The following is a 57,671-nucleotide window of genomic DNA, read 5'->3' on the forward strand; positions in this document are numbered from 1 at the left end:
CTAGAATACGCTTTCGCGAAAGCGGTAACTTCTTATACACAAACATTTGCCTATACCAGATGAAGTCTTTTTTGCGCTGTAATTTTATCAATATTAATTGTGCAAAAAACAGTACAATCAACAATCCTAAGGCTCCTAGAACATACGGCGCAAGCCACTCTGAGCTTTTCTCAATTAATATGAATACCTTTAAGTTAATCGCGAGAAAGGAAAATATTAATGATATACCAGAATAACAACATAAGGCTAGCAAACAATCCAAGTGCTGCGCCAATGTACTGATCCGTATGATATTTGTGAACTAAATTTGATGTTTGATACAATATCGATCCTGCTGCTAGAATAACCATAGCACCAGAAAATATCAAGCCTAAATCAAATCCAAAAATCATAGAGGCTATAATGATTCCTATAGCTACAAAAAAACCTACTACAAGAATACTACGTAAGAAGGAAAAATCTTTTTTTGTAAATAAAACAACCGCACTTAATCCAGTAAATAAACCTAAAGTTACTACTGCAGCTTGATTGAGTAAATTTGATTGTTGTAATTCACCCACGTAAATTGCAACTGTGATTAGAGGAACAAAAATAACAGCCTCGGCAACGACAAATAGTAGTAAAGCCAAATATTGCTGTGTTTTATCATGACTAGTATGCGCAATTTTTTCGGCATAGTTTGTCGCCAGCATAAATACTCCTAGAACCAGTAACCATCGCCAGCCATTAAGCATGCTCATCATAAATTCAACAAGCGGAGTTATTCTGATAAAAACAGCTTCAACTATAATAAAAAGCAATACTGCAAGGGCAACATGCATGTAAGTTTTTCTGTAAAAAGTGGCTTTAGTTGAGTCGTTGACCTGAATTAATGATTCAAATTGAGAATCGTACTGCTCATTGTGTTGTGATTCCATATAACTGTGGTTGGTATTTTTAAGATGACTAAAATAATGATTAATAATTATGGATATCATATTATACTGAAATATTTAAGCATATTCTGAAAGGACAACGTTTTTGAAATTCAATTTTAAAAATTGTACTAATTTAAATGCAGTAATAAATAATTTTTAATCGTTAAACCTTTGAAACTTTCTATAGTCAAAGAGTAAGTATGAGGGCAATTTCTGATCAGGAAATTTTAGAGAACATCAACAATCCGCAGCGCATGCAGTTAGGATACAAGCAACTTGTGCAGTGCTACAGTAAAAGAATATACTGGCAGGTACGTAAACTTGTAATAACTCATGAAGATGCTGATGATGTTGTACAAAATGTTTTTATCAAAATATTTAAAGGTATTAAGAATTTTAAAGGAGACAGTAAATTGAGCACTTGGATGTATCGTATTGCTTATAATGAAAGTATGACCTTGCTTAATAAGAAAGCTCGTTCCATGCAAATTACTAGTGAAGAATTGGTTCAAAAGCTCACTCAAAACCTAACAGCCGATGTATATTTTACTGAAGACGAAGTATTGATAGCTTTACAAAAAGCCCTAGCAAGTCTACCAGATAGACAACGTGAAATTTTTAATATGAGGTACTACGACTCAATAAAATTTAGTGAGATCGCTCACATACTAGAACTGTCAGAAGGTGCTGTGAAAAGCAGCTACCATCTCGCAGCAAAAAAAGTAGAACAGTTTATAAAGACTCATCAAACTATTGAGCTGGATTAAAGTCTAAGAAATAGAATGATAAAGAAAAATCAACATAACGGTTTTAATATCCCTGATGGATACTTTGACAATCTTGAGTTTAAGCTCCATAAGATTGCCGAAGATACAGATAGGAAACAATCCATGCACGGTGGCTTTCAGGCTCCTGAAGATTATTGGGAGCAACTGGATAAAAAATTAATGAATCAACCGCTTTCTATTAATGATGAATCTAAAAGAAGTAAGGTAATTTCATTACTTACTCCTTTACTGGCTGTAGCTGCTACTATTGCAGTATTATTATACCTATTCCCAACTATCAATGAACCTAGTGATGAATTAGTGACTACCGATGGTTTAACCGGGACTGAGCTTGCTGATTATCTTGCTCCAGATGACATATTATCATCCGACTATCAATGGGCAGAGATACTTACCGATGATTTTATAGAACAAGTTGAAGTAAATGTGCAAGATGATGACCTGCATGAATACTTAAATGATGTAGAACTACAAGAACTATTTATAGAATGAAAAATATTATAATTCTGGCTGTGCTTTTAATAAGTACAACCGCTATTGCACAACGAGGTGATAGATCAAACAGAGAAGAAAGGGAAAATCGCATTGAAACTTTATTCATTGCCTATGTTACCGATAAATTAGAACTCACTACTGATGAGGCTGCAAAGTTTTGGCCCATCTACAATGAAATTAAACAGGAGCGTCGAGCTCTTGAAAAGAAAAAACGAGCTCTAATCAATGAAATTGATGACAACATGCAAGCAATGAGTGATCAACAAGCACAATCCTACGTAAATAAGGTAATTGCTCTTGAAAAAGAAATAAATTTAAAAAGCTTTGAGAATCGCAGTAAGGAAATAATTGCTGTTGTCGGAGCAAAAAGATTTTTACTACTCAAAAAAAGTGAAGTAGAATTTAGACGTAAAATGATATCTGAATTTAAAAAGAAACGACGTCGGGACTAGGTTTGAGGATATATATTTTGGTTTTCATTTGGATTGAAATAAAACCCGATGCCTTTAAAAACTCTCAGAGCTACCTGAGAGTTTTTTTCATTAGATAAAATTCTGATACTACTATCTTACCCCTTAAAAGAAATTGAAATTAATCAAGTTGATTCCTATTTTTACGACCAATTAAAAAACAAATCAAATGAGAAAATTAATTTTTATTCTAGGATCATTTTTAATTCTTTCATGTAACCAGGATAGCAGTAAGCAAAGTGATCAAACTGTTCTTGATGAGGTTACCCAGAGTGCAGATTATCAAAGATACGTTCAAGCCTATAATGAATATGCAGCTTGTAAGCGAGAACGTCCTAAAATCACGGAAGATTACATATCCAATAAAATAGACGACAAGGAATTTAAAAGGAGGATTGAAGTTAATAGTCAGACATGTGCCATTAAGAAGGATATTTTCAATAAATACTATCAATTACTCGAGGCACAATTTGATAAAGAGCTTGTAGTCGCTCACAAAATAATGCCTAATTAAGGTATAACTAACTCTAGAGCATCTAGTGAATCAACTGGATTCTCATTATATATTAAAGTCCAACCTAGCGAATTGCTCAAAACATAGATTTGTGTGAGTTCACTCAACAATCTGTTTTGAGCATTTTTCATAGCATCAGAATTTTGAACCTGGCGTTTAATATCTGCTTTGACACTACGTTGAATTTTATTCAAATCCCTAGCAGTAAATTTATTTAAGATTCCTTCCTCAATATCATAATAGGTTAAATTTGGATCTACCTTAATTTCAGGTTCAGGAATTGATGTAATTCTTATTTCTTTTAGGCTTTCGTTAATTTCAACCTTTAGGCCACTTAAATCATAAGCAATTTGAACTTCTGCATTTGAAATAAGCAAGGCCTTTTTCTTACTGTAAAAAAGGTCCAATCCATACTCTTTAGTATCCTCATAATTAAAAACCTTGGCATAATTAATTTCGGTAACCACCAGTTTACTCACATGATTAATTTGCTCTTGAATTAAAGAGGTTTGCGCGATCAATTGTTCCCTTTCAGAGTTTCTTTGGTTCCAATAATAAAAACACCCAACTAGGATCGATCCCAATAAAACACCTAATACATATTTTCTCATTTCAATTGTACCTTGGGATATAAGGATATCACTTTATCCTTCATTTCTTTTACCATTTCCTCGTGTTTCAATTTATTTTGAGGTTTGTGAGCTTCCAACCTTCTAAATTTCTCAACAATAGACATTTGTTGATCGAGTTTTGTATCTATTACGCTTTCGCGAAAGCGAGACCACACATACTCTATTCCAACTTCATTTAAGTGAATCATATCCGACTTGAAAAATCGATAGTCTCTTAACTCATCAAGGACAATCTCATAAGCTGGGAAATAGGAAACCTCGTTTGATACGTGTTCCAAAACACCTTCATGTAATCGGGATTTACTTCTGGTATTTTCCACCATTCCATCTCGTGTATGACGTACTGGTGAAACAGTATATATAATTTTCACATTTGGATTGTGAGTTTTAGCTACTTGCTCTATCGTGTCAAGTGCCTGATTAATCTCTTGCATGGATAAAAGCAGTTTCTCAAATATATACTGTGGTTGTTTATGACAATTTGCAACTATTTTTTTTGATTCTTTATGCTTGTAAACCCATGCGGTTCCCAGTGTCACAAATAAATGTGAGGTGTTACTAAGCTGTTTTTTAAGTTGTTTTAATTGATGATTTAAATTTTCAAGTAATTGTGTTTCATCCTCGTGATTCATTTGAGAATGAACCTCGTAACAAAAAGGTGTTTCAACATCGGTTGATTGATACCATCTTTTATCTCGTACTCGTTCAAAAATTCTAGCTATACTTACTGGATTAAACAATATACCCATGGGATTTATCAAGGTAGGGAAACCAAAGTAAATACATTTTTCACCAATATTTTGAGCAAAACAACTTCCTATAAATATCAATTGTGAGTCATTATTTATAGGTGTTGATGATGGTTTTATTGTAACTGGTGTAGTAAGCTGCATAATAATCTGTATCTATCAAAAATAGCAATTTTAGTAGCAACAACTTCATTAGGATAAGTAGGTTTCCATTATTTTTGAAACTTGTGAAAATAGCAATCATCATACCAGCCCATAACGAGGCAGACTATATCAAATCAACCCTAATAAGCTTAAAGAATCAATCTCACAAGGCTTCTAAAATCATACTAGTTGATGATAATAGCACTGATGATACCAGCAATATTGCTCATGAATTTTCTGCCGACTTACCCTTAGAAATCTTAACTAACAAATCAAGCAATCAAAATATACCTGGAAGTAAGGTTATACGTGCCTTTGAAAAAGGTTTATCCCGATTAAAATTAGATGAATTTGATGTTGTTTGTAAGTTTGATGCAGATCTTATTTTCCCTGCAAACTACTTGAAAACTCTGGTTTCAACATTTAAATCAAATGAACAAATTGGTATGGTAGGTGGTCATTGCGTTATCCATCAAAAAGGACATTGGATACTTGAAAATCAAAATAATCCAGACCATATACGTGGAGCATTAAAAGCTTATCGAGTTTCTTGTTTCAAGCAAATAAATGGTTTACGACCATCGATTGGATGGGATACTATTGACGAAATGCTAGCGCGATATTATGGCTTTAAGGTTATCACGGTGCCAAACTTACATGTGAAACATCTTAAACCTACTGGTGCAGCTTATAGAAAAGGATCTTGGCAACTTCAAGGTGAAGCATTTTACAAAATGCGTTACGGTTGGTGGTTAACGATGATTACGGCTTTAAAAATGAGTTTAAACAAAAAGAAGTTCTCTTTGTTTTTCTCTTACCTCTCAGGATACCTATCAAGTAAAAAAAACAACCTTGATCCATTAGTAACAGAAGATCAAGGTCGTTTTATACGCCGGTATAGATGGCGTGGAATCAGAAAGAAATTGAGATTTAAAAATTAAAACTCATTCCTATATTAAATACAAACTGATTGTATAATTCTTCGGCTGGAGTAAGATCTTCTGTTTTATACTTAGCAAGAGGAAATCCAGCTTCAGTGTAAAGACCAAATCCATTTGTAAAGAAATAACGTGCACCTACGTGACCGCCAAAATTCTTTGTAGAGAAATGAAGACCTGGATAAAAATCAAAGTTCTCATCAAGGTTTATTACATTTCCAATATTGGCATTAAATCGTAATGCAAGAGTAGATCTCTCATCAAAATCTGCATCTACCGCATCGTCTAGACCAAGTGCATAATTTGCAGCTAGACCTAAAGAAAAGTTCTCTCCTACTCCATAATCATAGGTTACACCTATTCCAGTAGCATTTTCCTGAAAACTAGCACCTACTTGAATTTTTTGATCTCCTTTACCGCGATATGCTTGTGCATAGACAGTAGTTCCTGCGATCAACGCTAAAATTAAAAGTATGTTTTTCATTTTGTTTGTTTTGAATGACAAATATATTAGAGTTCTCGTATTAACTCGTTATTTTTCAAATAAAGCTTCGTTAATTGGAGTTCCTGTACAGCCATTAGGAAAAGCTATACCTAACAGTGTTGAAACTGTAGGTGCTATATCTGTTATAAAAATAGGCCTTGCTGTACGACCGGCATTTATTCCTGCTCCATAAAAAATGCAAGGCACATGTGTATCGTAAGCATGAGCACTTCCATGAGTAGAACCTGTTTTTGAATAAGATATTACCGCATTATCTAGTACGTACATGACATCACCACTACGTTTTTGATGAAATCCTTTTTGTATGAGAGCTGCTGTACCTTCTGTAAAACTACCTTGTGTCATTTCATACCTAGTAAACACTTTTTGTACGTTATCTAATCCCAAAAGATAATCGGCAATGTAACGTTGGATGTACTTATGATCAATATTTATATCATTTAAAACTTTATAATTTAAAAAGACTTGTTCGTTGGATACATTTTCAATGATGGCATCATTACCAAACTCTTTTTTTACATGATCCTTAAGTTTTTCCCTTAATGTTCTAGAATCAAAATAACCTGCTTGTAAGCCTTCATCATGTAAGTATGCTGGTACGTGTACTGCACCGTGATCGGCAGTAAGAAATAAGGTATAATTTCCTACACCTACTTTATCATCTAGTTCTTTCAAAAATCTTGCTATTTCCAGGTCTAGTCGCAAATAAGTATCCATTACCTCGACAGAGTTAACACCATATTGATGTCCTATATAATCTGTACTAGAAAAACTTACTGCAAGAAAATCTGTTACATCATCCTTTCCTAGTTGTTCACCTTCAAGAGCTGCAATAGCAAGATCTGCAACCACAGTATTTCCAAAAGGTGTTGCTTTGAGTAAATCGTAATTTCCGTTTTCTGCTGCTAGTTCTTTTAAATCATAAGGAAACACAGCTTTTTCTTTACCTCTAGGTGGTTTTTCATAATTATTAAGATCGGTACCGCTAGCTTTATAAGTTTCTATTGGATAAAGCGTGTTCCATTCAGTTAAGTATGATTTTGCCTTACCACTATCATTATAGTCTGCTACCCATTGTGGTAACTCTTCTTTGTAAAAGTTACTGGTAATAAATCTAGCCTCATCTTTTCCTTTAAACCAGAATGCAGCATCGGCTAGATGACCTGCAGGTAAAATAGCTCCACGGTCCTTAATGCTTATTCCAATAACCTTGGCACGATCTTGTGTATGTAGTTTCAATTCGTCGGTAACGGTTGATGTCAACAAACGTTCAGGTGACATTTTACCGTCTTCTCCATTAGTTCCAATAGAAACACGATTATTATCATAAACGTTGTAGATGGACTGTTTTGCTACCTTATCGTACCAATTGTTTCCAATTATTCCATGATTTGCAGGTGTTGTACCCGTATAAATACTTGCATGACCTGGAGCCGTATAGGTAGGTACATAATTAAAATGATGATTAACGGCATTAAATCCATTATTCATAAGACGCTTAAAACCATCATCTCCATAGTAATCATAAAATTTAGTGAGATAATCGTACCTCATTTGATCTACAACGATTCCAACTACTAATTTAGGTTGTTGAATTCCTGTAGATGATGTTGACGATACTTGGTTTGCATCACGCTTTCGCGAAAGCGTACTACAACCTATAACCAGTGTTAATAATACTAAAAGAACTGATTGTCGTTTCATTTTTATCATTTTGCGCAAAGGTACAAAGTGAATTTTCCATTAAGTTTAAGAAGGCATTAAATCACAAGGTTATTTTTTTAGCTACTTTTACCAACGCATGAGATTTTTAAGGCATATAGGTACATACATGATGATGCTTTTAGGTGTTTTTAAAAGACCTACCAAAGCTATCGTTCTTAAAGAATTGATTTTAAAGGAAATAGATGATCTAGTAATAGGATCCATAGGTATAACCGCCTTTATTTCTTTATTTATGGGTGCGGTTGTAGCATTACAAACAGCGCTCAATCTAGACAATCCTTTAATTCCTAAATCATTGATTGGATTTGCCACGAGGCAATCAATAATCCTAGAATTTGCGCCTACATTTATTAGTGTAATTATGGCTGGTAAAGTAGGTTCTTATATTACATCGAGTATAGGAACCATGCGAGTTACTGAGCAAATTGATGCCCTTGAGGTGATGGGAATTAACCCTTTGAATTATTTGATATTTCCTAAAATTGTAGCGCTTGCATTCTATCCATTTTTAATTGCTATTATCATGTTTATAGGAATTTTTGGTGGGTTTTTAGCCAGCGTTTATGGTAATCTAGTTAGTCTAGAAGAATTTGTAGTTGGTTTACAGGATACATTTATACCGTGGCATGTTGCCTATGCTTTTATAAAAACAATCGTTTTTGGGTTTTTGCTCGCAACCATTCCTAGCTATCATGGTTATTATATGAAAGGAGGCGCACTAGAAGTTGGGAAAGCAAGTACGACAAGTTTTGTATGGACCTGCGTCTCGATTATAATTGCAAATTATTTACTCACTCAATTATTATTGACATGATAGAAGTTAAAGGTTTAAAAAAAGGCTTCAATGGTGAGGAAATTCTTAAAGGAATAGATGCTACTTTCCTTAAGGGAAAGACCAATATGATAATAGGTGCCAGTGGTTCGGGAAAGTCGGTTTTCCTTAAAAATATGCTGGGTTTATTTGAGCCTGATGCTGGTGAGATTATTTACGATGGCGAGCGTTTAGGAGAGATGGAAATTGAGCGTAAAAGCGATTTACGTAAAGAAATGGGTATGCTATTTCAACATAGTGCACTATTTGATAGCATGACGGTAGAAGAGAATGTTATGTTCCCGCTGCGCATGTTTACTAAAATGAAAAAGAACGAACGACAAGAGCGAGCAAATGAAATTTTGGAACGTGTAAATCTTCCTGGACTTAATAAAAAAATGCCTAGTGAAATTTCTGGTGGTCAGCAAAAACGTGTTGCACTTGCCAGAGCTGTTGTTAATTATCCTAGATACTTGTTTTGCGATGAACCCAATAGTGGTTTGGATCCAAAAACAGCAACAATAATCGATAATTTAATACAGGAAATCACTCATGAACGTGATATCACTACAGTGATTATTTCCCACGACATGAATTCCGTAATGGAAATAGGTGAAACTATTGTGTTTTTAAAAGATGGGCTTATTGCTTGGGAAGGAACGAATAAAGAAATATTTAAGACCGATAACAAAGCTGTAACCGACTTTGTATATAGTTCTGAGCTATTTAAAAAGGTACGTATCGCTCAAAACGAAGGACTTTAAAGAAGTTTTTCAATCTCATAATCAAATTTATCTAGTGTGTATTGCCTAGACCAGTTTGCCGCATTGTTAGACATTTCATCAAGTTTATTAGTACGATTTAAATACTCTTTAATAATTTCACTTGCGTTGGATAACTCTTTGATTAAAATTCCTCTTGTTTGATTATCATCACCTGTTAACATCCAAGGCACGCAACTTACAGCTGTCGCAATTGGAATACAACCCCAAAACATAGGTTCGGCAACGGCTTTGGGCCATCCTTCACTACGCGATAATAAAAATGCAAAATGTGCTTTTTTATACGCCTGAGTAACGGATGACAATGGTTGGTTTCCATGTAAGTGAATAAATGGATTCAGTTTATTTTTTTTGACATAATCATTCAAAGATTCAAAAAGCGGTCCATTACCATAAATATCCAAGGTGACTGGCACACCTTCATTTCTTAAGTCTTCTACGATTTGGACAACTTTTAAAGGCCTTTTGTTTTCACTAAGCGTGCCAACAAATAAAGCATTCAATTCACCGGTATAACCCCTTTTAACAATAGGTTCTTTATCTTTTTCATAATAAGATGCTGTGAAAAAAGGCTTTATATTTTTGGTTTGATTGACATAGTTCCCATACGCTAAAACCGTAATATTTTTACTTAAAAAGGTGTTGGATAATATTAGTTTCTGCCATCTATAAGCCATAGGTTGTCGTGCTTGAGGATCCCAATTTCCGGCATATTTCACTGTTTTCTTTTTTCTAGGAAAGAGTATTTGAACAAGACATGAAAGTAGTGCCAGATTACCAGGACAACGCAAGTGAATATGGTCTGCTTTCGCGAAAGCGAAACACAAAACCACCAACTGGTATGGCATAGTAAGAAGACTTACAACAGCCATACTTATCCTGTGGAATTCCAACCGACGCAAGCTAGTTACTTGAATATCCTGAAGATCAAATGGCTGTGTAAGAAGAGGTTTATTATATCGAGTAGGTGCGATGATTTGCACCTCATCTACTTTACTGAACCATAAATTCATCTCCTTGACGTAGGGTGCATAAGCTACTAGCTTACCATCATTCCTTAAATGGTGAGCATCTGATATAACTAGAAATCTCATAGTTTTCTAGCAACTATATACAAAGTTGAACCGTGATAGTTACCAACTAACGACTTAAGAGATGAAATAATATAATTTAGGCTTTTGTTGAAATAAGGAAATTTCTTTTCTTTCAATCTAAGAATTTCAAAACCGTTTCTAGTTAAAGTATTTGATAGGCTTTCCTTCGTGAAAAAATTCAAATGAATAGGTGGTCCACTTTGGAATAATTCGTCTTCAGGTGTTTTAAAATTCTTGCGCTTATTGTAGTTAGGAACTGAAGCAATAAACAAACCACCTTTATTCAATTTATCATTAACTAAAGTAAATAGTTCTTCTATTTCTTGTATGTGCTCTAGAACTTCCCACATCATTACTATGTCAAAAGCACCATCTATTGCGCTCATCATTCTAAAATCTCCGTTTTGAGAGTTAACACCTAATTGTACCGCTTTCAAATGAGATTGCTCATCAATTTCAATACCTGTATAACGAGATATTTTTGCAATGTTAGTTAAATAATAACCAACTAAACCAATTCCTGATCCAATTTCTAATACTTTACTTGATTTTTTTACATATCGGTTTATTATTGTTTTTCTATTATAACCCAACCTAACGACTCCCGAATTAATCTGATTAAACTCTGTGATTGAGTGTTTTTTGTATTGAGGGTTTTCATAGTTATAAAGTTTATCATAACATGCTTTGAAATCTTCTAAACCGTATTGAAAATCACAAAAAACCAATTCGCAAGAAGTACACTTTACCAGATTATACTTCTCGTTTACCCTGTACACTGAACTACTGCACACCTTACATTTTTTATATCTGTTTTTCATGGGAAGAAAGAATGATTAGTAATTGCTATACGATTTTGATCATTTATTTTTTGAAAGAAATTATTTACTATACTTCTACTGTTTAATGAATTAACACTGTGACCTACTTTATGTGATTTTGAATTGAAATAGGCTCTTGATCCATTCCCCATATCTAAACCATAAATTTCAAGTTCTTTTTTGCTGCAATATGCAATGACAAAAGCTAAAACAGTAAGTACAAAACCAGAATTAACACCATAAAAGGAGAAGTTAAATTCATTTTTAAGGAGAAGAGAAATTTCTTTAAACAACTGATGATTCGTACTCTTGTTTTCTTCGTTACTAAGTAATAGTTCAGGGTAGTCGCGTTGATATTTAGATAAAAACTTTTTAAACCTAATTAAAGACGGGTTTAACAAGTTCTTGGGAGTTGCATAGTACCAAGACAGCATTGCTACGATCCCTTTATGCTTATGACAAGTTTTCATATACTTTTCTAGGTAATAACTATCGTTTACCGAATATATACATGGATGATTTTTAATTAATTCAATTGATGCATTAGTAGAAAAATACAAGGTGCGATTTTCAAGTATTAAATTACTAGATGAAGGACCACTAGAAACCGCTACAATTTTATCGTAGTCATTAATGTTTATTAAATCTAATAATTCTTGGATTGTTAAAACCTCAAGAAATTCAGTTCTAGTCTTAATTGACTTAGGAAACCTTTTGAACCTATAAAAAGCATATTCGTAATTCCGTTTGTTTAAAATTGAGCTCAATTTCATTTTTATCTTCTAGTAAACAAGATTAACCAACCAACTAATCTTCCTAAGACCTCAGTTAGTGATTCTTTGCGTTTATTGGTGGTAAATATATTGAGAATCCTAATTAAAATAAGAATAAGCGTAATGCTATGCCACTTCAATTTATTTTTAAAACTTGGATTAGGATATTTTGTACGCCATACAAACCATCCATTACGAACCACCATTTTACCATATTTGTAATGATTAGGTCTACCATCAGGTGCATGAAAGTGCTGACAGGTTGCTAGTGTATTCACATACAAGCTACCTTCATTGCTCAATCGCAAGGTATACTCGGCATCTTCGTACAATCCATAGCCTTCAAAAAAAGTTGAAAATTTATGAGCATCTACAATTTGTTTAGGGTAACTAGCTACACCACCCATAAATAAATCTACTTTATAGGTTTTTCCGGATGGTGGTAAAAACCCTATTGATCTACCGTGACCAAATGGTGGATAAGTGCCTGGCTGTGTATGATGATCCAGACCTAACTTTTTACGTAGCTTATACCTACTACTTTCTTTTCTTACGTAACCATCAAAATTATAGAAATCTGGTCCATTACTGTTTTCATTTTGAAGTTGCCATGCTACCTCATTAGTTATGTAGCCACCTACTCCAAGAGCATTAGGATACTCTTGATACGTTGATGCTAACTGTTTGAAGTATTGATTATCCAATACAACATCATCATCTAAAAATGCAACAACATCTATATCTTGAGAAACTCGATCAATACCAAAATTACGTTGTTTGGTCAAACCACGATCTTCATTTCCTACCTTAAAATATTCTAATCCATTAAGAGAAAATGTTTTTAGTTCATTTAAGGAATCATCGTTCAAACTTCCATCTACAATTATTACTTGAGACGGAAGTAATGTTTGAGATCGTACACTGTGTAACAACCTCATCAAAGGCTGTGGTCGCATGTAGGTACAAACAATTAGAGCAAATTTCATACGTCAATTTGATTTTTTACGTGGTAAAAGAAATTATGCCTCACTAAATAATTTTCAAACAGTTTACGATTATTCTGCTGTAGTTCTATAAAACGTTCCTCTGAGCATGAATCATGAAATTGAACTAATTTATTAATTATACTCTCATCCTTTTTTATAACACATACATGATTGGACCAATTAATCTCGTTTTCTAGTGGTAGCACATTATTAGTTTCAATCAAAACAGGGATTCTTCCTAAAGCTAATGCTTCGTAAAATCTTACGGAAAAATTTCCTGCTCCTCTCATGCAAAAGGCATAAGGTGAGTTGTTCAAGTTATCAAAAAACTCTTGAGTGGTTTGTTGCCTTTCCTGTTCTGAGGTCGCTCCTGCCCTATATCGATCTCTATAAATGAATCGAGTCGCAATTTGTTGATCTCTCTCTAACGCCTTGAGTTTGAGAAATCTTTGTTTTGCAGCATTAAAGAATATAGGCCTATCAGAATTGAGTGATCTAAATGATGTCATCAAGTTTTTTAAATAGCTTAAGTTGTATCTAAAACGTTCCTTCCTACTATGCGTGGCAAATCCAGTAAATGAAATTTCAGGTTTTTCCTTCTTTGCAATCCATTTTAATTGTCTAACATGGATTCCAATGGGATCTGCTATAAAACTAGGTATGATTATGGTGTCTTTTTGATTAGTATTTCGATATCCTGAATTACGCCAAGTTACTATATAATCCTTGCTAAATGTTTTACCATAATCACCACCTGTATAAACGTGAAGCTTCTTACCGTTTGAAATAGCTAAATGGTTCAAAAACTTCCAAGACTGCTGTTCTTCCTTCGTATTTATTCTTAAATAATCGATAGGAAAGACAATTATATCTGCCTTTTCTATGGTGTTCACCAGTTGATAGTATTTGTGTACTATTGGATGCGTATGCTCAAAATAATGCAAGTCAAAAAGTAAGGGATGAACCTTGCCTCTATTTTTAGTTGACAGGATCTCAACATCGGTAAAAACGCTAATCATAAACTATTTGCATACTTTTTACTTGATTCCCATGCTTTATTAAAGAGTCTATTATGTCTCCAAGGCAAAAACGACCCTAGTTTCCCATAATTTTTAAACCATTGCACCAATTTATAACCTTTCAATTGATTTTCAGAATAGTTTTTCTTTCTAAAATACATGATATGAGGAGATGGTTTGGGCTGAATGTTATCAGTTGACCAGGGAAAAATACGTTTCTCTCTAAATCCACCTACAGGCGCTTTTAAGTGTAGAATTTGAATTTGTGGTGCATAAATCACGTCATATCCTGCTCTCCTAATTTGCATTCCAAAATCTACATCTTCGCCGTACCCATGTTCAAGAGCTTTGTCAAATTTACATCGGTCAACTATTTCTCGATGAACTAAGGAACAACCAGAACCAAAATAGGGCCATTGTTTAACGGTTTGCTGTGTTTCTTTTTCTCCTTTTTGCAGGCACGCGACGGTGATCGCTTTTACTTTAGTACTTATTAACGTGTGTTGCAATTGTGCCATAAAATCTACTGGTACGCGCACATCGTCATCAAATAGTAAAATCCAGTCTGCAGTGGTTTTACCCAATGAAATGTTCCTAGCATTACAGGCACCCGTTTGATGTGTAAATAAGTGTTTGATGGTAAAAGACCAGTCATCAAAGATATAATCTAATTCAGAATTACTTTCAGGATCAGCATTTTGCTCTACAATGATTACTTGATTAGGTTTGATTTCTTGGTTTGATAAGTCCGTTAGCACATCAAATAAGTATTGCTTACGACCCATAGTCGGGATGACCACATCGTAGTTGATTGCCTCCTTTTTTTGTGAAGGTTCTATTTGCTGTATGGCTAATAGATCGACTTTTTTATCTTGTTGTTTTTTGAATAAAGCTTTCGCGAAAGCGTACACAGGAAAACGTTTTTCATACCTAACATGACAAAGAAATAAGAAGGGAACCCAGCGCTTTTTTTGTGTTTGCGCAACGAAACGATAAGCAAGTTGGGTAGACGCTATCACGTCTTTTTTATTCAATTTTGCATAGCAAAACACACCTTGTTTCTGTATCACACGAGCTAGTAAGTTGATATCGTACTCAAAATTTTGGGTAGATGGTAATGCTTGTATCTCGTTTAAAATACTAGCGTGGGTCATCCCTTGATCTGCACTCATGATCCATGTAGGATACCATTCATTGGGGCTATAATTGATAAACGGACTATCCTCTATGTAATCGATAACACTACAGATGAAAGCTGGAGCAGCACCAGCACTGAGCATGGTGTAGTTGTTTTGCGCTTGCGAGGTAAATTCTTCCCAAATGGGATTCTCTGCTGTAGACCAGCCTATCCATTGATCAGGAAAAGCCTGTGCTAGCTTAAAAAGAGATGACAGTTGGTTTTTGCCCAAAGTAATACTATCAGCCTTTTTTACATCGATGAAATGAACCGTATTTGTGAGGAGATGCAAGTAGACCATCAGCTATGTGTACGATCTATTATATGTTGATAATAACTCAGATTCTCTTTAGCTATTTTATCTATATCAAACCTTTGCTCGACTGTTGCTCTTGCGTGTAAAGCTATATTTTTGACTAATTCCTCGTCATCAAACAGTGAGCTAACAGATGAAACATACTTATCTATCTCATCTGGATGATGCATATAGCCGTCTTTTTCATGGGTGATTAAATCTTGCGCCCATCCTATGTTTGTATTCACAACTGCTTTATGCAATGCCATACTTTCAATAGTTACCATGCCTAATGTTTCGGCTAGGGATGGGAATACACAAACATGAGCTTTTTTGATGAGCTCTTGCACTTGGTTGTATGGGACTTTGCCTAGATAGGTTACTTGTTTTCTTGCCCGTTCTGTAAAGGTTTGTTCTACCAGTTTCCAGGTAGATAGTGATCCTGTTTGCACATCTGGACTATCAGACCCAACCAACGTAAGCGTGGCTGCAGGATAGTTTTCTACCACTTTATTAAACGCTTGAGCGAGTTGGAATAATCCTTTTTTACGTATTACGGTTCCTATGTTTAACAGATTGTACTGTTGATAAGCCGTAGGATCCTCATTATAAAATAAGTCTAGTTCTAAACCGTAAGGTATAATTTTTAGTTTATCCTTTTTAAGACCGAATAGCTTTAGTGATGTCTCTCCTGCGTAATGTGTAGGAGCGATATAAGCGTTTGCCTTTACAACAGCATTTTTTTCAAAAAACCGATTTTTCCACTTTTGCGATCTACCTTCTATGTGACAGAAGTAAGTGTCGCTACCGTGAAATCGTATGACGAGTGGTTTATCTAGCTTCATAAATGCGGTGATGCCTGTCCAGTCAGGTGCTTCTATAATATCAACATCTATTAGGTTTTTATTCACATACTGCTCGATATGCTTACGGTAACTATAAAAACCACCTAATTTATAGTTGCGGTATTTAATTTTATGAAAAGTAACACCTTCATCTTCAAAAACTAGGTCCTCGTCTTGCCCATAAACAAAAACTCTCACTTTATGACCTAAACGAACGAGTGCAACAACAAGGTTTTTAATACTTGTCCCCATACCACCAGCATGCGCAGTACGCTCATGAGGATATTCTGGTGTTAAGTAGGCGATGTGCATTATAAATTTAACTTTTTGATAAGCAATTTTGTAAAAGCTGCTGCTCCTTCTGCATTTAAGTGTCCGCAATCCGCAAAAAAATGAGTTTTCTCATCAAAAGCATCCATCAAATTTAATGATTCAGGATAATGTTTATTTAAAGACTTCATGAAATCTTTACGGTTTGTATCCTTGGAACAGTAAGGGGCTGTAAACAATACTAATTTATTTTCAGTATTTTTTTTCATCTCTATTAATTCTTCATTAGGTTGACTTATAAAGTCAGGTAGTTCTCCAAAAGTTCTCTGTGAATTACCATATCTAGGAACAAATCCGTTTGCCAATTTTACGTTACTTTTTCTATTTATTAATGTAGCAGTAAGCTCTCTAATACCAATGACTTTATCTTGCTTAGCATATCCGTAAAAAGGTATGTTATATAATCTTGAAAGATTTAAAATCCCTTTTAGTTCTTTATTCCCTGATTTCTTTACCAATGGATATGCTTGAGCTCTTGTAGACTTCTCAAGGCCATAATAGTTTGAAGTGTAATCTAGTTGATAGAATATTTTACTGTATTTAACATCATAATTATTTAGTAGTAATATCATCAACAGACCATCACCTAGTTTTGCACCTTGTTTGCCTAAGTTTAAACAACTCTTCCCTGTTATTTGTTGAATTAAATCACAATCTATGTGATTTTCTACTCTTGAACTCCCTATAAAAATATAGTCTATTTTTTTGTCACCTAATTTAGTGACATACTGTAGTTTGTTTCTAGCATCTCCGTTATAATATACATAAGTATAAAAATTATCTAATACGTACATAGCAAACACAGTAAAGGCAATAATTATAACGATGTATTTAAAAAATTAAACATTAAAATTGAAAGTAAATAAAGTCTTGATGATCAGAATAAACCCCTAAAGTTAAAAGCATTAGTATTACAATAAAAATTTTGAACCACTTCCACGTACCCATGAAAGGGTGCTCATGAGTTCTGTTTATCCATTCTATCAAAACGACTATCAGAACTAATAAAAGTAATTCGAAATTATATCTATCAATGTTTAAGAATTCAATACCCCAAGAAAAGTCTAATACAAGCCTTTTTAAATACTTAAATGCAATAGTCACATTGTCAGCCCTGAAGAACACCCATGCAATTGATACTACTATAAACGTAAAGGTCATTTGAAATAATTCTTTAAAACTGGGTATTAACTTTGAAATACTCACTTGATCTAAATTTTTTCTATTAAATCCTAATAATAAAACAGGCAGAAAAAGTATAGCATGAATCCCACCCCATACCAGGAATGTCCAGTTAGCTCCATGCCAAAACCCACTTACTAGAAAAACAATAAATACATTTCGCACTGTCGTTATCATGCTAGACCTACTTCCTCCTAATGGAATATATAAGTAATCTCTGAACCATGTAGATAGAGAAATATGCCATCTACGCCAAAACTCAGCTATATCTCTTGAAAAATATGGGTAATTAAAATTACGCATAAGATTAAAACCGAATAATCTAGCGGTTCCTATTGCTATATTTGAGTATCCCGCAAAATCCCCATAGATTTGAAATGCAAAATATATTGCTCCTAGTAATAAACTAAAACTATTTACCTTTTCGTAATTCTCAAAAATGGAATCTACATATATAGCACAACTATCAGCTATTACAATCTTTTGAAATAAACCCCAAATAATAAGGTTTAGACCAGCTATAGCTTCATCATTATTAAATTTTTTAATTTGTGAAAACTGTGGTAATAAATTTGTAGCGCGTTCTATAGGTCCTGCAACTAGTTGAGGGAAAAATGACACATAAGTTGCAAAATTAACAAACGATCTTGATGCCCGTAAATCACCTCTGTATACATCTATAGTGTAACTCAGGGTCTGAAAAGTGTAAAAAGATATACCAACAGGAAGAATGATATTTAGTGAACCAACATTAGATCGAAATCCGACTTGTGCCATAATGTCAACCCAGCTCTCAATAAAAAAATTGTAATATTTGAAAAAACCAAGCAATCCCAAGTTTATACAAATGCTAATAATTAACAAACACTTTTTTATATGCTGTGGTTTTTGACGTTCAATAACGTGAGAGATCACATAATCCGCGATCGTACTGAAAGCTATTAATGCTAGAAATCTATAATCCCACCAGCCATAAAACACATAGCTCGCTATTAATAATATTAGGTTTTGAATATTTAATTGCGATTTAAACATCCAAAAAAGTGCAAAAACTAATGGTAAAAATACTAGGTATTCTAAGGAGTTAAATAACAAAGGGAATCTTTTATTGTGTTCGCTATTTTATTCGAAATTAAGGTTGCTCCTTTTTCGTTCAAATGGAATGTATCATAAAAATATAGTGAATCATCAGAAATTGCATCGTCACTTAAATCAATAAAATGCACTTTATCGTTTTGCTCAACATATTTATTTATTAATTGAATAACCTCATTTCGTAAATCTACAGTAGTATTCAATCTAATTCTGTGTTCTGGTAACCACACAAGAAATACAATCGTATTTTTTGAGTTTAATTCCTTTACAAAATCCAGCGTATTTGTAATACCTTCATCCATATCCTTATTAAAACTTTGGTAATAATGAGTTTTAAAACGTTCAATATTATACCTATCTATTGCAAATTTTTTTGAGATAGCCGTATAACCATTTATGTTTTTAACATAATCAAATGAATCAAAACAATAATATCTCAATATTTTTAATGGTATTCTTGTTCGACTAGCATATTTGAGTAGTCCTAACTCTTTCAATGAAAATTTATTATAAAGATTCTCCTGTATGTTGTAATTTTCAAGTACAGGCAAGATGCTTTCTTTATTTGGTAAATTACTTGTCGGATAAAAGTGTGCCAGATCAATATTTTGAATTACAATATCTGGTTTTTTATTGTTTTCCCTATATATATTATATTTTGCTCGTTGCAAATTATAACCTCCTGCATTATATGAGCAATTAAAAGTTTTAAATTGAAGATTATTTTCAATTATTTTAGTATTATAACCAACTTGCCCACGAGAACTACCTAGAATCAGTATATCTGCATTAATTTTTTCATTTACAATGTCATTCCAGTGGCTGTAAGAACTATAGTCTATATTTACTAACAATCCATCTACCAATTTACCTAGTAAAATATTCAAGATTAATGTCGATAACGCGATAAAAAAGCAATGTTTTAAAAATTTAATCAAAGCCTATTATTTTATTTATCCCATCCCAAATTCGCTCACTTGCTAATTCTGGTTGATTAGGATGATTAATAACGCCGTACCATTTTTTACAATCCTGCACGGGATTTACCACATTTTCAAGTAAATGCTTGATTCCAGTCTCAATATCTGCTTTTTTATGAGCCCAAACTACAGCCGTATCAGGCATCGTTCTAAAATGAACATATTTGTAATTTTGTCCGATATCGCGTATACTTTTTTTAAGTTCTGGTTGCTCATAGTTGGGGTAAATGGTCGGTTTATCATGTATGACAAAATCAAAGACCATACTGCTGCAAATATTAACTACCAATTCACAGTGTCTGCAAGTATTTACCAATAGTGCAAAATCATCCTTGGTAGGCATCATTTGATTCCAAGAATTACCCATTGGTTTCCATAAAGGTTTTATAGTGGTAATAACATCAACATGTTCTTTCAAAACCTCATCGTATCTATTAGAATCATCTACTGGTACTGGTCTAAATATTATTCCCAAGTTATAACCACGAGCGTTGAGATTTTTAACAGCGATAGCAGTATCCCTTAAATAAAGATGATCCAGTGGCGAAGTGGTAGTATCATCACCAGAAAAACAAATGTATTCCTTGTTTTTATCTAAATTATGCTCGCTCAAAAACTGTTCGCGAGAAATATAGAGTTCTTCACTATAATGTGGCTCAAATTGAGGTGTTCCAGTCACATAAACTTGATTACTTTTTATTTTTGGATAGTAGTGTAGCAACTGCTCCTTCATCAATTCTGACCATACAAAATAATAATCAGTCTCAATAGTAGACATCCCTTTAGGTAAGTTATCCCAACTGTAAACCCAGCACGCTGTAGGTATTCCTAGATCTTGAGCTGCTAGTACCGGTGCTATTCCTTGAGTAGCACGTTGAGTCGTACAAAAAACTAAGTCTGGTTTGTGTTTCTTGAGCTGTTCTTTTAATACCTTATAGCGATCTGTACTCCTTTCAGCCTCATACATTTTATTTATCAGGTTTTCCCAACCCGAATCAGTAGATGAAAAAATTTCATGGAACTTTACAAAGCTACTTTTGATACAATTCTTAAGGTTATTCCATTTTAAAGGAAATCTATAAGTTGGATACACATCATCGTTATCACGCTTTCGCGAAAGCGCTAACTCTACCCTTTTCCTTGCGTGATTAATTACTGGAGTTTTAGGGTGAATTTTGGTACTAGGAATGTTGATTTGTGCAAATCCAAATTCCTTTTCAAGATCAAAAACTGAATTGTTCCAATAGGTAATGTCATAACCTAATTTATCACCAATATTTTTGAAATTTGTGAAGGCAAAATTGCGTAATCCAACGCCGTCAGGAAATAAGATCCAAACCTTTTTTGACATTTTACTTTCTATATTTCAGTTTATCACGTTGAACTTGTTCAATAGGCAATATATCTTGTGATTTATGAGTCAATGCCTTGTGTACAGCTCTTAAATCTCTCGCTAATTTACGCAAACCATTAGGCTCTAATGAGGCACTGTGATCTGTACCTTTCCAGGTGCGATCCAGTGTATAGTGACGTTCTACTATGGGAGCACCTAATGTATAGGCAGCAACATCGGCAGCTATGCCTAAATGATGGCCAGAGAATCCAATTTGTTTGATCCTGCTTTGATATTTTTCTCTAAGTGTAGTAATATCCAACAAACAAATGTCTTCAAAAGGTACTGGATATCCACTAGTACAATTGTATAGTACGAGATCTTGGGCACGACCTTTACGCTCAAAGAATTGCACTAGTTGTTCTATTTCATCGGGTGTTGTCATTCCTGTAGAACAGTGTATTTCACCCTTATAATGATCACACAACCATTCTAGCATTTCAAAATGATTATTACAAGCACTTGGAATCTTTATAAACTCAGGATTCAACGAGGCTATTTCTTGTGCGCTACTTGTATCCCAAACACTAGTACTGTAAGTAATTCCCATTTCCTCACAGTAATCCATCAATTCCTGGTGCTGCTGCACGTTGAATTCTAGATATTCTCTATGTGCTCCATAGGTATCACCATAACTATTGATAGGATTGGGATGTGGTGCGTTATATTGCTCTTCAGTTAATAATTCTTTATTATTTCTTTTTTGAAACTTAACTGCATCGGCTTTACAAAAAATTGCAGCAACTTTTATAAGTTCCTTGGCGATTTCCATATCACCTTTATGATTACATCCAATCTCTGCAATTACATAGGGTTTGTGATAGTTCATTAGGAGAAAATTAACTATCGCAAGGTAAGGAAATGTGATTATTTAGAAAGTATATTTCTCAAATTGAGTTAAGTTTTTGGTTATTTGAGTTGGTCTGTAGTTGTATGATATTCATAAACCTCTAAATCAAAGAATTTTACCGACGCAAGAACGTGATCAAAAATATCTCCCATTATATATTCATAATTGACCCATCGTTGATCTTTACTGAAACAATATATTTCTAATGGTATTCCATGTGGTGTTTGTTCTAATTGTCTGACCATATAAGTCATGTCTTTATGAATCGCCGAGTGGTTTTCAATATAAGTTTGTAGGTACTTTCTAAATACACCAAAATTGGTCATGTTACGGCCGTTAATTAATGCCTCTTTATTGATTTGATTTTGTTCATTGTGTGTATTAATGATTTCGTCCCTTTGTTCCAGATAATCCGTAATTAACTGAATATCCTTTAATTTTTGAATTTCTATAGGAGTTAAAAACTTAATTGTTGACGCTTTAATAATTACAGATCGCTTAATCCTTCTTCCTCCAGATGCTGTCATTCCTCTCCAGTTTTTAAATGAATCTGAAATCAAGGCATAGGTAGGAATAGTGGTAATAGTTTTATCCCAATTTTGAACTTTTACTGTAGCTAGGGTAATTTCTATTACATCACCATCTGCACCGTATTTTTCAAAGGTTATCCAATCGCCTATACGCACCATGTCGTTCACAGTAACTTGAATACTGGCAACAAATCCTAAAATACTATCTCTAAATACCAAAATTATAATTGCCGATGCCGCACCTAGTCCGGTTATGAACTTCCAAAAAGAAACTCCCGTTATTGTTGCAAAAATGGAGAAAATCGCAAGCAACCAGGCCACGATCATAAAAACCTGTATGTAGCTATAGATAGGCTTATTTTTATAACGATCAATAGTTTTAAGGTAATTCCTTATGGATAACAAAAAGCTTTTAATGATGTATAGACTAAGTAAGATACCTAGTATTCTAATTGATTTTTCAGCTAGATTGGACACATAGTCAAAATCTGTAAAAATATAAGGGACAGCTTCATAAACTAGAAGTAACGGCACTATATGAGCTGCATAGGTAGGTAACTTGTTATCGATTAAAATATCATCAAAGTTTGTTTTAGTCCTAGTAGCAACTACATTGGATATTCTCCTAAAAATTAAGGTAAATATGAAGTCAAGTATTAAGGCTACAACAAGTAACAGAAGCAGAAGTGCCAGCATATTTAAATAACTCGCAACTTGAGGTGTAAATCCACTTTCAATAAGAAAATCATAGATAATGTGCTTCATAACTTACGTTTAATAATCACACAAAAATAGGAGTACTACGCTAGACAGCCTTTGTATTTAGAATAACATTAAAGGTAATCTTGAGTCTGGATAAAACTGAACCTTTTTAAGTTCATTAAAACCGGTTATTGTATCTCATGATGAATTCGCATACCTCACGTATAGCACCCGATGCACTATCGTTGGATAAAGTAACATCAGCGTGTGATTTGACTTCTCTAGTTGCATTGTGAGGTGTAAAAGACCATCCTGCTGCACAAATGTTTGCCAGATCATTTACATCATCACCTACATAGGCAATATTTGAAAAAGCAATTCCTTTATCGCTGGCGATTCTAGATAAAAGACTGTATTTATCCTTGACGCCTAAATACGTATTTTCAATTTTAAGTTTTTTCATCCTACTTGCGACTATGTCTGAATCTTCTGAAGTCATCACCATGACCTCAACTTCGTTTTGTCTTAAAATTTCTAATCCCATACCATCTCTCATGTCAAATTTTTTCATGAGTTCTCCCTGACTATCGTAATAAACGCAGCCATCAGTAAACACGCCATCAACATCTAGTACTAGGTGTGTTATAGGTTGGGTTTGTTTGTTTTGTTTTAGCTTTCGCGAAAGCAGTAATTCTACAACATCCCAATCGGACTTACTATCAATTTCGGTTAAAGAATCCTCGTGCATATGAACTAAACCTATTTCACCAGAAACACGATTTTTAGTCTCAAACCACTTCTCTTTTACAGTCACATATACAGCCCCATTTTCAATCAACAGCCCTTCAAAATCCTGACGTCTAGGTCTATTAAACACATCATAATTTTGAGGCTCACCATTTGAACTCCAGATAAAACGATGTGTATTCACCACTGTCATAGCGCTGTGCTTGCCGTTTTTAATTTCTTGTAAACAAGCGTTGATATCTACGGCAGTGGTAAAAGGAGATGTAGCTTGTAGCAGACATATAATATCAAAATCAGGATCTTCATCCCTAATAAAATCGATCATCGCACTTTCTGTACTGGCAGTATCCGTGGCGTTTGAGCTTAGGCGTTTGACTGCTTTTATTTTATCTGTCCAGTGGTATTCTCGTTTAACAAAGTCTAAGATATCCGAATCATCAGTATACACATAAACCTCATCTAATTGAGAAGCTATTGCAGCTCCTAAGGACCAACAGAATAATGGCCTACCTAACATTTTCTTTTTGTTTTTTCCAGGTATTCCTTTTGATCCTGCTCTTAGTGGGATAAAGCCTATGGTTTTCATTTTCATTTAAGTATTAATTGGTCTTTAATAAAGATTCTGCAACTTCTTGAGTAAAAATACGAGTTCCTCTATGGTTTAAATGGGATATATCATAAAAGTTCGAAGCATTCTTGTATTCAGTATTTTGAATCGAGTATTTTATAAAATTTGCATTAGAATTAAACTCTGTTTTAAACTCATTGTAAAATCTTTCGTTAAACTGATAGTAGTCTGGTGAAAAAACGAAATATAATTGAATATCATTTTTCAAACATAATTTTTGAATTTCTTTAAAGGAGTTAACCTTTGCCGAATCAATATTTTTATTTGAGTAGTTTACTGTAGTTTCAAAAGTTAGATTGTTAGAAGAGGTACTTCTATCTGGCAAAAGCTGTGAACCTCTTGAATTAAAAGGAAATTTTGATTTCTGTTTTTCTTTATTAAACACTAGTTGATTGGGATGAACTCTAAGGAAATACAAAAATGAAGATACCCATGAATGTTGATTTTTCTCAATTAATATGGAATTCACTTCATTGTAATGAGCTAATGGGTAAAGTCTATCATAGCGCATGCCCAAAGTAGATTCTTTTAAAATTGCATAAGGATTATCAACAACCAATAAAACTTTCTCTGGCGCACTGTGATGCTCTAGGTATTTTCTGAAAATTAATTCTTGAAATCGCACATCACTACCACGATACGATAAATTATAGGTAGTTTTTTGTAAGTGTTTTTCTAATTGAAATGCATCAATATTGCTAGCTCCACGGGAAGAACCCAAGACGATAATATCATGTTGAAGCTCGCCATTCAAAAGCAACTCCAACCTATTGTCTTCTTGAATTTTAGCATGACTAGATAAAATAAAATAAGCTGCTTTATCAAAAACAAAAAAAGCGATTAAAAATATAATACTATGTAGTAAAAACCTCCTCATTAGAATTGAAAATATATAAATTCTTCTGGAGTACTATTACTATGAATAAGTATAAGTGCCATCAGTATAAAGTATAATGGATATTTAAACCATTTATAAGAATTGAAAAATCTATGATTTAATACATGTTCCCGTTCACGACCTATCCATTCAAACAAAATAAAGAATAGCAAGTATAAAAACATATTAAATGGCCTTATTTCAGGTAAAGCAATTATAGAGCTAGAGAAAATCTTAGAAATATAGGAAACAGCGTGAGATAAATTATCTGCTCTAAAAAATATCCAAGCTACCATTGTAAGAAGGAATGTTATGAATATCTGAAAAACTTCCTTTATATGAGGAATAAATCTCCCGGATGCTACAGTATCCAGGTTACTTCTATTACGGTTGCTTAAAAGTAGTGGCAAGAACAAGATTGCATTGAAAGTTCCCCATATGACAAATGTCCAGTTTGCTCCATGCCAAAAGCCACTAACAATAAAAACAATAAAGACATTTCTCACATTGAGCCACTTACCTACTCGACTTCCTCCTAAAGGAATGTATAAATAGTCTCTGAACCATGTTGATAGAGAAATATGCCACCTACGCCAAAATTCGGCTATATCTCTTGAAAAATAAGGGGTTGCAAAATTTTTCTTCAAATTAAATCCGAATAATTTTGCTGTGCCTATTGCGATATCTGAATATCCTGAAAAATCCCCATAAATTTGGAATGTAAAGAAAAAGGCTCCTACTACAAGTGTACTACCCGAATATTGATCGTGATTGTTAAAAATATCATTTGCATATCGAGCGCATTGATCTGCTATTATCACCTTTTTTGCTAGGCCCCAAAGAATTTGTTTACAACCATCTGTAGCAGTAGCGTAATTGAATCTTCGCTTTTTAAAAAACTGAGGTAGTAAATTAGTTGCTCGTTCAATAGGTCCTGCAACCAGCTGTGGAAAAAAACTTACAAACGCAAAAAAAGCTACAATGTCTTTCGTTGGGCTTAGCTTTTTCCTATATACATCTATAGTGTAACTTAATGTTTGAAAGGTATAAAAACTAATTCCTACTGGAAGGATGATATCCAATCGTGATGGGTTGATTTGAGCGCCAAATAAACTATAAGCCTGAGCAAAACTTTCAATGAAAAATTGAAATACTTGAAAAAACCAAGCAAACCTATATTCATAAGTAAACTAAGTGATAAAAGTAGTTTTCTATATTGGGGCTTAGTAACACGAGTTAAGGAAATTCCTATCCAATAATCAACTAATGAACTCCAAACAATTAACCCTAGAAAACGTATATCCCACCAGCCATAAAACAAATAACTAGCAATTAATAAAAATAGATTTTGAATCTGTAAATTTCTATTAAGTAATATCCAGTAAATCAAAAAGACTACAGGTAGAAAAACCGCAAAATCAAGTGAATTAAACAACATTAGTACTGTATTCCTTGTAAATTGTTACGCCTGATAACAGTAGATCCTTTTACAGGTTTTCGGTTCTTTATGAACATTGGCACTCTACCTATCGCTTTAAAAACAGCTCGAAAATAACATTTTAAATAAGTAGCATCTTGAAAGGCATACTTTCTACCATTGTGCCAGATAACCTTAAGTATTTTTTTAATTGGCTTTGGGTAGTAGATTATGTATAAAGCAATGGTATTAATTAATTGTTTTTCAAATCTAAAATAGTTGGCTCCTGTTTTTCTACGAGCTAGGGAATCCTTTCTGTGATTCACAGCTATATCATAAGAGTAAAGAACGTCAAATCCTCTATCTAACACCTGCAAAGCGACTGCAGTCTCTTCACCATAAATATCCATCCATTTGGGAAAACCAGCTATACTATCATATACTTCTTTCCTAATCGCAAAACCGCAACCTACAAACTCATTAGTGTAATAATCAGCTCCTTTACGCTTTTTTGAAAGAGCATCAAGATCGTCTTTAAAAACCCCAGTAATTTCCTGAAAAGCGATGATAGCTGTTTTCTCGCTTTCGCGAAAGCGAGATATCACTTTTGATTTAAAGTCGACCTCTAAAGGATGAGCATCGTCATCCAAGCCTATTAGAATGTCATTTTGAGCCAAAGAGTAAAGCTTATTTCTAGCAGGAGAAGCTCCTAAATGAACCTTAGAAATTGTCCATTTCACCCATGGAAATCGATTTTTGAGATATTCTGTCTTACTGCAACCATCAATAAATACAAGAACTTCGTCAAAATTAGAACGAACTAGTTCCTGAAGCTTCCCTAAGGTAATTTCCAAATCATTAGGTCTATTTCTCGTAACGATTAAATAGGAGAATGTCATTATTGGTTATAGATAGATGAATAAATCTCTTGAATTGATGCTCGCAATTTACCACGATTGTAGTAAGTATCAATATAATGCGTGTTGAAGTCCCTAGCTTTTTGAATCAAATTTGTTTTTTTTAAAGCTATTTCAATTGCTTTTTTAACCTCTTCAACATTTTTAGGATCATGAATTATAAATCCGTTTTTATTATGCTCTATAACTTCTTGAGTAGATCCACCAGGATTAGATTGAATAGGAAATGCACCCATTCCCATAGCTTCTAACAAGGAATTAGGCATTCCATCACTTGTGCTTAAACCTATATGTAACAGTGCTCTTCCCATCTTTTTAAGCAGTTGATCATTGGGTATAAAATCTCCTCTCTTGATAAGAGTATTAGAAACGGTTTGAAATAAGGGTGATTTATCAACGTATCTCAACACTACCTCATCTGCACTGTAAATAAATATCTTATAATCAGCAATAAGCTCTTTATTCACAAGCTCTAGAGCTTGTAGAGCTACTCGAGCTTGCCCAACTCCATCGTCATATCCTTTAATCATTATTAAAGAACGCTCTTCAATAGCCAAGCTATTTTCTAAGGGTAGATTAATACCACCATTACCAGGTAAAACACCAAGAAAATTTCCAGAAAACCCTAATTCTTGAGCTAATGAGTAATCCCTTTTACAATCGGTAATTAAAAAATCGACCCTTTTTAAAAAGGTTGTTACCTCACTTTGAGATAAACCTAAATTTTTAAAATCATAGACATCGCTACCCCAAGAACTATAAATAACCGGAGTGTTTACTGAGTCCCATACTTTTTGAAAAGGAACACCTGAAAGCCTCATTTCAAAACAATGAATTAGATCTGGTTGTAACTTTGAGATTATTGATTGAAGTTTTTCTTCTGCACTACGTTCATTGTATTTATTTAGGAAACTATATAATCGTTGAGCATGTCTCTTAAGAAACGTGCGTCCAGGATAATCTTTTTTTAGACGCCAGCCAGTAATTTGATTTACCCAAGGAATTCTAGGGCTGTATCCAGAATCGGTTACATCCATCCAGTATACCTCAATATCGCTATCTTCCAATTGATTGATCCATTGAAAGAAATGATGATTAGGGATAGAAAGGGTAAGTAGTTTCATTCTAATAACAACTTCTTATATGAATCATTAAACTTTTCAATATCAAAATTTTGACTTGCATAGCTTGCTGTTTCTTCCGAAATTTTAGATATTATTTTTTGATTTTGATACAAATAAGAGATTAAATTTACCATTGATAAGACTATATCCTTATTTTGTTCCTCGTTTATCAAAAAACCGTTGACTTCATGGTTAATATGCTCGTGGATTCCACCCACATCTGTACAAACAGGAATAACCCCAAAAGGCATAGATTCCATCATAACCATGGGAAAACCTTCGTACGTAGAGGTTATTATTAAAAAATCTAAGGATTTATAGATATTCTTTAGCTTTTGTTTGTCCTTAATACTTCCCAAATTTTTCACACCAGCTTTAGTAATTTCTTCATCATGCAAATTCATAGCACTACCAGCCATTACGAACTCCAAATGAGGAAAATCGATTTTAAGTTTTTTTGCAAGCTCTAGAAATAGTTCAGGTCTTTTTTCTAAGGACCATCTTCCTATAAATCCTATTCTATATTTAAGGTCATTATCACTTAAATAATTATTATTTATTTCAACGCCATTTGGAATAACGTGAATCTTATCTTGTTGAGTGATATTTCCAGTATGAGTTTTTACAATTTCATACAATTGATTTCTTGTATAATTATTAATTACTATACGTTTTGAAAGTAAAGAATCAGCTTCAGCAAACATCGCTTTTCTAGTGTCGTTGGGTGCAATAGAGTGAATTAAATCTATAGCAGGTTTATTTAACAGCGGTAATATTTCGTAAAAATAATCTGTGTTACACCCCAAAACCTTAGTTATACTTTCGCTTGAATTTATTGCTCTCGCAATAGTTTTAAATAGTTTTTTATTGAGAAAAAACTTTTTTATTAATGATGGAATTTAATTCTATTATATGAGCGTGACTAGAAAACTGTTCTTTAAAATGATTGGTTGCAGATAAATGGGTAAATATTACAGTTACCTTTTTATTGGATATAGCTTTAATAATATCAAGGTGAACCTGTTCAGCTCCACCTAAATGATAATAAGGTAAAAAAAAGATTATATCGGAATTTACAATTTTTGGAATCTTTTTCGTTTTAAAACACAGAAATAAGAAATAACCGAACAAAAATTTTATTCTTTTTTTTAATGAGCTCATCTTACCTCTTTCTGAACTGCTTTGCAACACACCATAGTATCTTTGTTTAATAGAAAAACTTCTTCAACTTGAAGGGTAGAATATTTCTCTATTACGTTTTTAAGAGTATAAGGACTGTACCAGCAATTATGATCTGGATGTACTACTTCCTTTATTGATGTTTCTAAATAGTGGTTACGTTGCATGTGAGTTTGTGCAAAGCAATTAGGTGCTGTAATATAAAAAGTACTTGCTTGAACTTTGGATATGTTTTTTAAAAATTCTGCTACATTATCTACATGTTCTATAGTTTCAGGAATCAGGCAAACATCATAGCTCTCTTTTACCTCTCCGATTTTGCTGAAATAAGGTTGGTTTACGTACTTTTTCAAGTTTTCAATACCATCGATATCTACATCAAAACCATGTAATTTATTTGCAACTTTTGATAATTTTATATGCAGATTGTAAGATGGTTCAAAAATGGGCCAATCTGTACAACCAAAATGAATTACATTTTTTTGATCACAAATATTTAGAAAGAAAGAAAAACGATCTTCAATTTTAGAAAAACCGACATCCTGAACCCAAAAATTATCATGAGATAAGTATTGAGGTTTTTTAGGTGTAAACCATAAAACAATTTTTTTAAAACTATCTTCATCAAATATTATTTTAATATTTCCTATCAAGATAATTAAATAACTGAGAGTTATTTAAACCCTTGCGCTTTAGCACCCATTTTAAAATACTTTTTTTCTTAAATATTTTTTTAAAAATAACGTTATCCAAATAATAAGAAAATGTTGAAGTTGATATATTACTTAAGTATGAATAGTCTATAAATTTATTACCTTTTTCAATGAGTTTTTCGAATTCTTTTTCCATCCATGATTCATGTACATTACCCAAATGAAACGCATTATTCGAATATGTTGATAATCTATATCCGCCTTTTTTGACAACTGGTAAATCCAAATATAAAAGCTCGCTATCTCCATCAATTAGATAAGGTGAATTATTGATTGGTAATTCTTTAAAAACCTCACGCTTGTAAGTAGCTACGAAATGGGAACAACCTACTACTGCCTTATGACCTGAAGTTGATTCTAGAGTCGCAATAGTATCTCCAAATTCCTCTGGTAAATGCGTCCAACCTATGCTTGTAGCAAATTTTTCAAGAGCTGGCAGATCTTTAACTTTAGAAAACTTAAGTTTATTTGAAAAAAATATTTTCTCCAAATATTATAGGTGAGATCAAATTGCTTTCTGAATACAGGAACTGGACAAACTGCTCCAGCTTTAGGAAATTCTTCAAATACTTTTACAACCTTCTTTTCCCAATTTTGAAGAAAGAGTACATCCGCATCTGTAATAGTAATTAATCTTTCTTCTACCGTGCGAAGAGCTTTTAGTAAACTATTAATTTTACCTATACCTTCACGTTCGATAATCAGTTCATCGATTTGCTTGTCTTTGTACAATTTTAATAAACGTTGGTTAACGGCGTCACAACATTTATTACTAATTATAGATACTTTTACTTTTGAGTTTGCGGTTTTTAAGATAGACTCTAAACAAAGTATAAAAATGCGATAAGCATCCTTAAAATAGTCTTCTTCGTGAGGAATGAACAAAGGAATAAGAACTCTATGATCACAAGGTTCCTTAACCACTGGCTTTCCACCTTTTACAGGATTTACACCTTTCCTCATTCGCTTTTACTACTGTAGAAATTAATCAATTTTTGTATCCCTTCTTCCAGAGGAACTAACTCACGATTTAGAATTGCTTTCATTTTTGAGATATCTGGTTGCCTTCTGGTCATATCACCTTCTTCAAGTGCCGGTAAATGAATGAGCTTAGAATCACTACCCGTTACCTTAACTAATAATTCTGCTAATTCCTTCACCGAATAGACTTTATCACTACCTATATTATAAACATCATTTGAAAACTCATCGTTAAAAAAATAGCACAACTAGCTTCTATATTATCATCTATATAACAGAATGTCCTACTTTGGCAACCATCACCATATATTGTAATATCTTTACCGTGTAGTGCTTGTCTCAATAATTTAGGAATTACAAAATCCTCACTTTGATTTGGACCATAAGTGTTGAAGAATCTAAAAATCACATAATCCAAACCGTATTCTTGATGATAAGACTTAAAATAAGCCTCACCAACATTTTTGACCACTGCGTAAGGTAATTTAGAGTTTAAAGGCGTTATATTTTCAATTTGCGGTAAACTTACAGGTTCTCCATATACCTCACTGCTTGAGGAAAAGGCCACTTTTTTTACTCCTGTGTTTTTTGATAATTCCAGAATATTCTTAATTCCTTGAATATCATTTAAGACGTTTATCGGATTATCTAAAGTGCGCTGTACTCCTACTACTGCAGCATAATGAAAAACATATTCAAATTGTCTAGACAACATGACTTGAGATAATGCCTGAATATCATTTACATCAAGTTTTACAAAAGTAAAATTATCATGAACAGGTAATTTTGAGATAGCTCCAGTAGAAAAATTATCCACACCTACTACCTCATATTTATTAGCAAGTAAATAATTGGCTAAAGCACTACCTACATTTCCAGCTACTCCTGTAATTAAAATCTTATTATTTTCTGACATATTTTCGATATAATACGATACGATTGAGAAAGCCCAAATTAATTTTTTGTAAATGAGATGCCAATTTAATTCTTTTATTTAAGACTCTTGGATTACCCCATTTTTTATGATAGCTGATTAAACCCCTTACCATTCGTTTATTTTGTATTTTCCAAAACTCATTTCTTTTTAAAATATAATCAGGTATTTGATTATAAAGAGATCCTAGCTTGGATTGCAAAAGATCTATTTTTTTTAGCTCAAGTTCTTTGATTTTATCAAGATGTTTGACTCTAGAATTTAATGCAACACCATGTCTTAAATTGGCTCTTAAAACTTCAAGAATAAAATCATTATCAGCCCAATAAAAATCAAAATCTTCGTCAAAACTTTCGATATTCTTAAAAACACTTTTTTCTGCTACAAAGCACCAACCTTTAAAATGCTTTTGTATTTCATACCCTATTATACAATCTACTCCTTTCTTATCGTACATCCATAACTTATCATCAGTAGGATCTACAGGAGATGCCAACTGCAAATGATAATCAACCATCACTTTGCTTAATGTGGAATACCAATTACTATAGAATACAACATCATTATTTGTAAAGCATATTCTTTTCCCACTTGCCATTTGTAAACCTTGATTAAGAGCTCTATGAAAATTAAAAGAATCTCCTATATATTGTTTTAAGATAACTTCCTCTGGCACTATAACTTTAGCTTTTTCTAACTCTCCACTTTCAATTACGATGATTTCATAACTAACTTTAGTATGGTTTTGAAAGCTATTAATCACATTAGCTAAAATAGCGCTGGAATTTACATCCGTAGTAAAGGACAATATAACTAAAGAAAGTTCCATTTATTTTACTTTACTCATAAGCTTACTTAAGGCTAATTGCATCCTTTTATCATCTGATCTTAACTTGTTTCTTCCTTTTTCTCCTTCTATGTACAAATTTGGTAAATGATGTATTAGATTATCTTCGAACTCTGAAATACAGATTAATTTTTTCTTACCCGCAAATTCATATAAATCCGTATTAACTTTACACTTAACACTATAGTTTTGATCATTTAAAGGTTTTAAGCCTAACCACTTTTTAAACTTTTTCTCGACTTTAAAAAATAAAGACGGTTCTTTTATTACTAAATGATTAAAGTTAATTTTTTCACCAATTTCAATTAATTGTGTTTTTGTGATAATAAAACTCGCTTGATGTAGATTAGTAAAGTGTGCAAATACCTTATTTTGGTATACTTCAACAGAATTATAGTCCCATTCAAAATCAAGATGATAACCAGGGTAATAGTAATTATTAGACTTATCTTCTTCGTATTGAATAAGGCCCGATATTCTATTTTGGGGTAGAATTTGTAAATATTCAAGATGCTTATCTACATGATGCTCTTTAAATAAATGATCATTTTCACCGTATATAAAAATATCGAAATCATTTCGACGGTCCCAAATTTCTTTACGACAAGTCAATGGTAGCAATTGGTAATCATTTAACTCAACAACATTTACTTTATCTACATTTTTTATAGATAATTGAATATTGGATTGGACGATGATAGATACCTCATACTTTGTAAAAGAGGAAAGTTCCTTTACCACCTCTTCTAGATACTTTAACTGTTCTTGTCCATAATTAACAAGTACCGCAAGAATTTTTTTCATCAATTAAAAGATGTATTTCTAAATTTCCCATACAAACCTCTCCATTCGCTTGAAATGTTTGTTGTCCCAAATATTCTATCTAATTCTTTATGTAATTGTAATACATCGTGAGAAGGTTTCAAAACGTTTGAATTAATTATACCTGGTATTTCAGAAAATTTATTGAAAAACGATATTGGAAAATTTTTATTACGGTAAATTGAGTAAGGCAACCAATTACCTGCTAAAACCGGAATATTAGCATACAACGACTCTGTAACTGTTCCAGACATTGCATCACTTATTGGAGCATAAATCATTAAATCCATTTTAGAGCGATAGTCAATTAAATCTTTATCCTCTAAGAAATCCAATTGTAAGAATATTTTTAATTTAGATGTTTCCTTGAATTTTAATATTTGATTTAAATAATCATTATTCAACCCATAAGTCAACAATAGGTGAACATTAATTTTACTTGAAGCCAAGTTTTCTAATTGATGTAAGATTTTAATGTGATTGTTCTCTTTATGCCCGTTATGTCCCACCAGTATATTAAAACCTTCCTTTCGTTGCAAATTTTTAAAACTTAATGATTTAAATTTCTCTATGTGACAAGTCTTAAATGGAAATTTTATAACTATAATTTTTTCTGATAATTGATTGCCGAATCGTGATATGATGATCTTTTTTAAATCATCATTTTGAATCGTAATATATTTTGCTCTTTTGAGAAGTATAGCCACAACCTTATCATAACCTAGATGTTCCGTACGAAGTAAGTCAGATCCCCAAAAGGATATTAATAATTTTTTTGGAGAGATACCTAATGTCGCCACGAGATTCTCCAGCGTAGCAAAATGTAAATGGTAACAATCTACATCTTTCTTCAAAAATTGATTATTACGATAATAACGTAATATTTTGCTTATAGTTTTAAAAAGAGACTGTCTCTTGTTTTGATATTTATAGGTTAAAAAAACAATTTTAATAAAATTGATATTAAACAAAAATATCATTAAAACATAAAGCTTTGATTTTTTTTTAATCTCAATTTGTTCAATAAAATTCGGTGCTTGCTTTGATCCTATTTTTTGAGAGCGTGCATGCAAAACTGAAATATTATTTACATGACTAAAGATAACTTCATACCAATTGTAAATAAAATTTGTTTGGATATTTCCAAGAAGGAATATATTCATATTAATCACTAAATTTGGCTTTTAACAAAACACCACTACCCGGCCTGGCCAATCTACCTTCTGTATGCATCTTAGTATTTAATACAGTAAATGTAAAAACATTGTCAATTCTGTCTATATAATTAAGTGTTTCAGTGGTAGTGTCAAAACTCAAAAAGTTAATGGTATAGCTTGAGGATCTAAAATTCATCATTTCAATGTTTAATCTAAAGCTATTAGAATTTGTGTTGAAATCATAACAATATTCATCGCTTGGAAATGCTGCAATGATATTTTGATTGGCATCAATTATTTGTATACTTATTAGAAGTTTTTTGATTTCAATGCTTGTATCTCGTTCGTACTCAAATACTATACTGAATGGATCAAATGGACCTATTGCTTCAATTGAACGTTCATTCGTATCTACTATACGTACTTTTTTTAGTTTGATAGCCTGATTACCCAAACGATCCGTTCTTGAAGCCAAATCCTCTTCTGAATGGGAGTTGGATGACAAGTAATGAGAAACAGAGTCATTTGTACTTCCATCAAAACGTAAAATCCCATTTTCAATTACTATTGCACGAGTACATAAGTCTCTTATAGCTCCCATATTATGACTTACGAACAGCACTGTTCTACCAGTAGTGTTAGAAATATCTTTCATCTTTCCTATGGCTTTCTTTTGAAACTCTGCATCGCCTACCGCAAGCACCTCGTCAACCACAAGAATATCCGGCTCTAAAAATGCAGCAACCGCAAATCCCAATCGTACTCGCATACCGCTGCTATATCTTTTTACCGGTGTATCTATATACATTTCACAGCCTGAAAAATCTACGATCTCTTCTAGTTTACTAGCTATTTCGGCTTTAGTCATTCCTAGAATAGCTCCATTTAAATAAATATTTTCCCTTCCGGTGAGTTCTGGATGCATTCCAGTACCTACTTCTAGTAAACTGGCTATTCGACCTTTTGTTTTAATACTACCAGTAGTAGGTGCAGTGACACGTGACAAAATTTTAAGTAAGGTAGATTTACCAGCCCCATTTTTGCCTATAATTCCTAAAATTTCACCTCGTTTTACTTCAAAGTTGATGTCACGCAATGCCCAAACATAATCACTTGATGCTTTTTTACTGCGATCATTAACCGTACCTACCTTTAGATAAGGATCTTCTTTACCTCGTATTTTATGCCAAAACCTATTTAAATCATGACTTAGGGTTCCAGTACCTACTGTTCCTAGACGGTATTGTTTATTAATATTTTCTACTTTTAATATAACCTCACTCATAATTTAAACGGTATCAATAAAAGTTTTTTCTGTACGATTAAATATCACTAGACCTACAAAAAGGGTAGCGATGCTTACAACAACCGCAATTAATAGTTGCCACAAACTATCCTGCCCTACATCGAGTAACATATTACGGTATAGCTCAATAAGTTGGGCTAGCGGATTGTAGGTTACCACCCAAGCATACTCTCCTAATTCTTCACTGGCAAACTGCAAAGAATACATAACAGCACTGATATACATTAATAATTGAATACCAAAATCTATTAAAATACTTAAATCTCTATATTTGGTAGTCAAGCTACTTAAAATCATGCCTACTCCAAGACCCAGCATAGCAACACTAAAAACTGGAATTGGTAATAGGTACCAATAAGGTCCCAACTGTAAATCTTCTCCATTCCATAAAAAGAATAAGTAAAACACAAAAAAGATACCTAGCTGAATTACGTATTTAAGCAATCCAGATAGGACTTTACTAGCAGGAGCAATAACTCTAGGAAAATATACTTTGCCAAACAAACTACTATTGGTAAGGAATGTCTTGCTTGTAGTAGATAATGATTCTTTAAAATAACTCCATAGTGTAATACCCGATAAATTAAACAAAAAGCTGGGCACACCATAAGTATTTATTCCTCCTAGTTTATTAAATACCAACGTGAAAATAACTCCTGTAAATAATGGTTGTATTAAAAACCAAAGTGGTCCTAAAACTGTTTGTTTATATACTGTAACAATATCCCGTTTAACAAAAAGAATCAATAAATCACGGTATCGCCATATCTCTTTTAAATTTAGATCAATAAATTTTCCTTTAGGCTTTATTTCGTATAACCAATTGTCCGATTTCACTGTTGCTCTTTTTTATTTACGCTTTCGCGAAAGCGTATAATCCAGTATTTTTTTATACCATGGTTTTTTGATTTTGTTTACGTGATATCCATTACCGTAAGCTCCATATCCGTAACCATATCCATATCCGTAACCATATCCATAACCGTACTTACCTCGATCATCGTAGTAATTAAAAACAAAACTCACATTTTCTATTTCATTTTTGGAGTACTTATCGTTTATAACTTCTATCATTCCCTTTTTTGTGTATCCTTGACGTACCATATACAAAGAAGCATCAGCATGTTTAGCGATCTCCAAAGCATCAGCTACCAAACCTAAAGGTGGTGTATCCAAAACTATATAATCATAAGATTTTTTAAGCTCTTCAATCAGGTTTCCTGCGCGCTCACTCAAAATAAGTTCACTAGGATTAGGTGGTACAGGACCCGATAGTATTAAATCTAGATTATCAACTCGAGTATTATGAATTACTTGTTCCAAGCTGGCATCATTAACCAAGTAATTAGAGACACCTACTGTATTCTCTATTCCGAAATCATCAAAAATTTTGGGCTTTCTTAAATCTAGACCAATAAGCAAGGTACGCTTACCACTCATAGCATAAACCGTAGCAAGATTTATACTCATAAAAGTTTTTCCTTCACCACTTACACTACTTGTGACCATGATTGTTCTACATCCATGAGACGCTTCTCCTTTGTACATAAAATGTAGACTAGATCGTATTCCTCTAAAGGCTTCTGCAATTGTGGATTTAGGCTGATCATTTACAACAAGATTACTTGGGTGATTCATTTTACCGATAACCCCAATTAACGGCACATTCGACATGCGTTCCAAATCCTTTGGTACATGTAAATAGTTATCCAGTAAAGTAAGAAAAAAAGCTAACCCAACGGGTAATGCTACTGCTATAAGCAAGGCAATTAGGTAATTGATATTACCGTCACGTCTGGATCCACCACCTCCTGTGTCTCTTGCTTTGTCTATGACAAATACATCACTTACATTGGCTGCTTTTACCAGTTCTGCTTCTGCTTTTTTTGCTTTAAAAATATTGAAAGCATCTTGCTCAATTTCTAATTGTCTTTGTTTGCGTAAAAATGCTTGCTGTTCTTTAGGCAATTTTTTAATTTCTGATTCAATTCGATTGATTTTTGAATATAAATCATTCAAATCTCTATTTAACAAAGACTTGGAGCTTCTGATGTTTTCAAAAATTACTTCTTTCACCGTATTAATGTCCCTATCAATTTGCTGAAAAACCGGTGCGTCCGCACGCATTGAAAATTCTCTTTTTTTCCGTTCTTCTGACAAGCTAACCAATCTTGCAACGGCGCCACCAATACTGGATTCTTCAATTCCAACAATTGATGGGGCTTGAATTAAAGTATAGTCACTTTTATTTTTTAAGTAATTTTCTAAATTTTCATAATAATCTAGCTGTCTTTTGATACCTGTTTCCTGCTTTTCATAATCGGTTAATCTTAGATTAAGATCTGTAGATTGTTCTTGAGCATCTAATAATGTGGTTTTTCCTTTAAAGTCTTCTAGGTCGTCCTCGGCTGCTTTAACCGACTTAATTTGAGCTACTAAACTGCTATCAATGTATTGTATCGTGGCTGTAGCAAATTTGTTTTTAAGCTCTAATTCTTCTGTTTCAAGTACAATAGAACTTGTATTTATATAATCAATGAGCCTGGCTTTATTAGTTCCAGATAGAGATAATTCAAGAATAGAACTGCCTTCTGGCTTCTGCATAATACGGATGCCCTTGTAATTATTTACAGTTGCCCAATAATTACCGAAGTTAAATAACCATTGCCCAGTTTGTATGTTTTCACTTGTCTTTTCAATGACTACATTAAGAAAAGGTAGTTGAATACTATCACCAAATTTGAATTGTTGTGACCATTCTCCAACAGGCGTTTTCACCTGTTCATGCACTTTATTGGCATAATCATAGGCCAAAGAAGTTTCTGCTGAAAAGGAAGCGCTTAATTCAAAACTATCCTGATCTAGCACTTTAATACGAACGTTTTTGCCGTAAATCTGTGCTCTAGCAGTATCAGCATAAATAAAGAAAGGTGTCGCTTTGTAAGCGTCAATATTGAAATACTCGCCTTCTTTGATATAGTTAATGTAAAATTGTAATTCATCTACGACACGCTCGGCATGTGTTCTCGATTTAAATTTTGTAATGACAGTGGTTACCTTGTCTGTCGTTCCACCCCAATTAAATGTGAGACTTTGATTACTTGTAAATAACGGATTGGTATTATCCTTTATACTTATTAACGAAGAAGCACTATAATAAGTTTGAATAAATTGATTTTTATAATAAGCATAGGATAATCCTATTATCAAACATAGTAGGAAAAACCACCACAATTTAATCAACTTATTTAAAAATTGGCTAATGTCGAAAATCCCAGACAAGCCATCTAAATCTTTAGCTTCTTCAGACATATTAGTTGCTTAAACTATTGATTAATAAAACAGTTCCTACTGTGGCCGTAAAAACACTCAATATAGTGGTAAAAGTTGACAGTCCGGTTGTTCCAGTCCCTATTGATTTTTGAGGCAATGGATTTACAACAATCATATCATTAGGTCTTAAAAAGTAATAAGGTGAATTCACAACATCTAACCTTGTTAAATCTACTGTATGAGTGCGAACTCCTTCTGGGTATTGTCTTACGATTTTGACATCTGTTAAATCGCCTGTAATAGGCACTCCACCACCATCAGCTATTGCCTCTACAATACTTATTTGTTCTCTGAAAATTCGTTTTTGACCAGGACTTGTAACTTCTCCAACCATAGTGTATCGTAGCCCATCCAGTTTTACCGTTACAAATATTTTAGCCTCAGGTTTAAAGTATTTCTCTGTTAATTCTTTAGTAATGTAATCTTGCAATTCTTCCACCGTCATTCCTATTGCTTTAATTTTACCCAGCTCTGGAATACGTATATCACCATGAATATCAACCGTATAACCATTGAAATACAATGAACCAGGTTGTTGGGCAATATTACTTTGATTATTGTTTGCACTATTATTATTTGAAATAGTAAACGAACTTATAAGTTCTGTATCCACATCTTTATCAGACTTTATTTGTATTGATAAAACATCGTTAATTTGAAGTCGATAAGGAGATTGTACACGCCTAACTTCAATTAAAGAATCATTTTTAATAGTTCCTGACTCCTGAAGATAGGTAATTTTTGAAATAGGCACGCAAGAGGCAGTTGCAATCACTACAAAAACTAGCAATAATAGGCTTTTACTGTGCATAGCTGGGATTTAACACTATTTTTACAAATATACTCCTTATTAAAAACTGACAAACCTTTTAACGAAGATACTTCACGCTTTACCTTGATCTAAGTCCTTAGTCTTTCATACTCACTTTTTTAGTTACTCATTTTTGTTGATATTTTAAACCTTCTTTTTACTGCCCAATAAAAGAGTTATTAAAAAATAGCAGTGTCATACAGATTATATTTGCAACAAATAAACACCTATGAATTACATCACTGTTGAAAATGTTTCGAGAGCCTATGGAGAACGTGTATTGTTTGAAAACATTTCACTAGGGATTAATCAAGGACAAAAAATAGGGTTTGTTGCCAAAAATGGTCTAGGTAAAACATCTTTACTTAACATTATTGCTAGACAAGAACAACCCGATAAAGGTCAAGTAAATTATAGAAATGGCCTTAAAACAGCATTTCTATCACAAGAACCTAATTTATCTGGAGAAATCACTATTGAACAAGCTATATTAGAAAGCGATATTCCTACTATTCGTATTACCAACGAATACGAGAAAGCCCTTCAAAATCCAGAAGATACAGAGAATCTTCAGAAGTGCATGGATGCAATGGATGCCGCAAACGCCTGGGATTTTGAAACCAAATACACGCAGATCTTAGCTAAACTAAAACTCAATGACCTAGATCAAAAGATTAAAAAATTGAGCGGTGGCCAAAAAAAACGAGTTGCAATGGCCATAGCTTTATTATCAGATCCACAACTTCTTATACTTGATGAACCTACTAACCATCTAGACCTTGAAATGATAGAATGGTTAGAAGAGTTTTTTAAACAAGAAGATTACACTCTTTTAATGGTAACTCATGATAGGTATTTTTTAGATAGAGTGTGCAATGAAATTATAGAACTGGATCAAGGGAATTTGTACACTTATAAAGGAAACTACGGGTATTATGTTGAAAAAAAACAAGAACGTTTAGATCTAGAACAAACTACTCAAGAAAAAGCTCAGCAGTTATTTAAAAAAGAACTCAATTGGATGCGCAGACAGCCCAAAGCTAGAACCACCAAATCCAAAAGCAGAATTGACGATTTCTACAAGATAAAAGAAGTAGCTCATAAAAGACGTAAGGATCACAATGTTGAGTTAGAGATAAACATGCAGCGATTAGGCACCAAGGTTGTCGAGCTACATAAAATATCAAAATCCTTTGGTGATAAGCGTATTTTTAACGAATTCTCTTACAACTTCAAGCGTGGTGAAAGAGTAGGTATCATTGGAAAAAACGGAACAGGAAAATCCACCTTTTTAAACATGCTTACTGGAAATCTTCCTACTGATTCTGGCAAAGTGGTTATTGGTGAAACTGTAAAAATAGGATACTACACACAAGCTGGTATCAACATCAAGCCAGGACAAAAGGTTATTGATGTGATTAAAGAATATGGCGAGTATATTCCCTTGAATAAAGGAAAGGTAATAAGTGCCAGTCAACTACTTGAAAGATTCTTGTTTGACAACAAGAAAAAGCACGATTTTGTAGAAAAACTTTCTGGCGGTGAACGTAAAAGATTGTATTTGTGTACCATTCTTATTCAAAACCCTAACTTTCTAATCCTTGATGAACCTACAAATGATCTGGACATACCTACCTTGAATGTTCTAGAAAATTTTCTAATGGACTACCCAGGATGTATTCTTGTAGTTAGCCATGATCGATATTTTATGGATAAAATTGTTGATCACCTGTTTGTTTTCAATCCATCAGGAACGATAACAGATTTCCCTGGTAACTACAGCGACTTCCGCACTTATGTTGGTTCAACAGATATAGAATTAGACAAAGAGAAGAAAGAAAGTGAACCTGCTCTTATAAAAGAGACCTCAACTGGATCAAGTACAGAAAATTCAAAAGGACCTAGTCGAGAACAACAAAAACAACTATCACGATTAGAAAACAAGATCAAGAAATTAGAAGAACAAAAACAACGTTTACAAAACAGTTTCTTGGATCCAGAAATCACTCCAGAATCCATGACTGCAAACTCTATTGAGTTGGAAAAAATCAAAGAAGAACTCGAGGAAATAGAGATGGAATGGCTTGAGTTAAGTGAGGAAATTAGTTCGATGTAGTTAAATGGTGTTTCTTAACTACATTCCTCATTTGCTTAAATCCGTTCATTTACACGGGATTCATTCTCCTTTTATTTTCGATTTTCAGCATCAATGTTTGTATGACAAAAAACGATACCAGGATTACGATGAGCTTTTACGCTTTCGCGAAAGCGTAAAAAACGACAAACAAATTTTAAAAGTTGAAGATTTCGGTGCAGGAAGTAGGATTTTTAAGAATAATATTAGGAAAACGGATGAAATCTTAAGACACAACTGCAGCACAATAAAAAAGACAAAAATTCTTTTTAGAATTGCTCGTTACTTTAAGATTGAAAATGCACTGGAACTAGGTACTTCCTTGGGTCTAGGATCTCACGCCCTTTCTACAGCACAACCTAAAGCCTTAATAGATACAGTAGAAGGATCAAAAGAAGTATCACAATTTGCGAGTGAACGACTTAAAAATCACCTTAACGTTAAGGTTCATAACAATCAATTTTTAGAATTTCTACACAGCAATCAGTGTAAACCTAATTACGACCTTATCTTTTTAGATGGTCATCATGATGGTACAGCTACCGTAACTTACTTTAACGAGCTATTAAAACACAGTCATGATCAAACTATTTTTATATTAGATGATATCAATTGGTCAAAAGATATGAATTCTGCTTGGAAAACCCTACAAAAACATCCTAGAGTAACAGCAAGTATTGACACTTTCAAGTGGGGTTTTATCTGGACAAGACCAGAACAGCGACAGCAATCTTTTCATATATTTTTGTAACAACATTTTCCTATATACGTCCTATATTTAGCAGTAAGAAAAATACATATGAGTGAAAATGTCATTGAGGTAAAAAATATAATACGTGATTTTAAACTAGGTCAAGAAACCGTTCACGTCCTTAAGGGAATAAATTTAGATATCAAAAAAGGTGATTATGTCGCCCTTATGGGACCATCAGGTAGTGGAAAATCTACTTTCATGAATTTGTTAGGTTGTTTAGATACGCCTACATCTGGAGAGTACCTTTTAAATGGTACCGCTGTTTCTAGCCTTAATGACAATCAACTAGCAGACATACGAAATAGTGAGATAGGATTCGTTTTTCAAACCTTTAATCTACTGCCACGTACCACAGCTCTTGACAACGTAGCTCTTCCTATGGTGTATGCAGGAAAATCTAAAAAAGATAGACACGCACGAGCTAGCGAAGTGCTTAAAAGTGTAGGTCTTGAAGATAGAATGGATCACAAACCCAATCAGTTATCCGGTGGACAAAGACAAAGAGTAGCAGTTGCCCGTGCTCTTGTAAATAAACCTTCCATCATTCTAGCCGATGAACCTACAGGTAATCTAGATTCAAAAACTAGTGTTGAAATTATGGCTTTATTTGATGAAATTCATGCTAATGGCAACACAGTTATTCTAGTAACTCATGAGGAAGATATTGCAGAACACGCGCACCGAGTGATACGTTTAAGAGACGGATTAATTGAAAGCGACATTAGAAATCCTAAATAAAAAATGGAAGATTTTTTCTCAAATACGAAAGACTGGATCTACATAATAGCAGTAGTAGTTGCTTTCTTCATTTTTTTAGGCTGGAATCGTAAACAGCAAGCAAATAGAAATTCTAGAAAAAGAAGGGACTTTAAAAAATCCTTTAATGAAAAGAAGAAAGATCGAGACTCGTTAAACTAACGTGGATACTATTCTTGGACAAGAAAGATTATTCAATTTACTTAGTAAGCTTGAAAATAAATACAACAATCTCCATTTAATAAAAGAAAACATAAAAAGCCCGTATAATTAGCATTATACGGGCTTCATCATCTTAACTAACCAACTTATTTCTTATTTAAGAAATCGTTTACTTGTTCTGGTGCCATGATAGCACTTACAAAAGTATAGGCACCTGTCTTAGGCGATTTAACCATTTTGATCGCCTTAGTTAATCTTTTTGACCCAGTTTGAAGAGTCGCTACTGATTTCTTTGCCATGTCTTACTTATTTAATTTCTTTATGAACAGTCATGCGCTTTAAGATCGGGTTGAACTTTTTAAGCTCTAAACGATCTGGCGTATTCTTTTTATTCTTTGTAGTGATGTAACGAGAAGTTCCAGGTTGCCCAGTAGCCTTGTGCTCAGTACACTCTAGAATTACTTGTATTCTATTACCTTTCTTTGCCATCTTATCTAATCTTTATGAATTACTTAGTTAAGATTCCCGCAGCACGAGCTTCTTTCACTACTTGAGTAATTCCTTTTTTATTGATATTCTTAATTGCCTTAGCAGAAACTTTTAAAGTAATCCACTTATCTTCCTCTGGTAGATAAAATTTCTTCTTGAAAAGATTAACGTTAAACTTGCGCTTAGTCTTATTCATAGCGTGAGAAACATTGTTTCCTACCATCGCCTTCTTACCAGTAAGTTCACAAACTCGTGACATGATTATCTGTGTTTAAAATCGGACTGCAAAATAACGAATATTTATTCAATCCCACAAGTATAATTTACAAGCTTTTTAATATTTCCTGCTGCAACATCTCAAAAGCTTTATTTACAGACTTTTGCACAACTCGTTCTCTATGATTTCCCATAAAAAATTCCATTGCATAGGTATTAGTTGGTGTAGCGATTCCTATAAACACTGTTCCTACTTGCGCATCACTATCTCCTTTGGATGGACCAGCATTTCCTGTAGTAGCAATTGCATAATCACTTTTGAAAATCCTCTGAGCTGCAGCTGCCATAGCTTGTGCAACAGGAGCACTTACAACAGAATGTTTTTCTATAATAGATGCATCTACACCTAACACATCAACCTTGGACTGAGTAGCGTATGTTACAGTACTACCTTTGAATATTTGGCTCGCTCCAGGAATTTCAGTCAATAGATTAGCAATTTTACCACCGGTACAACTTTCGGCAGTGGACAATGATTTTCCTGACTTTTTAAATAATTCGGTTACTTGAACTGCCAGTGAATCATCATTCCCTTCACCTACTACAATATCTCCTATAAGCTCGTATAATCGCTCTACCTGTGAATCAACTCGTTGTTTAACTTCTTCTTCTTGCGCTCCTACACATGACAACCTTAACCTTACAGTACCTAGTGATGGTAAATAAGCCAGTTTAATATCTATAGGTAAAGCATTTTCCCAATCTGCAATTTTAGTAGCAATGGTGCTCTCTCCTACTCCAGCAGTAATTATAGTACGATGATAAATAAATGGTAGGTTACCTATTTTTTTAATTTCAGGTAACACATGCTCACTCATCAAGTGCTTCATTTCAAAAGGAACTCCAGGCATTGAAATAAATATAGTATTATTCCTTTCTAACCACATACCAGGAGCGGTCCCGTAACTATTTTTAAGCAGTTTTGCTTTTGATGGTACTAGTGCTTGATTCTCGTTTAAAGCCTCCATCGGCTTTTTGACATAGTGCTCAAACAAATACTTGACATGCTCCAGCACTTCTTCATTTTTGACTAGAGTGTCATCAAAATACTCAGCCAGTGTAAGCTTGGTCACATCATCTTTAGTAGGACCCAAACCACCAGTAATGAGTACGATATCTGATTGTGATTCCGCTTTCGCGAAAGCGGATATCATAGAATCCTTATCGTCACTAGTAGTTATTATCTCATTGACTTGAACTCCAATTTTATTAAGTTCTTGTGCCATCCAAGCAGAATTAGTATCTACTATTTGACCTATTAAGATTTCATCTCCAACTGTGATGAGCGTTGCCAGCATATTATTTTACTTTAATGCGGAACATTTCTTGACCTGCTAATGTTCCTGTAAGTACGTCGTTCTCTTGAACTCTAGAAACTCCTGCTGGAGTTCCAGTAAAAATCAAATCGCCTATTTTAAGAGTGAAAAACTGAGATACATAAGCTATGAGCTCATCTATTTTCCATAGCATGTGAGACGTATCTCCATCTTGCTGCAGTTGCTCATTTTTATATAACTGAAATTTTAGATTATCGAGATCTCCTAGATTTTCCTTGTTTATAAAATCGCGTGATACCACAGCAGCTCCATCAAATGCTTTAGCCTTTTCCCATGGTAGTCCCTTTTTCTTGCAATTGGATTGTACGTCACGTGCTGTAAAATCAATTCCCAGTCCCACTTCGTCATAATATTTATGAGCAAATTGAGGTTCTATATACTTACCTATTCGATTGATTTTTACAACAACCTCTACCTCATGGTGTACGTCGTTTGTCCATTCTGGTATAAAGAAAGGTTGTTTGTGTAATAAGATTGAAGTATCTGGCTTAAGAAACACTACAGGCTCTTTAGGCTTTTCATTTTCGAGCTCGGCGATGTGTTCCGTATAATTTCTCCCTATGCAAATAATTTTCATATTACTTACGACTATAATTAGGAGCTTCTTTAGTAATAGTCACATCATGAGGATGACTTTCGTGAACACCGGCGGCAGTAATTTTAACGAACTTCCCACTGGATTTAAGAGCATGGATATCTCCTGCACCACAATAACCCATTCCAGCTCGCAAGCCTCCTATAAATTGAGTCATGCTTTCAACTAGATCTCCTTTAAAAGGAACTCTTCCTACTATTCCTTCAGGAACTAATTTTTTAATATCGTCCTCTACATCTTGGAAATATCGATCCTTGGAACCGTGTTGCATAGCTTCAACCGATCCCATTCCACGATAAGATTTAAATTTACGTCCATCGTAAATAATGGTTTCACCAGGAGACTCTGTCGTTCCTGCTAGTAATGAACCCAGCATTACACAGTCTGCTCCTGCTGCGATAGCTTTTGGAATATCTCCTGTATAGCGTATTCCACCGTCGGCAATAACTGGAACTCCTGTTCCTTTTAATGCATGAGCTACTTCCATCACTGCACTAAGTTGAGGAAAACCTACACCTGCTACCACACGAGTGGTACAAATAGAACCTGGCCCTATACCAACTTTGACTGCATCGGCACCAGCATCAGCAAGATATTTAGCAGCCTCACCAGTAGCTACATTACCGACAACCACATCTAGATCAGGAAATTGCTTTTTTACAGTTTTTAATACTTCAACCACACCTTTTGTATGCCCATGTGCTGTATCAATTACAACAGCATCAACTCCTGCTTTTACTAGTGCCGCAGCTCTATCTACAGCATCATGTGTAACACCTATTGCAGCTGCCACTCTTAACCTACCGTACTCATCCTTATTGGCATTAGGTTTTAATGTAAGTTTTGTGATATCTCTAAAAGTAATAAGACCGATCAATTTATTTTCATCATCAACTACTAGTAGCTTTTCAATTTTGTGTTCTTGTAGAATTTCCTCAGCATCTTCAAGGCTTGTACCTTGTTTTGCAGTGATTAAATTTTCTGAAGTCATTACCTCAGTTACAGGTTTTTCGTTATCCTTTTCAAACCTAAGATCTCGATTTGTAACGATTCCTTTTATAAATCCTTGTTCATCAACAATAGGAATTCCTCCAATTGAATGCTCACGCATACTCGCTTTAGCATCGCCTATTGTTGCTTCAATAGTTAATGTAACAGGATCGATAATCATTCCGCTTTCCGCACGTTTCACACGACGTACTTTTTGAGCCTGCGCTTCTATAGTCATGTTTTTATGCAATACTCCGATTCCTCCTTCTTGCGCCATTGCAATAGCCATGCGGCTTTCAGTAACTGTATCCATAGCAGCACTTACAACTGGAGTATTGAGCGATATGTTACGTGTAAATTGGGTTTTAATACTTACCTCTCTAGGTAAAACCTCACTGTATGCCGGAACAAGAAGAACATCGTCATAAGTAAGTCCTTCTCCTAAAAATTTTGAATCGTGGGAAATCATGCAATTAGAATTAATTGCATGCAAATATAGTTAATTAATTTGTGCTTTAGATATGTAAAGAAGGTCCTTTTAGTTGTTTGATATTGTAGAAGGTATTTAGCTTTTATAAGCTATTATATTAGACAACAAATCTTGACAGTTACTGGTATTTTGGAAAAATGAATCGTCCAAAAGTATCAAAATAGATAACAATTTGACGGGCATGAGCTTTACAAATTCTAAATATTAATGCAATTAACGCCTTTACTAGAGCAAAACACTGAAATTAAAACACTGTATACTAAAGATTTAAAACTTAAACTTAAAAAAACTAAATTATCTTTATTTATTCTAAATAAGGGTAATATTTTTGCAGACAATTATTTTAATTAAGTCTAAATTATATTAAATGAAATTTTTTCCTAAACTTCTTCTTGCTGCTGCAACAGCTACGATGATAATAAGCTGTGATAATGATGATGATGCAATCACAAGTGTAAGCGCTCCTAGTAATTATTCGTTTGAAAGAAATGGACAAACTAGTGTTTCATATTCTGGTCAAACTGATAGAATACTTATGGCCGAGGAAGTTCTAGATGGATTGAAAGACCCTTCTTTTTCTTTAAATACATTACAGGCTCAATTTGACCATACTCAAGGGCAAAACAACTTTTCTGATCCTGCTTTAAATTCCAGTACAAAAAGTGTGCGTTCCAAAGTAGCCGCTAGTTCTGACTATTTCTCTTCTAACTCTGTAGATCAATCTAGCATCAGAGCTGATTTTGATGGTTGGATTTCAAGCCAGGTAAACAAATTATACGATAACGGCTCATGGGTAAGCACAACGGCTAGCCCTGGTGTAGCTGGACAATTACAGGAAGCTGGTGGTGGAACCGTTAGATACTTCAATGAAGATGGTCTAGAATACGATCAAGCAGTAGCTAAAGGTTTAATAGGTGCTTTGATGGCCGATCAAATGCTTAATAATTATCTATCAACATCTGTATTAGATGCTGGAACAAACCGCGAAGACAATACTAACGGTGTATTGGTAACTGATAAGAACTACACCAATATGGAGCATAAGTGGGATGAGGCGTTTGGATACTTGTATGGTGTTGACAATGCGTTAAACCCAGTTCTAGATGTTGATTCATTTTTAAATAAGTATTTGGAAAGAACAGAAGGAGATGCAGACTTTACTGGTATTGCTCAAGATATCTATGACGCATTCAAATTGGGTAGAGCTGCCATCGTGGCTGGAGATTATGATCTTAGAGATCAACAAGCTAACATTATTAGAGAAAAAGTTTCTACAGTGATTGCTAGAATGGCTGTTTTCTATCTAATTGATGGTAAAGAAACTCGAGGTGCAAATCCAGCTGCTGGACTACACGATTTATCAGAAGGATTTGGCTTCATCTACAGCCTACAATTTACTAGACAACCTAATAGTGAAATACCATATTTCTCAAAAACAGAAGTGGATGCATTTATTAACACACTGCTAGACGGTAATGGTTTTTGGGATCTAACAGATGCTGAGATTGACGCTATGGCAGCTGATATTGCTTCAACATTTGACTTTACTGTTGAAGATGCACACAATTAATTAGATTATTAGTAATAACTCATCTATCCAACCGACGTAGAATTAAAATTTAAAAAGTACCATTATAACAATATGAGAAAAATTGGAATTTTATTCATTACAATGATTGCTTTTATATCATGCGATTCAAGTGATGATTCTAGTGATAACGGTAATCAAAATAACTTTGACAGGTCTGGAATGATGACGAATATTGCTGATAATTTAATCATTCCTGCATTCACAGATTTAAACAATGATTTAGCCACACTGGAAAATGAAATAGCAAGCTTTAGTACTTCGCCAGATCTTGCTGGTTTAAATGCAACTAGAACAGCATGGTTAAATGCCTATACAACCTGGCAGTATGTTGAGATGTATAACATTGGAAAAGCTGAAGAGGTTCAGTTAGCTTTTAAAATGAATGTTTATCCAACGAATGTAACAGATATTCAAAACAACATTTTAGATGGAAATGCCGATTTAAATGCTGTAAATAACAATGATGCTGTTGGTTTTCCTGCTGTCGAATATATGATATACGGAACAGGAAATGATGATCAAGAGATCATAGACTTTTATTCTACTGATAGTAATGCTAGTCTTAACAAACAATACTTAATTGATCTGTCGGCAGCAATGAAATCTCTTACTCAGGAAGTTCTTGATGATTGGAATAACGGTTTTAGAGATTCATTTGTGAATAGTACAGAAAATACAGCTACTAGCGCATTGAATAGACTGGTTAATGATTTCATTTTTTATTATGAAAAAGGATTAAGAGCAAACAAAATAGGGATTCCAGCAGGAATTTTTTCTAGCAGTTCTTTACCAGATCGTGTAGAAGGTTTATACAGTGAAGTATATAGCAAACAACTAGCGACAACAGCTTTAAATGCTGTTAGACAGTTTTTTACAGGACAACACTACAACAGCTCAACTACAGGATTAAGCCTTTCTGATTATGTTACGGCTAGTGAAACTGACGCCAACAATTCTTTGTCTACAGAGATAAGTAATCAGTTCGAGACTGCACAAAATCAACTGAGTACTCTTGACGCTAATCTTTCATCTCAAGTGAACACCAATAATACTGCAATGTTGCAAACTTATGATGAATTGCAACGAGCTGTCGTATTACTAAAAGTTGACATGCTACAGTTATTAAACATTAATGTTGATTATGTTGATGCCGATGGTGATTAACAAAATGTAAAACTACCAAGTGATAAAAGCTGATTTTCTTTCAACAAGTTAGGAAATCAGCTTTTACTTTTGCAGCCCATGAAAGAACACATTAAATCCTATTTATTACAACCTATAAATTCAGCGCCACTGGCTGTTTTTAGGATAGGGTTTGGTATAATGATGTTTTTAAGTATTATTCGATTTTGGAGTAATGGCTGGATTGAAAAGCTATATCTAGAACCAAAATTTCATTTTTCCTATTACGGGTTTGAATGGGTAAAACCATTGGGTAATATTACCTATCTCATTTTCTTCATTTGTGGTTTAAGCGCTCTCTTTGTAGCGCTAGGCTGGAAATACAAATGGGCGATTGTCACGTTCTTCCTGAGTTTTACTTACATAGAACTTATGGACAAAACTACTTATCTCAATCATTATTATTTTATTAGTGTAGTCAGTTTTGTACTTATTTTTTTGCCTGCTGGTAGACGATTTAGTATTGATAATTACGCTTTCTCGAAAGCGAATAAAAAACCATTACCACACTCCATTCCTCGATGGACTATATTGAGCTTGAAAGTATTGATATCGATAGTGTACTTTTATGCTGGTCTGGCCAAAATTAATTCTGATTGGTTACTGCGAGCAATGCCATTAAAAATCTGGCTAAAATCTAAATATGATCTTGCGTTTATCGGCGAAAACTTAATGCAGCAGGATTGGTTCTATTATGCCATGAGCTGGTCTGGTATGTTATACGATTTAACCATTCCATTCCTTCTACTATATAAACGAACAAGGTGGTTTGCTTATATATTGGTTATCATTTTCCATGTATTCACACGAGTTTTATTTCCAATCGGCATGTTTCCTTATGTAATGATTGTGAGTGCTCTCATCTTTTTTGATGCATCATTTCACGAGCAAGTACTCGCTTTAATCAAGAACATAATACCTGAAAAAATAAAACACTGGATCAAACCTAAACCGATATCTTATAAACCATCACGAGTAAACTTGATCATTGTGAGCACGGTTATAGCTATACAACTGCTACTACCATTTAGACATTTACTATATCCCGGAGAGTTATTCTGGCATGAACAAGGTTTTAGATTCTCATGGCGTGTGATGTTGATTGAAAAGGTAGGCTACACCTCTTTTAAGGTCGTAGACAAAAAATCGGGAGAAAGTTTTATGGTGGATAACACTGATTTTTTGAGTTCGTTCCAAATTAAACAAATGAGTTTTCAACCTGATTTTATCTTGGAATACGCTCATTTTTTAGAGGATCATTTTACCAAACAAGGCCATTCTAATATTGCTATCTATGTAGATAGTTATGTAGCACTTAATGGTAGGAGAAGCACTAGGTTTATTGATCCAGAAATAGACTTGACGAAGGAAAAAGAATCATTTAAAAACAAAAACTGGATAATTCCATTTAATGATGAGATTAAAGGCTTATAGTTATATCATATCGTTGTTGTTACCTCTTGCAGTTATATCACAGACAACTGTAACTGGTATCATCACTTCTGTTGATACTGGTAAACCTGTTGCAGGTGTTACTATCTATGAAAAAACAGGAAAAACTCTTGCTACTACAAATATTAAGGGTGAGTATAATTTCACAACTGAGCAACAAGTTCTTGAAGTGGTTTTGTATGCATTTGAATATGAAAGTGTTGAGACAACGATCGACCTCAATCAAAAAAGCACATTAAATTTTACCCTATCTCCGTTAGGATCTACACTAACTGAGGTTGAAATCAATGCACGAAAAGCGAAAATTTTTGAGCTTCAGCGTCTTAAAGATGTTGAAGGAACTTCCATATATGCTGGTAAAAAAAATGAGGTGGTTTTAGTTAATCAATCAACCGCTAATCTGGCATCCAACAACGCTAGACAAATATATGCTCAAGTAACTGGATTAAATATTTATCAAAATGATGATGCAGGATTACAATTAAACATTGGTGGTCGTGGATTAGACCCTAATAGAACATCAAACTTTAACACGAGGCAAAATGGTTATGATATAAGTGCTGATGTTCTAGGATATCCAGAAAGTTATTACGCACCACCGGCTGAAGGTCTAGAGCAAATTCAAATTATAAGAGGAGCCGCGTCCTTACAATACGGTACTCAGTTTGGTGGATTGGTTAATTTCAAAATGAAATCTGCTCCTAAGAATAAAAAACTTGAACTAGTTACCAGAAACACAATAGGTAACAACGGCTTGTACACCAATTTCACAAGTGCCGGTGGTACTACGAATAAGCTTAGTTATTACACCTATTTTAATTATAAAGAAGGTGATGGTTTTAGACCAAATTCCGGTTTTAATTCTCGTAATCTATTTACAAAATTAGGTTATGACTTTAATGATAAAACTAGTGTTACTGGTGAAGTAACCCTATTGAATTATATTGCCCAACAAGCAGGTGGACTTACCGATGCCATGTTTGAAGAAAATCCGTATCAAAGTAATCGAAGTAGAAACTGGTTTGAAGTAGATTGGTTACTTTGGAATTTGAGAGTAGATCATAAATTTTCAAATAGTACGAGGTTGAGTGCTAGTCTTTTCGGATTGGATGCCAGTAGAGATGCGTTAGGTTATCGCTCTAATAGAGTGAGCTCCATTGATCCTGGTGAGGAAAGAGATTTGATAAAAAACGATTTTAAAAATTATGGGATAGAACTAAAGTTTTTGACTGAATACAAATTGGCTGGAAAAAAGTCTATCCTTTTATTAGGTTCAAAATATTACAATGCAGACAATAGTTCGCAACAAGGTCCTGGAAGTGAAGGCAGTGATCCAAATTTTGAATTTCAGACAGACCGCTTTCCTAATTACCCTAATCAAAATGCCTACAGTAACCCTAATTTAAACCTGTCTTTATTCGGTGAAAATATCTTCTACATTAATGATAAATGGTCTGTAACTCCAGGTTTTAGATTGGAATACATTAAAACAGAAAGTGATGGATTTTTTGAAAGAATCAATACTGATGCTGCAGGAAATGTAATATTAAGAGAACGGGTAAGTGAAGACTTAACTAACGAACGTAGCTTCTTATTAGTAGGATTAGGTTCCAGTTATAAGCTTAATAAGAACATCGAGTTTTATGGAAATCTATCACAAAATTACCGATCTGTCACCTTTGCCGATATAAATACTGTCAACCCAGCATTTATAATTAATCCCAATATTTCTGACGAAAAAGGATTTACTGGTGATCTAGGAGTAAGAGGGAATTACAAGAATGTTTTTTCATACGATGCCAATATTTTTACCCTTTTCTACAACGACAGGATTGGATTTGTTCAACGTGCTCAAAATGATGGTAGTGTAAAAACAGAAAGAGGAAATGTAGGTAATGCCATCATATATGGTATAGAATCATTAATTGATTTTAATCTAAACGAACTCTTCATTAAAAACAATTCTTACGTAGCAAATCTATTCTTCAATACATCGCTTATTCAGTCAGAATATGTGTCTAGCGATGTTAATGGAATTGAAGGTAATGAACTAGAGTTTGTTCCTAGTTTAAACTTTAAAACCGGATTAAAATTTGGCTACAAAAACTTTACCTCTAGTATTCAGTTTACGCATTTATCACAACAATTTACCGATGCATCAAATGCTCAAGAAGGAAATCTTAGCGGTGTTATTGGCGCTATCCCTAGTTACCAAGTAATGGATGTATCAGCTAGTTATAAGTTAGGGCGTTTCAAGCTAGAAACAGGAATAAATAATCTATTTGATCAGGCATATTTTACAAGGAGAGCAACAGGATATCCAGGACCAGGAATTATACCTAGTCCCAATCGCAATTACTATGCAACACTCGAGATTAAATTTTAATTAGGTTTGACAGCTTTAATCTCAAAAATTAAAGGATAAAGTTGTTCGTTTAAATAAAACAGTTCATCATTACCTTTATACATATTGGGAAAGACTTCATAAGGACTTCCATCATGTTCATTAAAATAATCAATAGTCAACCCTGCATTTATAAGCGCTTGTATAACCTCACTTAATGAATGATTCCAGCCGTACTCTTTAGAAATCATATCAGATTTTGAAGAGCCATAGGTTCCTTGATATTCCTCGTAAATTACGTCTTGTTGACTATAATGATATTTCATAATTGCGGGTTTTGTGGTGTAGTCAAACATCCACGCAATGGGATGAAATTCTACGATATAAAAAACACCACCTTTATTAAGCCGCTGTGCGATCATTTGCGCCCAAGGCTGTAAATCTGGCAACCAGCCTATCACACCATAACTAGTAAACACAATATCAAATGTGTCATTCACATAGGTACTCGTGTCTAGAACATTACATCTTATAAAATTAGCTGGTAAGTTCAAATTTGCACTTAAATTTTTAGCAATTTCAATAGCCTCGTCCGATATATCTATGCCAGTCACATTTGCTCCTAGATGAACCCAGCTCAGTGAATCTTGACCAAAATGACATTGTAAATGAAGCAACGATTTCCCTCTTACATCACCTAGTGCTTTGATTTCATAAGAGTTCAATGAATTTTTCGCTTTCGCGAAAGCGTCCCTATCATAAAAATCTCCTTCATAATGTGCAATAGCCTTCTTATTCCAAGTGGCTCTATTCACATCAAAATATTCTTTCATATTGATAATATCAGACCTCTAAACTACAATATTTCAAGGTTTTAACTAATGTTAAAAAATCGTTAAACTACACGATTTAATTACAATTTACCCAATTTAACAACCATGCAATAAATTGAATATCAATATATTAAAACGCAAGGAAAATATTTTAACGCATTTCATCCTAAATTTAATTGCGTTTATCGTGTTTCTTGGATATTATTGAATGTCAACTAATAATCCCTATGAAACAAACAATTACTCTATCTATATTGCTCATATTTAGTTTGATGAGCTTCCTTAGTTTTTCCCAAACTCTTAAACAAAAAGAGGTTATTGTTAGGAATTCGAATCAGCAAGCACTAGAACAACTCAAAAAACAAGCTGTTGCTGAAAACGAAAAGCAAAGCGAAGCCGTACAAAATTTCATAAACCAAAATAACCTGAAAGTAAAAAACCAAACTGACGATGGTAGGTTATTCGAGATACAAAGAATCATTAACGGAGTTCCTGTTTATTACACCACTTACAACACCGATGCAGCACGTAGTACAAGAACTAATTTTCTACATGCCAATGGTGGTCTTAACCTCGATCTGGATGGTCAAAATCTAGTAGCACACGTTTGGGATGGTGGAGTGGCAAGGACAACACACGTAGAATACGATGGACCTGGTGGATCAAATCGTTTCTCTGTAGGAGACGCTACAACCTCATTAAACTTTCATGCAGCACATGTTACAGGAACCATAATCGCCTATGGAGCTCAAGCAGATGCAAAAGGAATGGCACCTAGTGCTAGCGCAGTAGGCTACGACTGGAACAATGACTATGTTGAAGCACTAACAGCATCACAACAAGGAATGCTTATATCAAACCATTCCTATGGATATGCAGCTAGAGATCAAAATGGAAACGCACAGTTACCAGATTATCTTTTTGGAGGATACATAGATGTTTCCAGGGATT

General features: G+C 33.8%; 61 protein-coding genes (2 of these 61 running past the window's edge). 16 read left to right on the plus strand and 45 right to left on the minus strand.

All coding sequences use genetic code 11. The annotated features are described in order from the left end of the window. Positions 1–40 carry the 5' portion of a zinc-dependent peptidase gene (locus tag BST93_RS12385; RefSeq protein WP_181072637.1) on the minus strand. Its footprint begins 656 nt before the window's first position, so the window shows 40 of its 696 coding nt (coding positions 1–40); the start codon lies at positions 38–40; its stop codon lies off the left edge, out of view. A gap of 154 nt (positions 41–194) precedes the next feature. After that, positions 195–917: a Bax inhibitor-1/YccA family protein gene (locus tag BST93_RS12390; RefSeq protein ID WP_105019409.1), complete on the minus strand. Its 723-nt coding sequence runs from the start codon at positions 915–917 to the stop codon at positions 195–197. 200 nt (positions 918–1,117) lie between these two features. On the opposite strand from BST93_RS12390, the gene BST93_RS12395 reads away from it, so the two are divergent. The 4 genes from BST93_RS12395 (at position 1,118) to BST93_RS12410 (ending at position 3,184) form a co-directional block, all read left to right on the plus strand. Beyond that, positions 1,118–1,684: an RNA polymerase sigma factor gene (locus tag BST93_RS12395; RefSeq protein ID WP_105019410.1), complete on the plus strand. Its 567-nt coding sequence runs from the start codon at positions 1,118–1,120 to the stop codon at positions 1,682–1,684. A gap of 15 nt (positions 1,685–1,699) precedes the next feature. Next, the gene (locus BST93_RS12400) at positions 1,700–2,197 is read left to right on the plus strand and encodes a hypothetical protein (RefSeq protein ID WP_105019411.1); all 498 of its coding nucleotides are present in this window, start codon (positions 1,700–1,702) and stop codon (positions 2,195–2,197) included. Further along, positions 2,194–2,652 (plus strand): hypothetical protein, encoded by a 459-nt coding sequence (locus BST93_RS12405; protein ID WP_105019412.1) that lies wholly within the window; start codon positions 2,194–2,196, stop codon positions 2,650–2,652. Before BST93_RS12400 ends, BST93_RS12405 begins: the two co-directional genes overlap by 4 nt. A 187-nt stretch (positions 2,653–2,839) precedes the next feature. Continuing rightward, positions 2,840–3,184, plus strand: a complete 345-nt coding sequence (locus BST93_RS12410) for a hypothetical protein (RefSeq protein ID WP_105019413.1) — start codon at positions 2,840–2,842, stop codon at positions 3,182–3,184. On the opposite strand, the gene BST93_RS12415 is transcribed toward BST93_RS12410, so the two are convergent. Continuing rightward, positions 3,181–3,795: a DUF4230 domain-containing protein gene (locus BST93_RS12415; protein WP_105019414.1), complete on the minus strand. Its 615-nt coding sequence runs from the start codon at positions 3,793–3,795 to the stop codon at positions 3,181–3,183. The two genes, BST93_RS12410 and BST93_RS12415, sit on opposite strands and share 4 nt — an antisense overlap. Next, complete coding sequence (locus BST93_RS12420; protein ID WP_105019415.1) at positions 3,792–4,709, minus strand: GSCFA domain-containing protein; 918 nt, start codon at positions 4,707–4,709, stop codon at positions 3,792–3,794. Before BST93_RS12420 ends, BST93_RS12415 begins: the two co-directional genes overlap by 4 nt. 83 nt (positions 4,710–4,792) lie before the next feature. Between BST93_RS12420 and BST93_RS12425 the strand changes: the two genes are divergently transcribed. Continuing rightward, the gene (locus BST93_RS12425; RefSeq protein WP_105019416.1) at positions 4,793–5,650 is read left to right on the plus strand and encodes a glycosyltransferase family 2 protein; all 858 of its coding nucleotides are present in this window, start codon (positions 4,793–4,795) and stop codon (positions 5,648–5,650) included. Here the strand turns inward: BST93_RS12425 and BST93_RS12430 are convergent. Together BST93_RS12430 and pafA are read right to left on the minus strand one after the other, a co-directional pair. Continuing rightward, positions 5,640–6,131 carry a DUF6646 family protein gene (locus BST93_RS12430; protein WP_042277798.1) on the minus strand — a complete coding sequence of 164 codons (492 nt, stop codon included), beginning with the start codon at positions 6,129–6,131 and terminating at the stop codon, positions 5,640–5,642. The two genes, BST93_RS12425 and BST93_RS12430, sit on opposite strands and share 11 nt — an antisense overlap. Before the next feature lie 48 nt (positions 6,132–6,179). After that, a complete protein-coding gene (gene pafA / locus BST93_RS12435) occupies positions 6,180–7,856 on the minus strand; it encodes an alkaline phosphatase PafA (protein WP_105019617.1) in 1,677 nt (558 codons plus the stop codon). A 97-nt stretch (positions 7,857–7,953) separates the two neighbouring features. Here pafA and BST93_RS12440 point away from each other — a divergent pair, with 97 nt between their 5' ends. Next, positions 7,954–8,691 carry an MlaE family ABC transporter permease gene (locus tag BST93_RS12440; RefSeq protein ID WP_042277797.1) on the plus strand — a complete coding sequence of 246 codons (738 nt, stop codon included), beginning with the start codon at positions 7,954–7,956 and terminating at the stop codon, positions 8,689–8,691. Continuing rightward, positions 8,688–9,452 (plus strand): ABC transporter ATP-binding protein, encoded by a 765-nt coding sequence (locus BST93_RS12445; RefSeq protein WP_060524318.1) that lies wholly within the window; start codon positions 8,688–8,690, stop codon positions 9,450–9,452. Before BST93_RS12440 ends, BST93_RS12445 begins: the two co-directional genes overlap by 4 nt. On the opposite strand, the gene BST93_RS12450 is transcribed toward BST93_RS12445, so the two are convergent. The 32 genes from BST93_RS12450 to BST93_RS12600 form a co-directional block, all read right to left on the minus strand. After that, the gene (locus tag BST93_RS12450) at positions 9,449–10,564 is read right to left on the minus strand and encodes a glycosyltransferase (RefSeq protein WP_105019417.1); all 1,116 of its coding nucleotides are present in this window, start codon (positions 10,562–10,564) and stop codon (positions 9,449–9,451) included. The two genes, BST93_RS12445 and BST93_RS12450, sit on opposite strands and share 4 nt — an antisense overlap. Then, the gene (locus tag BST93_RS12455) at positions 10,561–11,385 is read right to left on the minus strand and encodes a class I SAM-dependent methyltransferase (protein WP_105019418.1); all 825 of its coding nucleotides are present in this window, start codon (positions 11,383–11,385) and stop codon (positions 10,561–10,563) included. The genes BST93_RS12450 and BST93_RS12455 overlap by 4 nt, the downstream gene beginning before the upstream one ends. Next, positions 11,382–12,158, minus strand: a complete 777-nt coding sequence (locus BST93_RS12460) for a hypothetical protein (RefSeq protein ID WP_105019419.1) — start codon at positions 12,156–12,158, stop codon at positions 11,382–11,384. The genes BST93_RS12455 and BST93_RS12460 overlap by 4 nt, the downstream gene beginning before the upstream one ends. Positions 12,159–12,160: 2 nt before the next feature. Beyond that, complete coding sequence (locus tag BST93_RS12465; protein ID WP_105019420.1) at positions 12,161–13,144, minus strand: glycosyltransferase family 2 protein; 984 nt, start codon at positions 13,142–13,144, stop codon at positions 12,161–12,163. Next, on the minus strand, positions 13,141–14,163 hold the full coding sequence (locus BST93_RS12470; RefSeq protein WP_052510298.1) for an exostosin domain-containing protein: 1,023 nt from the start codon (positions 14,161–14,163) through the stop codon (positions 13,141–13,143). The genes BST93_RS12465 and BST93_RS12470 overlap by 4 nt, the downstream gene beginning before the upstream one ends. Beyond that, positions 14,160–15,641, minus strand: coding sequence for a glycosyltransferase family 2 protein (locus BST93_RS12475; protein ID WP_105019421.1), 1,482 nt, complete (start codon positions 15,639–15,641; stop codon positions 14,160–14,162). Before BST93_RS12475 ends, BST93_RS12470 begins: the two co-directional genes overlap by 4 nt. Next, positions 15,641–16,792 (minus strand): glycosyltransferase family 4 protein, encoded by a 1,152-nt coding sequence (locus BST93_RS12480; protein ID WP_105019422.1) that lies wholly within the window; start codon positions 16,790–16,792, stop codon positions 15,641–15,643. Before BST93_RS12480 ends, BST93_RS12475 begins: the two co-directional genes overlap by 1 nt. Further along, positions 16,792–17,604: a hypothetical protein gene (locus BST93_RS12485; protein WP_105019423.1), complete on the minus strand. Its 813-nt coding sequence runs from the start codon at positions 17,602–17,604 to the stop codon at positions 16,792–16,794. Before BST93_RS12485 ends, BST93_RS12480 begins: the two co-directional genes overlap by 1 nt. A 52-nt stretch (positions 17,605–17,656) precedes the next feature. Continuing rightward, positions 17,657–19,087, minus strand: a complete 1,431-nt coding sequence (locus tag BST93_RS12490; protein WP_105019424.1) for an MBOAT family O-acyltransferase — start codon at positions 19,085–19,087, stop codon at positions 17,657–17,659. Continuing rightward, positions 19,069–20,025, minus strand: a complete 957-nt coding sequence (locus BST93_RS12495; protein ID WP_146105029.1) for an SGNH/GDSL hydrolase family protein — start codon at positions 20,023–20,025, stop codon at positions 19,069–19,071. Before BST93_RS12495 ends, BST93_RS12490 begins: the two co-directional genes overlap by 19 nt. Next, a complete protein-coding gene (locus BST93_RS12500; RefSeq protein ID WP_105019426.1) occupies positions 20,018–21,418 on the minus strand; it encodes a glycosyltransferase family protein in 1,401 nt (466 codons plus the stop codon). Before BST93_RS12500 ends, BST93_RS12495 begins: the two co-directional genes overlap by 8 nt. Position 21,419: 1 nt before the next feature. Further along, the gene (locus BST93_RS12505; RefSeq protein WP_105019427.1) at positions 21,420–22,289 is read right to left on the minus strand and encodes an N-acetylneuraminate synthase family protein; all 870 of its coding nucleotides are present in this window, start codon (positions 22,287–22,289) and stop codon (positions 21,420–21,422) included. An 80-nt stretch (positions 22,290–22,369) separates the two neighbouring features. Next, the gene (locus BST93_RS12510) at positions 22,370–23,605 is read right to left on the minus strand and encodes a mechanosensitive ion channel family protein (protein WP_105019428.1); all 1,236 of its coding nucleotides are present in this window, start codon (positions 23,603–23,605) and stop codon (positions 22,370–22,372) included. Positions 23,606–23,720: 115 nt separating this feature from the next. Continuing rightward, positions 23,721–24,875: an acylneuraminate cytidylyltransferase gene (locus BST93_RS12515; RefSeq protein ID WP_105019618.1), complete on the minus strand. Its 1,155-nt coding sequence runs from the start codon at positions 24,873–24,875 to the stop codon at positions 23,721–23,723. Between the two features lie 13 nt (positions 24,876–24,888). Continuing rightward, positions 24,889–25,794, minus strand: a complete 906-nt coding sequence (locus BST93_RS12520) for a hypothetical protein (RefSeq protein WP_105019429.1) — start codon at positions 25,792–25,794, stop codon at positions 24,889–24,891. Then, complete coding sequence (locus BST93_RS12525; RefSeq protein ID WP_308736875.1) at positions 25,794–26,876, minus strand: MBOAT family O-acyltransferase; 1,083 nt, start codon at positions 26,874–26,876, stop codon at positions 25,794–25,796. The genes BST93_RS12520 and BST93_RS12525 overlap by 1 nt, the downstream gene beginning before the upstream one ends. A gap of 355 nt (positions 26,877–27,231) precedes the next feature. Next, a complete protein-coding gene (locus BST93_RS12530) occupies positions 27,232–28,110 on the minus strand; it encodes a glycosyltransferase family 2 protein (protein WP_105019430.1) in 879 nt (292 codons plus the stop codon). Further along, complete coding sequence (locus BST93_RS12535) at positions 28,110–29,252, minus strand: glycosyltransferase (RefSeq protein WP_105019431.1); 1,143 nt, start codon at positions 29,250–29,252, stop codon at positions 28,110–28,112. Before BST93_RS12535 ends, BST93_RS12530 begins: the two co-directional genes overlap by 1 nt. Further along, the gene (locus BST93_RS12540) at positions 29,249–30,058 is read right to left on the minus strand and encodes a glycosyltransferase family 4 protein (protein WP_146105030.1); all 810 of its coding nucleotides are present in this window, start codon (positions 30,056–30,058) and stop codon (positions 29,249–29,251) included. Before BST93_RS12540 ends, BST93_RS12535 begins: the two co-directional genes overlap by 4 nt. 58 nt (positions 30,059–30,116) lie before the next feature. After that, the gene (locus tag BST93_RS12545; protein WP_105019433.1) at positions 30,117–30,413 is read right to left on the minus strand and encodes a hypothetical protein; all 297 of its coding nucleotides are present in this window, start codon (positions 30,411–30,413) and stop codon (positions 30,117–30,119) included. Continuing rightward, on the minus strand, positions 30,410–31,084 hold the full coding sequence (locus BST93_RS12550; RefSeq protein ID WP_105019434.1) for a class I SAM-dependent methyltransferase: 675 nt from the start codon (positions 31,082–31,084) through the stop codon (positions 30,410–30,412). Before BST93_RS12550 ends, BST93_RS12545 begins: the two co-directional genes overlap by 4 nt. Then, positions 31,068–31,634, minus strand: a complete 567-nt coding sequence (locus BST93_RS12555) for a hypothetical protein (protein WP_105019435.1) — start codon at positions 31,632–31,634, stop codon at positions 31,068–31,070. The genes BST93_RS12550 and BST93_RS12555 overlap by 17 nt, the downstream gene beginning before the upstream one ends. Next, entirely contained in the window at positions 31,550–32,107 is a 558-nt protein-coding gene (locus BST93_RS12560) for a glycosyltransferase (protein ID WP_105019436.1), read from the minus strand. The genes BST93_RS12555 and BST93_RS12560 overlap by 85 nt, the downstream gene beginning before the upstream one ends. After that, entirely contained in the window at positions 32,104–32,304 is a 201-nt protein-coding gene (locus BST93_RS14565; protein WP_258150544.1) for a hypothetical protein, read from the minus strand. Before BST93_RS14565 ends, BST93_RS12560 begins: the two co-directional genes overlap by 4 nt. A 20-nt stretch (positions 32,305–32,324) precedes the next feature. Beyond that, on the minus strand, positions 32,325–33,041 hold the full coding sequence (locus tag BST93_RS12565) for an NAD-dependent epimerase/dehydratase family protein (RefSeq protein ID WP_258150545.1): 717 nt from the start codon (positions 33,039–33,041) through the stop codon (positions 32,325–32,327). Then, entirely contained in the window at positions 33,028–33,888 is an 861-nt protein-coding gene (locus tag BST93_RS12570; RefSeq protein WP_105019437.1) for a glycosyltransferase, read from the minus strand. The genes BST93_RS12565 and BST93_RS12570 overlap by 14 nt, the downstream gene beginning before the upstream one ends. Then, positions 33,889–34,710, minus strand: a complete 822-nt coding sequence (locus tag BST93_RS12575; RefSeq protein ID WP_105019438.1) for a hypothetical protein — start codon at positions 34,708–34,710, stop codon at positions 33,889–33,891. Then, the gene (locus BST93_RS12580; protein WP_105019439.1) at positions 34,710–35,891 is read right to left on the minus strand and encodes a glycosyltransferase family protein; all 1,182 of its coding nucleotides are present in this window, start codon (positions 35,889–35,891) and stop codon (positions 34,710–34,712) included. Before BST93_RS12580 ends, BST93_RS12575 begins: the two co-directional genes overlap by 1 nt. Before the next feature lies 1 nt (position 35,892). Beyond that, entirely contained in the window at positions 35,893–37,170 is a 1,278-nt protein-coding gene (locus BST93_RS12585; protein WP_105019440.1) for an ABC transporter ATP-binding protein, read from the minus strand. Between the two features lie 3 nt (positions 37,171–37,173). Next, the gene (locus BST93_RS12590; RefSeq protein WP_105019441.1) at positions 37,174–38,028 is read right to left on the minus strand and encodes an ABC transporter permease; all 855 of its coding nucleotides are present in this window, start codon (positions 38,026–38,028) and stop codon (positions 37,174–37,176) included. A gap of 12 nt (positions 38,029–38,040) precedes the next feature. Beyond that, positions 38,041–40,503, minus strand: coding sequence for a polysaccharide biosynthesis tyrosine autokinase (locus BST93_RS12595; RefSeq protein ID WP_105019442.1), 2,463 nt, complete (start codon positions 40,501–40,503; stop codon positions 38,041–38,043). Position 40,504: 1 nt separating this feature from the next. Continuing rightward, positions 40,505–41,335, minus strand: a complete 831-nt coding sequence (locus BST93_RS12600) for a polysaccharide biosynthesis/export family protein (RefSeq protein ID WP_105019443.1) — start codon at positions 41,333–41,335, stop codon at positions 40,505–40,507. A 229-nt stretch (positions 41,336–41,564) separates the two neighbouring features. On the opposite strand from BST93_RS12600, the gene BST93_RS12605 reads away from it, so the two are divergent. From BST93_RS12605 to BST93_RS14220, 4 genes are all read left to right on the plus strand, one after another. Beyond that, a complete protein-coding gene (locus tag BST93_RS12605; RefSeq protein ID WP_105019444.1) occupies positions 41,565–43,451 on the plus strand; it encodes an ABC-F family ATP-binding cassette domain-containing protein in 1,887 nt (628 codons plus the stop codon). Positions 43,452–43,548: 97 nt separating this feature from the next. Continuing rightward, positions 43,549–44,220 (plus strand): O-methyltransferase, encoded by a 672-nt coding sequence (locus BST93_RS12610; RefSeq protein ID WP_219843757.1) that lies wholly within the window; start codon positions 43,549–43,551, stop codon positions 44,218–44,220. A 48-nt stretch (positions 44,221–44,268) separates the two neighbouring features. After that, on the plus strand, positions 44,269–44,961 hold the full coding sequence (locus BST93_RS12615) for an ABC transporter ATP-binding protein (protein WP_042277744.1): 693 nt from the start codon (positions 44,269–44,271) through the stop codon (positions 44,959–44,961). 3 nt (positions 44,962–44,964) lie between these two features. Further along, complete coding sequence (locus BST93_RS14220; RefSeq protein ID WP_157539265.1) at positions 44,965–45,141, plus strand: hypothetical protein; 177 nt, start codon at positions 44,965–44,967, stop codon at positions 45,139–45,141. Between the two features lie 146 nt (positions 45,142–45,287). Here the strand turns inward: BST93_RS14220 and BST93_RS12620 are convergent, their stop codons facing one another. From BST93_RS12620 to guaB, 6 genes are all read right to left on the minus strand, one after another. Then, on the minus strand, positions 45,288–45,440 hold the full coding sequence (locus BST93_RS12620; protein ID WP_082586952.1) for a DUF4295 domain-containing protein: 153 nt from the start codon (positions 45,438–45,440) through the stop codon (positions 45,288–45,290). Between the two features lie 7 nt (positions 45,441–45,447). After that, the gene (gene rpmG / locus BST93_RS12625; protein WP_042277742.1) at positions 45,448–45,630 is read right to left on the minus strand and encodes a 50S ribosomal protein L33; all 183 of its coding nucleotides are present in this window, start codon (positions 45,628–45,630) and stop codon (positions 45,448–45,450) included. A 19-nt stretch (positions 45,631–45,649) separates the two neighbouring features. Then, on the minus strand, positions 45,650–45,889 hold the full coding sequence (gene rpmB, locus BST93_RS12630) for a 50S ribosomal protein L28 (RefSeq protein ID WP_042277739.1): 240 nt from the start codon (positions 45,887–45,889) through the stop codon (positions 45,650–45,652). Between the two features lie 64 nt (positions 45,890–45,953). Beyond that, positions 45,954–47,204, minus strand: coding sequence for a competence/damage-inducible protein A (locus BST93_RS12635; protein WP_105019446.1), 1,251 nt, complete (start codon positions 47,202–47,204; stop codon positions 45,954–45,956). 1 nt (position 47,205) lies between these two features. Next, the gene (locus tag BST93_RS12640; protein ID WP_105019447.1) at positions 47,206–47,820 is read right to left on the minus strand and encodes a fumarylacetoacetate hydrolase family protein; all 615 of its coding nucleotides are present in this window, start codon (positions 47,818–47,820) and stop codon (positions 47,206–47,208) included. 1 nt (position 47,821) lies between these two features. Next, on the minus strand, positions 47,822–49,297 hold the full coding sequence (guaB, locus tag BST93_RS12645; RefSeq protein ID WP_085775087.1) for an IMP dehydrogenase: 1,476 nt from the start codon (positions 49,295–49,297) through the stop codon (positions 47,822–47,824). 388 nt (positions 49,298–49,685) lie between these two features. Here guaB and BST93_RS12650 point away from each other — a divergent pair, with 388 nt between their 5' ends. The 4 genes from BST93_RS12650 (at position 49,686) to BST93_RS12665 (ending at position 55,929) form a co-directional block, all read left to right on the plus strand. Continuing rightward, on the plus strand, positions 49,686–50,888 hold the full coding sequence (locus tag BST93_RS12650; RefSeq protein ID WP_105019448.1) for a DUF4856 domain-containing protein: 1,203 nt from the start codon (positions 49,686–49,688) through the stop codon (positions 50,886–50,888). Positions 50,889–50,960: 72 nt separating this feature from the next. Further along, entirely contained in the window at positions 50,961–52,073 is a 1,113-nt protein-coding gene (locus BST93_RS12655; protein WP_105019449.1) for an imelysin family protein, read from the plus strand. A gap of 78 nt (positions 52,074–52,151) precedes the next feature. Continuing rightward, a complete protein-coding gene (locus BST93_RS12660; protein ID WP_105019450.1) occupies positions 52,152–53,525 on the plus strand; it encodes an HTTM domain-containing protein in 1,374 nt (457 codons plus the stop codon). Further along, the gene (locus BST93_RS12665; protein WP_308736876.1) at positions 53,503–55,929 is read left to right on the plus strand and encodes a TonB-dependent receptor domain-containing protein; all 2,427 of its coding nucleotides are present in this window, start codon (positions 53,503–53,505) and stop codon (positions 55,927–55,929) included. The genes BST93_RS12660 and BST93_RS12665 overlap by 23 nt, the downstream gene beginning before the upstream one ends. Here the strand turns inward: BST93_RS12665 and BST93_RS12670 are convergent. Further along, the gene (locus BST93_RS12670) at positions 55,926–56,720 is read right to left on the minus strand and encodes a class I SAM-dependent methyltransferase (RefSeq protein WP_105019451.1); all 795 of its coding nucleotides are present in this window, start codon (positions 56,718–56,720) and stop codon (positions 55,926–55,928) included. The genes BST93_RS12665 and BST93_RS12670 overlap by 4 nt on opposite strands. Positions 56,721–56,947: 227 nt before the next feature. Here BST93_RS12670 and BST93_RS12675 point away from each other — a divergent pair, with 227 nt between their 5' ends. Continuing rightward, a protein-coding gene (locus BST93_RS12675) for a S8 family serine peptidase (RefSeq protein ID WP_146105031.1) crosses the window boundary here: on the plus strand, positions 56,948–57,671 show its start. Its footprint extends 4,175 nt past the window's final position; only the first 724 of its 4,899 coding nucleotides appear in the window; its start codon is at positions 56,948–56,950; the stop codon falls past the right edge of the window.

The organism is Nonlabens tegetincola (assembly GCF_002954355.1).
Lineage (GTDB): Bacteria > Bacteroidota > Bacteroidia > Flavobacteriales > Flavobacteriaceae > Nonlabens > Nonlabens tegetincola.

Bases quoted from the DNA above. Each gene is read 5' to 3' on its own strand.
- BST93_RS12580 (WP_105019439.1), bottom strand. From the start codon at position 35,891: ATGAATATATTCCTTCTTGGAAATATCCAAACAAATTTTATTTACAAT.
- BST93_RS12515 (WP_105019618.1), bottom strand. From the start codon at position 24,875: ATGAAAACCATAGGCTTTATCCCACTAAGAGCAGGATCAAAAGGAATA.
- BST93_RS12535 (WP_105019431.1), bottom strand. From the start codon at position 29,252: ATGAAACTACTTACCCTTTCTATCCCTAATCATCATTTCTTTCAATGG.
- BST93_RS12665 (WP_308736876.1), top strand. From the start codon at position 53,503: ATGATGAGATTAAAGGCTTATAGTTATATCATATCGTTGTTGTTACCT.
- BST93_RS12650 (WP_105019448.1), top strand. From the start codon at position 49,686: ATGAAATTTTTTCCTAAACTTCTTCTTGCTGCTGCAACAGCTACGATG.
- BST93_RS12440 (WP_042277797.1), top strand. From the start codon at position 7,954: ATGAGATTTTTAAGGCATATAGGTACATACATGATGATGCTTTTAGGT.
- BST93_RS12460 (WP_105019419.1), bottom strand. From the start codon at position 12,158: ATGAAATTGAGCTCAATTTTAAACAAACGGAATTACGAATATGCTTTT.
- BST93_RS12660 (WP_105019450.1), top strand. From the start codon at position 52,152: ATGAAAGAACACATTAAATCCTATTTATTACAACCTATAAATTCAGCG.
- BST93_RS12465 (WP_105019420.1), bottom strand. From the start codon at position 13,144: ATGAAATTTGCTCTAATTGTTTGTACCTACATGCGACCACAGCCTTTG.
- BST93_RS12470 (WP_052510298.1), bottom strand. From the start codon at position 14,163: ATGATTAGCGTTTTTACCGATGTTGAGATCCTGTCAACTAAAAATAGA.
- rpmG (WP_042277742.1), bottom strand. From the start codon at position 45,630: ATGGCAAAGAAAGGTAATAGAATACAAGTAATTCTAGAGTGTACTGAG.
- BST93_RS12455 (WP_105019418.1), bottom strand. From the start codon at position 11,385: ATGAAAAACAGATATAAAAAATGTAAGGTGTGCAGTAGTTCAGTGTAC.
- BST93_RS12485 (WP_105019423.1), bottom strand. From the start codon at position 17,604: ATGTACGTATTAGATAATTTTTATACTTATGTATATTATAACGGAGAT.
- BST93_RS12595 (WP_105019442.1), bottom strand. From the start codon at position 40,503: ATGTCTGAAGAAGCTAAAGATTTAGATGGCTTGTCTGGGATTTTCGAC.
- BST93_RS12565 (WP_258150545.1), bottom strand. From the start codon at position 33,041: ATGTCAGAAAATAATAAGATTTTAATTACAGGAGTAGCTGGAAATGTA.
- BST93_RS12450 (WP_105019417.1), bottom strand. From the start codon at position 10,564: ATGAGATTTCTAGTTATATCAGATGCTCACCATTTAAGGAATGATGGT.
- pafA (WP_105019617.1), bottom strand. From the start codon at position 7,856: ATGAAACGACAATCAGTTCTTTTAGTATTATTAACACTGGTTATAGGT.
- BST93_RS12395 (WP_105019410.1), top strand. From the start codon at position 1,118: ATGAGGGCAATTTCTGATCAGGAAATTTTAGAGAACATCAACAATCCG.
- BST93_RS12500 (WP_105019426.1), bottom strand. From the start codon at position 21,418: ATGTCAAAAAAGGTTTGGATCTTATTTCCTGACGGCGTTGGATTACGC.
- BST93_RS12405 (WP_105019412.1), top strand. From the start codon at position 2,194: ATGAAAAATATTATAATTCTGGCTGTGCTTTTAATAAGTACAACCGCT.
- BST93_RS12585 (WP_105019440.1), bottom strand. From the start codon at position 37,170: ATGAGTGAGGTTATATTAAAAGTAGAAAATATTAATAAACAATACCGT.
- rpmB (WP_042277739.1), bottom strand. From the start codon at position 45,889: ATGTCACGAGTTTGTGAACTTACTGGTAAGAAGGCGATGGTAGGAAAC.
- BST93_RS12640 (WP_105019447.1), bottom strand. From the start codon at position 47,820: ATGAAAATTATTTGCATAGGGAGAAATTATACGGAACACATCGCCGAG.
- BST93_RS12655 (WP_105019449.1), top strand. From the start codon at position 50,961: ATGAGAAAAATTGGAATTTTATTCATTACAATGATTGCTTTTATATCA.
- BST93_RS12510 (WP_105019428.1), bottom strand. From the start codon at position 23,605: ATGAAGCACATTATCTATGATTTTCTTATTGAAAGTGGATTTACACCT.
- BST93_RS12420 (WP_105019415.1), bottom strand. From the start codon at position 4,709: ATGCAGCTTACTACACCAGTTACAATAAAACCATCATCAACACCTATA.
- BST93_RS12560 (WP_105019436.1), bottom strand. From the start codon at position 32,107: ATGAGGAAAGGTGTAAATCCTGTAAAAGGTGGAAAGCCAGTGGTTAAG.
- BST93_RS12390 (WP_105019409.1), bottom strand. From the start codon at position 917: ATGGAATCACAACACAATGAGCAGTACGATTCTCAATTTGAATCATTA.
- BST93_RS12635 (WP_105019446.1), bottom strand. From the start codon at position 47,204: ATGCTGGCAACGCTCATCACAGTTGGAGATGAAATCTTAATAGGTCAA.
- BST93_RS12600 (WP_105019443.1), bottom strand. From the start codon at position 41,335: ATGCACAGTAAAAGCCTATTATTGCTAGTTTTTGTAGTGATTGCAACT.
- BST93_RS12410 (WP_105019413.1), top strand. From the start codon at position 2,840: ATGAGAAAATTAATTTTTATTCTAGGATCATTTTTAATTCTTTCATGT.
- BST93_RS12605 (WP_105019444.1), top strand. From the start codon at position 41,565: ATGAATTACATCACTGTTGAAAATGTTTCGAGAGCCTATGGAGAACGT.
- BST93_RS12545 (WP_105019433.1), bottom strand. From the start codon at position 30,413: ATGAGCTCATTAAAAAAAAGAATAAAATTTTTGTTCGGTTATTTCTTA.
- BST93_RS12615 (WP_042277744.1), top strand. From the start codon at position 44,269: ATGAGTGAAAATGTCATTGAGGTAAAAAATATAATACGTGATTTTAAA.
- BST93_RS12475 (WP_105019421.1), bottom strand. From the start codon at position 15,641: ATGGTCTACTTGCATCTCCTCACAAATACGGTTCATTTCATCGATGTA.
- BST93_RS12670 (WP_105019451.1), bottom strand. From the start codon at position 56,720: ATGAAAGAATATTTTGATGTGAATAGAGCCACTTGGAATAAGAAGGCT.
- BST93_RS12520 (WP_105019429.1), bottom strand. From the start codon at position 25,794: ATGAGGAGGTTTTTACTACATAGTATTATATTTTTAATCGCTTTTTTT.
- BST93_RS12480 (WP_105019422.1), bottom strand. From the start codon at position 16,792: ATGCACATCGCCTACTTAACACCAGAATATCCTCATGAGCGTACTGCG.
- BST93_RS12570 (WP_105019437.1), bottom strand. From the start codon at position 33,888: ATGGAACTTTCTTTAGTTATATTGTCCTTTACTACGGATGTAAATTCC.
- BST93_RS12400 (WP_105019411.1), top strand. From the start codon at position 1,700: ATGATAAAGAAAAATCAACATAACGGTTTTAATATCCCTGATGGATAC.
- guaB (WP_085775087.1), bottom strand. From the start codon at position 49,297: ATGATTTCCCACGATTCAAAATTTTTAGGAGAAGGACTTACTTATGAC.
- BST93_RS12430 (WP_042277798.1), bottom strand. From the start codon at position 6,131: ATGAAAAACATACTTTTAATTTTAGCGTTGATCGCAGGAACTACTGTC.
- BST93_RS12620 (WP_082586952.1), bottom strand. From the start codon at position 45,440: ATGGCAAAGAAATCAGTAGCGACTCTTCAAACTGGGTCAAAAAGATTA.
- BST93_RS12415 (WP_105019414.1), bottom strand. From the start codon at position 3,795: ATGAGAAAATATGTATTAGGTGTTTTATTGGGATCGATCCTAGTTGGG.
- BST93_RS12505 (WP_105019427.1), bottom strand. From the start codon at position 22,289: ATGAACTATCACAAACCCTATGTAATTGCAGAGATTGGATGTAATCAT.
- BST93_RS12575 (WP_105019438.1), bottom strand. From the start codon at position 34,710: ATGAAAAAAATTCTTGCGGTACTTGTTAATTATGGACAAGAACAGTTA.
- BST93_RS12445 (WP_060524318.1), top strand. From the start codon at position 8,688: ATGATAGAAGTTAAAGGTTTAAAAAAAGGCTTCAATGGTGAGGAAATT.
- BST93_RS12530 (WP_105019430.1), bottom strand. From the start codon at position 28,110: ATGACATTCTCCTATTTAATCGTTACGAGAAATAGACCTAATGATTTG.
- BST93_RS14220 (WP_157539265.1), top strand. From the start codon at position 44,965: ATGGAAGATTTTTTCTCAAATACGAAAGACTGGATCTACATAATAGCA.